This is a genomic window from Patescibacteria group bacterium (assembly GCA_041662965.1).
In the GTDB taxonomy this organism is placed as follows: Bacteria; Patescibacteriota; Patescibacteriia; order Patescibacteriales; family GWC2-42-12; genus JACPHD01.
This window is the reverse complement of record JBAZRI010000003.1, coordinates 57,672-115,342: the sequence shown is the minus strand read 5'-3', so window position 1 is coordinate 115,342 and position 57,671 is coordinate 57,672. Positions and strand designations below refer to the sequence as shown.

51 protein-coding genes and 1 other annotated feature (2 of these 52 cut by a window edge) are annotated in these 57,671 nt (G+C 40.2%); of the genes, 37 read left to right on the top strand and 14 right to left on the bottom strand.

From position 1 onward, the window contains the following. Positions 1-821, top strand: the 3' portion of a protein-coding gene (gene guaA / locus WC639_02760; GenBank protein MFA6306699.1) for a glutamine-hydrolyzing GMP synthase. Its footprint begins 724 nt before the window's first position; the window shows 821 of its 1,545 coding nt (coding positions 725-1,545); its start codon lies off the left edge, out of view; its stop codon occupies positions 819-821. A 59-nt stretch (positions 822-880) separates the two neighbouring features. On the opposite strand, the gene WC639_02755 is transcribed toward guaA, so the two are convergent. Next, positions 881-1,507 carry a hypothetical protein gene (locus WC639_02755; protein MFA6306698.1) on the bottom strand — a complete coding sequence of 209 codons (627 nt, stop codon included), beginning with the start codon at positions 1,505-1,507 and terminating at the stop codon, positions 881-883. A 110-nt stretch (positions 1,508-1,617) separates the two neighbouring features. Here WC639_02755 and ileS point away from each other — a divergent pair, with 110 nt between their 5' ends. The 11 genes from ileS (at position 1,618) to amrB (ending at position 15,529) form a co-directional block, all read left to right on the top strand. Then, on the top strand, positions 1,618-4,560 hold the full coding sequence (ileS, locus tag WC639_02750; protein MFA6306697.1) for an isoleucine--tRNA ligase: 2,943 nt from the start codon (positions 1,618-1,620) through the stop codon (positions 4,558-4,560). A gap of 175 nt (positions 4,561-4,735) precedes the next feature. Next, complete coding sequence (locus WC639_02745) at positions 4,736-5,791, top strand: tRNA 4-thiouridine(8) synthase ThiI (protein MFA6306696.1); 1,056 nt, start codon at positions 4,736-4,738, stop codon at positions 5,789-5,791. Positions 5,792-5,798: 7 nt separating this feature from the next. Next, positions 5,799-6,353, top strand: a complete 555-nt coding sequence (locus WC639_02740; protein ID MFA6306695.1) for a LemA family protein — start codon at positions 5,799-5,801, stop codon at positions 6,351-6,353. Between the two features lie 150 nt (positions 6,354-6,503). Beyond that, a complete protein-coding gene (locus tag WC639_02735) occupies positions 6,504-7,376 on the top strand; it encodes a TPM domain-containing protein (GenBank protein MFA6306694.1) in 873 nt (290 codons plus the stop codon). A gap of 190 nt (positions 7,377-7,566) precedes the next feature. Beyond that, the gene (locus WC639_02730; GenBank protein MFA6306693.1) at positions 7,567-8,313 is read left to right on the top strand and encodes a M24 family metallopeptidase; all 747 of its coding nucleotides are present in this window, start codon (positions 7,567-7,569) and stop codon (positions 8,311-8,313) included. Next, on the top strand, positions 8,274-9,698 hold the full coding sequence (locus WC639_02725; protein ID MFA6306692.1) for an aminopeptidase: 1,425 nt from the start codon (positions 8,274-8,276) through the stop codon (positions 9,696-9,698). Before WC639_02730 ends, WC639_02725 begins: the two co-directional genes overlap by 40 nt. 75 nt (positions 9,699-9,773) lie before the next feature. Beyond that, a complete protein-coding gene (locus WC639_02720) occupies positions 9,774-11,477 on the top strand; it encodes a GspE/PulE family protein (GenBank protein ID MFA6306691.1) in 1,704 nt (567 codons plus the stop codon). A 62-nt stretch (positions 11,478-11,539) separates the two neighbouring features. Continuing rightward, positions 11,540-12,109, top strand: a complete 570-nt coding sequence (locus WC639_02715; protein ID MFA6306690.1) for a hypothetical protein — start codon at positions 11,540-11,542, stop codon at positions 12,107-12,109. Positions 12,110-12,253: 144 nt separating this feature from the next. Then, a complete protein-coding gene (locus tag WC639_02710; protein MFA6306689.1) occupies positions 12,254-13,390 on the top strand; it encodes an aromatic amino acid transport family protein in 1,137 nt (378 codons plus the stop codon). Positions 13,391-13,517: 127 nt separating this feature from the next. Further along, positions 13,518-14,006, top strand: a complete 489-nt coding sequence (locus WC639_02705) for a YfcE family phosphodiesterase (protein ID MFA6306688.1) — start codon at positions 13,518-13,520, stop codon at positions 14,004-14,006. After that, on the top strand, positions 14,003-15,529 hold the full coding sequence (gene amrB / locus WC639_02700) for an AmmeMemoRadiSam system protein B (protein MFA6306687.1): 1,527 nt from the start codon (positions 14,003-14,005) through the stop codon (positions 15,527-15,529). Before WC639_02705 ends, amrB begins: the two co-directional genes overlap by 4 nt. A gap of 251 nt (positions 15,530-15,780) precedes the next feature. Here the strand turns inward: amrB and WC639_02695 are convergent, their stop codons facing one another. Then, complete coding sequence (locus WC639_02695; GenBank protein ID MFA6306686.1) at positions 15,781-17,010, bottom strand: aminoacyl--tRNA ligase-related protein; 1,230 nt, start codon at positions 17,008-17,010, stop codon at positions 15,781-15,783. A 122-nt stretch (positions 17,011-17,132) separates the two neighbouring features. Here WC639_02695 and WC639_02690 point away from each other — a divergent pair, with 122 nt between their 5' ends. The 5 genes from WC639_02690 to WC639_02670 all read left to right on the top strand — a co-directional run bounded on the left by WC639_02690 (position 17,133) and on the right by WC639_02670 (position 20,436). Beyond that, on the top strand, positions 17,133-17,633 hold the full coding sequence (locus tag WC639_02690) for a GNAT family N-acetyltransferase (GenBank protein MFA6306685.1): 501 nt from the start codon (positions 17,133-17,135) through the stop codon (positions 17,631-17,633). 22 nt (positions 17,634-17,655) lie between these two features. Beyond that, positions 17,656-18,174 carry a hypothetical protein gene (locus WC639_02685; GenBank protein ID MFA6306684.1) on the top strand — a complete coding sequence of 173 codons (519 nt, stop codon included), beginning with the start codon at positions 17,656-17,658 and terminating at the stop codon, positions 18,172-18,174. A 63-nt stretch (positions 18,175-18,237) separates the two neighbouring features. Then, positions 18,238-18,466, top strand: a binding site (T-box leader). Between the two features lie 273 nt (positions 18,467-18,739). Continuing rightward, entirely contained in the window at positions 18,740-19,216 is a 477-nt protein-coding gene (locus WC639_02680; protein MFA6306683.1) for a GNAT family N-acetyltransferase, read from the top strand. A 169-nt stretch (positions 19,217-19,385) separates the two neighbouring features. Next, the gene (locus WC639_02675) at positions 19,386-20,120 is read left to right on the top strand and encodes a helix-turn-helix domain-containing protein (GenBank protein ID MFA6306682.1); all 735 of its coding nucleotides are present in this window, start codon (positions 19,386-19,388) and stop codon (positions 20,118-20,120) included. Between the two features lie 25 nt (positions 20,121-20,145). Next, positions 20,146-20,436, top strand: a complete 291-nt coding sequence (locus WC639_02670) for a hypothetical protein (protein MFA6306681.1) — start codon at positions 20,146-20,148, stop codon at positions 20,434-20,436. A 61-nt stretch (positions 20,437-20,497) separates the two neighbouring features. On the opposite strand, the gene WC639_02665 is transcribed toward WC639_02670, so the two are convergent. Next, complete coding sequence (locus WC639_02665; GenBank protein ID MFA6306680.1) at positions 20,498-20,962, bottom strand: class I SAM-dependent methyltransferase; 465 nt, start codon at positions 20,960-20,962, stop codon at positions 20,498-20,500. Positions 20,963-21,383: 421 nt separating this feature from the next. Here WC639_02665 and WC639_02660 point away from each other — a divergent pair, with 421 nt between their 5' ends. After that, entirely contained in the window at positions 21,384-22,703 is a 1,320-nt protein-coding gene (locus WC639_02660) for a radical SAM protein (protein ID MFA6306679.1), read from the top strand. 25 nt (positions 22,704-22,728) lie between these two features. On the opposite strand, the gene WC639_02655 is transcribed toward WC639_02660, so the two are convergent. Beyond that, a complete protein-coding gene (locus WC639_02655; GenBank protein MFA6306678.1) occupies positions 22,729-23,433 on the bottom strand; it encodes a class I SAM-dependent methyltransferase in 705 nt (234 codons plus the stop codon). Positions 23,434-23,565: 132 nt separating this feature from the next. On the opposite strand from WC639_02655, the gene WC639_02650 reads away from it, so the two are divergent. Continuing rightward, the gene (locus WC639_02650; protein ID MFA6306677.1) at positions 23,566-24,969 is read left to right on the top strand and encodes an ATP-binding protein; all 1,404 of its coding nucleotides are present in this window, start codon (positions 23,566-23,568) and stop codon (positions 24,967-24,969) included. 58 nt (positions 24,970-25,027) lie between these two features. Here WC639_02650 and WC639_02645 read toward each other — a convergent pair whose 3' ends face one another. After that, the gene (locus tag WC639_02645; protein ID MFA6306676.1) at positions 25,028-26,236 is read right to left on the bottom strand and encodes an MFS transporter; all 1,209 of its coding nucleotides are present in this window, start codon (positions 26,234-26,236) and stop codon (positions 25,028-25,030) included. Between the two features lie 411 nt (positions 26,237-26,647). On the opposite strand from WC639_02645, the gene WC639_02640 reads away from it, so the two are divergent. The 15 genes from WC639_02640 to rpoC all read left to right on the top strand — a co-directional run bounded on the left by WC639_02640 (position 26,648) and on the right by rpoC (position 49,913). Beyond that, positions 26,648-26,830, top strand: coding sequence for a hypothetical protein (locus WC639_02640; protein ID MFA6306675.1), 183 nt, complete (start codon positions 26,648-26,650; stop codon positions 26,828-26,830). Between the two features lie 62 nt (positions 26,831-26,892). After that, the gene (locus tag WC639_02635; protein ID MFA6306674.1) at positions 26,893-27,189 is read left to right on the top strand and encodes a hypothetical protein; all 297 of its coding nucleotides are present in this window, start codon (positions 26,893-26,895) and stop codon (positions 27,187-27,189) included. 15 nt (positions 27,190-27,204) lie between these two features. Continuing rightward, positions 27,205-28,401 (top strand): hypothetical protein, encoded by a 1,197-nt coding sequence (locus WC639_02630; protein MFA6306673.1) that lies wholly within the window; start codon positions 27,205-27,207, stop codon positions 28,399-28,401. Positions 28,402-28,499: 98 nt separating this feature from the next. Beyond that, the gene (locus WC639_02625) at positions 28,500-30,641 is read left to right on the top strand and encodes an ATP-binding protein (protein ID MFA6306672.1); all 2,142 of its coding nucleotides are present in this window, start codon (positions 28,500-28,502) and stop codon (positions 30,639-30,641) included. 86 nt (positions 30,642-30,727) lie between these two features. Then, positions 30,728-31,699, top strand: coding sequence for a hypothetical protein (locus tag WC639_02620; protein ID MFA6306671.1), 972 nt, complete (start codon positions 30,728-30,730; stop codon positions 31,697-31,699). Between the two features lie 194 nt (positions 31,700-31,893). Further along, on the top strand, positions 31,894-32,313 hold the full coding sequence (locus tag WC639_02615) for a hypothetical protein (GenBank protein ID MFA6306670.1): 420 nt from the start codon (positions 31,894-31,896) through the stop codon (positions 32,311-32,313). A 129-nt stretch (positions 32,314-32,442) separates the two neighbouring features. Continuing rightward, complete coding sequence (locus WC639_02610) at positions 32,443-33,699, top strand: S1 RNA-binding domain-containing protein (protein ID MFA6306669.1); 1,257 nt, start codon at positions 32,443-32,445, stop codon at positions 33,697-33,699. 241 nt (positions 33,700-33,940) lie between these two features. Next, positions 33,941-35,347 (top strand): glycine--tRNA ligase, encoded by a 1,407-nt coding sequence (locus tag WC639_02605; protein ID MFA6306668.1) that lies wholly within the window; start codon positions 33,941-33,943, stop codon positions 35,345-35,347. 107 nt (positions 35,348-35,454) lie between these two features. Continuing rightward, positions 35,455-37,287: an ATP-dependent zinc metalloprotease FtsH gene (gene ftsH / locus WC639_02600; protein ID MFA6306667.1), complete on the top strand. Its 1,833-nt coding sequence runs from the start codon at positions 35,455-35,457 to the stop codon at positions 37,285-37,287. Between the two features lie 200 nt (positions 37,288-37,487). Further along, positions 37,488-38,471, top strand: coding sequence for a hypothetical protein (locus WC639_02595; GenBank protein ID MFA6306666.1), 984 nt, complete (start codon positions 37,488-37,490; stop codon positions 38,469-38,471). 103 nt (positions 38,472-38,574) lie between these two features. Further along, positions 38,575-39,153 carry a Holliday junction branch migration protein RuvA gene (gene ruvA / locus WC639_02590; protein MFA6306665.1) on the top strand — a complete coding sequence of 193 codons (579 nt, stop codon included), beginning with the start codon at positions 38,575-38,577 and terminating at the stop codon, positions 39,151-39,153. 120 nt (positions 39,154-39,273) lie between these two features. Next, on the top strand, positions 39,274-40,245 hold the full coding sequence (locus tag WC639_02585; GenBank protein ID MFA6306664.1) for a peptidoglycan bridge formation glycyltransferase FemA/FemB family protein: 972 nt from the start codon (positions 39,274-39,276) through the stop codon (positions 40,243-40,245). Positions 40,246-40,270: 25 nt separating this feature from the next. Next, the gene (gene murE / locus WC639_02580) at positions 40,271-41,701 is read left to right on the top strand and encodes a UDP-N-acetylmuramyl-tripeptide synthetase (GenBank protein ID MFA6306663.1); all 1,431 of its coding nucleotides are present in this window, start codon (positions 40,271-40,273) and stop codon (positions 41,699-41,701) included. A gap of 646 nt (positions 41,702-42,347) precedes the next feature. After that, on the top strand, positions 42,348-45,800 hold the full coding sequence (locus WC639_02575; protein MFA6306662.1) for a DNA-directed RNA polymerase subunit beta: 3,453 nt from the start codon (positions 42,348-42,350) through the stop codon (positions 45,798-45,800). A gap of 168 nt (positions 45,801-45,968) precedes the next feature. Then, positions 45,969-49,913, top strand: a complete 3,945-nt coding sequence (gene rpoC, locus WC639_02570) for a DNA-directed RNA polymerase subunit beta' (GenBank protein ID MFA6306661.1) — start codon at positions 45,969-45,971, stop codon at positions 49,911-49,913. Between the two features lie 391 nt (positions 49,914-50,304). On the opposite strand, the gene WC639_02565 is transcribed toward rpoC, so the two are convergent. The 9 genes from WC639_02565 to WC639_02525 all read right to left on the bottom strand — a co-directional run bounded on the left by WC639_02565 (position 50,305) and on the right by WC639_02525 (position 56,374). Then, a complete protein-coding gene (locus WC639_02565) occupies positions 50,305-51,231 on the bottom strand; it encodes a thiamine pyrophosphate-dependent enzyme (protein MFA6306660.1) in 927 nt (308 codons plus the stop codon). Between the two features lie 130 nt (positions 51,232-51,361). Then, positions 51,362-51,571: a DUF2283 domain-containing protein gene (locus tag WC639_02560; protein MFA6306659.1), complete on the bottom strand. Its 210-nt coding sequence runs from the start codon at positions 51,569-51,571 to the stop codon at positions 51,362-51,364. A 4-nt stretch (positions 51,572-51,575) separates the two neighbouring features. Next, positions 51,576-51,791, bottom strand: a complete 216-nt coding sequence (locus WC639_02555; protein MFA6306658.1) for a hypothetical protein — start codon at positions 51,789-51,791, stop codon at positions 51,576-51,578. A gap of 9 nt (positions 51,792-51,800) precedes the next feature. Next, the gene (locus WC639_02550) at positions 51,801-52,634 is read right to left on the bottom strand and encodes a pilin (protein MFA6306657.1); all 834 of its coding nucleotides are present in this window, start codon (positions 52,632-52,634) and stop codon (positions 51,801-51,803) included. A 246-nt stretch (positions 52,635-52,880) separates the two neighbouring features. Beyond that, entirely contained in the window at positions 52,881-53,579 is a 699-nt protein-coding gene (locus WC639_02545) for a hypothetical protein (protein ID MFA6306656.1), read from the bottom strand. 10 nt (positions 53,580-53,589) lie between these two features. Beyond that, a complete protein-coding gene (gene porA, locus WC639_02540) occupies positions 53,590-54,819 on the bottom strand; it encodes a pyruvate ferredoxin oxidoreductase (GenBank protein ID MFA6306655.1) in 1,230 nt (409 codons plus the stop codon). Between the two features lie 9 nt (positions 54,820-54,828). Then, positions 54,829-55,086, bottom strand: a complete 258-nt coding sequence (locus WC639_02535; GenBank protein ID MFA6306654.1) for a 4Fe-4S binding protein — start codon at positions 55,084-55,086, stop codon at positions 54,829-54,831. A 10-nt stretch (positions 55,087-55,096) separates the two neighbouring features. Further along, a complete protein-coding gene (locus tag WC639_02530) occupies positions 55,097-55,636 on the bottom strand; it encodes a pyruvate ferredoxin oxidoreductase subunit gamma (protein ID MFA6306653.1) in 540 nt (179 codons plus the stop codon). 9 nt (positions 55,637-55,645) lie between these two features. After that, positions 55,646-56,374 carry a thioredoxin domain-containing protein gene (locus tag WC639_02525; protein MFA6306652.1) on the bottom strand — a complete coding sequence of 243 codons (729 nt, stop codon included), beginning with the start codon at positions 56,372-56,374 and terminating at the stop codon, positions 55,646-55,648. A gap of 170 nt (positions 56,375-56,544) precedes the next feature. Here WC639_02525 and WC639_02520 point away from each other — a divergent pair, with 170 nt between their 5' ends. The 3 genes from WC639_02520 to WC639_02510 all read left to right on the top strand — a co-directional run. Next, the gene (locus tag WC639_02520) at positions 56,545-56,682 is read left to right on the top strand and encodes a hypothetical protein (protein MFA6306651.1); all 138 of its coding nucleotides are present in this window, start codon (positions 56,545-56,547) and stop codon (positions 56,680-56,682) included. 76 nt (positions 56,683-56,758) lie between these two features. Continuing rightward, a complete protein-coding gene (locus WC639_02515) occupies positions 56,759-57,370 on the top strand; it encodes an arginine decarboxylase, pyruvoyl-dependent (protein ID MFA6306650.1) in 612 nt (203 codons plus the stop codon). Between the two features lie 220 nt (positions 57,371-57,590). Next, on the top strand, positions 57,591-57,671 hold the beginning of the coding sequence (locus WC639_02510) for a DNA polymerase ligase N-terminal domain-containing protein (GenBank protein MFA6306649.1). 363 nt of this gene lie beyond the right edge of the window; only the first 81 of its 444 coding nucleotides appear in the window; it begins with the start codon at positions 57,591-57,593; the stop codon falls past the right edge of the window.

Sequence of the window (57,671 nt, the reverse complement as noted above, 5' to 3'; positions counted from 1 at the left end):
GCAGAAATCTTACCTGCGTTTATGTGGATACTGGTCTTATGCGAGAAGGCGAAACTAGAGAGTTAAAAAAAGTTTTTAAAACTTACATGAAAATGAATTTGCGGATAGTGTATGCGGAAAAAGAATTTTTAGAGAAACTAAAGGGGGTAACAGATCCAGAAAAAAAGCGAAAGGTTATTGGAGAATTATTCATAAGAATTTTTGAAAGAGAAGCCAAGAAACTTTTTAAAACCAGATGGCTTGTTCAAGGCACTTTATATACTGATGCTGTTAGTTCGGGCGTAAGTTCCGGGGGAAAGCACACGGCAGTTATAAAATCCCATCATAATGTCGGCGGTCTGCCGGAAAAAATTGGCTTTAAATTAATTGAACCGTTGCGCGATCTATATAAATATGAAGTTCGTAAAATTGGGGACAAATTAGGTTTGCCAAAAAAAATAGTCTACCGTACTCCGTTCCCGGGGCCGGGATTAGCGATTAGAATTATTGGCGAGGTAACTAAAGAAAAATTAAAAATTTTAAGGCAGGCCGATGCCATTGTGTGTGGTGAAATTGAAAAAAGCGGAGAAAATAGCACTCAACATTTTGCGGTTTTGCCAACAATACGTTCTGTGGGCGTGCAAGGAGACGCCAGAAGTTATGGTTATCCTATTATTGTCAGGTCATTTACCACGAATGATTTTTTAACAGCTCAATGGGCATTTTTGTCTTATAAACTTTTAGCTAAAATTTCAACGCGCATTACTAATGAAGTTAAAGGAATTAATCGCGTGGTTTATGACATAACTTCAAAACCGCCCGGAACGATTGAATGGGAATAAGATACTTAAAAATAAATAACCCCGTAAAGCGCGGGGTTATTTTTTAAATTGAGAAATAGTTATCCATTGACCAGCTCAAGCAAATTTTCTAAAGTAAAATCTTTTTTTGTCCTAGTAAAGTCATCAAGCTTGATCGCGCCTAGCTTTTCATATAGGCCGGTTCGATATTTTAATAATTCAGGATAGCATCTTTTTAAAGTTTCGGCTTTATTTTCTCCGGCCAGCGGTCGGTATAAATCCCCCCAGATTACCGGTTTAGGGTTGGCGATATAATTTTTAATCATCAGCTCCATCATGCCGATCGGAGCTTCAAGATATATTATTTTTGTCCGGCCGGCTAAGGTTTTCAATATTTCCTCGAATAGATAAATAACGCTGCCGGTCGTATCCAACACAACGTCAATTTCGCTTGTTAGGCTGTCAATTCTTTCAAAACTGTCTTTTAAAGATTTAGCCTCAAGCTCTAAAAATTTTTGGCTGTTTTTTTTATACCTCCGGTCGTAAGGCTGACCCAGCCAGCGGCTTAAGTCATTTATGCCGGCGTAGCCCAAGGCTTTTAATTCCGGGCTTAAATAGCTTTCGATCAAATCGTCGCAGCAATATTTTTTAAAGCCTTTTAATTTTTCCAGTTTAGTCGACCAGGTTGACTTGCCGACGTTTGACATGCCGATGAAAGAAATAATCATATTGATTAAATTCTAACAAAATTACCGATTTAATCAAGCCTATAATTTTCTTTGACATTTAGCTTAATTTAGGCTAAAATAAATAAATAATTCGTGAAATTTTTTATATTATGCCTAATAAAAAACAGGAAAGAGAACAGATTAAAAGCCCTTTTCCGGCTATGGAAGAGGAGGTTTTGAATTTTTGGGATAAAAATGAAATTTTTAAGAAGTCAGTTGAAAAATCCGCGCCGCGGGGCGATTATGTTTTTTATGACGGCCCGCCGTTCGGCACGGGCGAGCCGCATTACGGGCATCTCTTATCCAGCATTTCCAAAGACGTTATACCTAGATTTTGGACTATGCAGGGCTACCGCGTTGAGCGGCGCTGGGGCTGGGATTGCCACGGCCTGCCGATTGAAAATATCATTGAGCAGGATTTAAAAATCAGCGGCAAAAAAGAAATTGAAAAAATCGGCGTGGGAGAGTTTTGCGAAACCTGCCGTTCGCGCGTTTTAGAATACGCCGACATCTGGGAAGTTATGATCCGGCGCATCGGCCGCTGGGTGGAATTTAAAGATTCTTATAAAACCATGGATGTTAATTATATGGAATCGGTCTGGTGGGCCTTTAAGAATTTATGGGAAAAAGACTTGATTTATCAGGGCCGGAAAGTCCAACTTTATTGTCCCAGATGCGAAACCCCGATTTCCAATTTTGAAGTGGCTATGGATAATAGTTATAAAGAAATAACCGAACAGAGTGTTTATGCGAAATTTAAATTAAAGCCAGGCCAAAAATACGGCGAAGGCAAAGAAACAAAAGATTCAGCTTATATACTCGCCTGGACAACCACCCCCTGGACGCTTCCGGGAAATGTGGCCTTAGCGGTCGGAGAAGATATTGATTATACTGCCTTCAGGATTAAAGGAGTAAAAGAGATGTTAATTGCCGCCTCAAAAGTTTTGTCCGGCGTAATTTTCAAAAATAAAGAAATTGAGATTGTGCACGATGACATTAAGGGTAAAGATTTGGTTGGTTTGGAATACGAGCCATTATTTGAAGTGCCGGCGTTTAAGGATAGTGGCAAACCGGTTTATAAAGTTTTCGCGGCTGATTTCGTTACCACCGAAGACGGTACGGGCGTAGTGCATACGGCCGTGGTTTATGGCGAAGACGATTACAACCTTGGCTTAAAATATGATTTGCCGGTTATACCCATGCTGGACGAAAAAGGGATTTTTAACGAAACCGTGCCAAAATTTAAGGGCATATATTTTAAAAAAGCCAATAAAATGGTAATTGAAGATTTAGAAAAGCGCGGCTTGGTTTTTACCACCGAACAAACAACCCATTCTTATCCATTTTGCCATCGCTGTGATACCCAATTATTTTATAACGCCATTCCAGCCTGGTTTATGGCCGTCAGCAAACTAAAAAAGCGGATGTTGGAATTAAACGAACGGATAAATTGGTTCCCTGAATATTTAAAAGGGGGGAGGTTCGCTTTAGGCATTGAGCAGGCGCCGGACTGGAATATTTCACGCAACCGCTATTTCGGCACGCCGATTCCGGTTTGGCAATGCGATAAATGCGGTGAGCTGGAAGTAATCGGCTCGGTTAAAGAATTGCAAGAAAAAAGCGGTGAGAAAAATATTACCGATATTCATATCCATAAAGTTAGCGGCTTAACCTGGCCATGCGCCAAGCGCGACGGCCAGATGAAACGCATCAGCGAAGTTTTGGATTGCTGGGTAGAATCCGGCTCCATGTCTTTCGCTCAAATGCATTATCCATTTGCCAATAAAGAAAAATTTGAAGCCAATTTTCCCGCGCAATTCATCAGCGAATATATTTCCCAGACCAGGGCCTGGTTTTACGTTATGCACGTCTTAGCCGCGGCTTTATTTGATTCCAACAGCTTTGAAAACGTTATCGCCACCGGCGTAATTTTAAATGAAAAAGGCGATAAGATGAGCAAATCAAAAAAGAATTATCCCGACCCCTGGAAAGTGATTAACGAATACGGCGTGGACGCTTTGCGTTTTTATTTAATGAGTTCAGCCGTGATGCAAGCGGAAAATTTATTTTTTAATGAGCGCGATTTAAGAGATGTTTTCAGAAAAAATATCATGATTTTATGGAATGTGTATAAATTTTATGAAATGTATCAGGAAGAAGCCGCCGGCGAAGAATGCGCCAGGCCGGAAGGCGAAAATATTTTGGATAAATGGATACTGGCGAAATTAAATATTTTAGCGAAAGACGTAACCGAAAACATGAAAAATTATAATCTGCCTAAAGCCACTCGGCCGATAAGCGATTTTATCAATGATTTTTCTACCTGGTATTTAAGAAGATCGCGCGATAGATTTAAATCCGACGATCAAGCCGATCAAAAAGCGGCGGTTATAATAACCAGGTTTGTTTTGCTGGAATTAGCTAAAATTATCGCTCCGGTTATGCCGTTTATGGCCGAGACTATTTGGCAGAAAGTAACCGGATTGAATTTTAAAGATGAAAATAAGTCAGTGCATTTAACCGCTTGGGTGGAATATAACGACCCGATGGAAGCCGAAGATATAAAAATAATTACACAGATGGAGATGGTGAGAGAAATTGTAGAGCTGGGATTAGCGGAAAGGGATAAAGCGGGCATTAAAGTTAGGCAGCCGCTCTCGGAATTACGATTTACGAGCCACGAATTAAGAGATGAATATGTTGAATTGATAAAAGATGAATTAAATGTTAAAAATGTTGTTAGCGAATATGGCGATGGAAATATTGAAGTTAAAATTGATACGACCTTAACACCCGAATTAAAGCTTGAAGGCTTAAAGCGGGAAATTGTACGTATGGTTAATAGTATGCGCAAAAACGCCGGGTTGACTATTAAAGATAAAATTGTTTTGTCCTGGCAGAGCGATAGTGAATTGATAAAAAATGTTTTTGCAAAAATGGCAGAGGAGCTAAAAAGAGATGTTTTATGCGAAAAAATAATGGAAAGCGAAGTTAAAGGCGAGGGAATTAAGGTAAATGGGGAAATGGTAAAGTTAGGAATAAGAAAAATATAAATTTTTCTAGGCTCGCACTAAATAAATAAAGAAAATAATTAAAGAAAATGTTGAGAAATACGGGTATCAGATTATTGGGTTTAAGTAGAAAATGGATTCCCGCCTGTGCGGGAATGACAAATAAATGAGATTGCTTCGCTCCCTCTGGTCGCTCGCAATGACAAACGGGGCGGGGATGACAGATAATATTATGACTAAAGCCCTAGTGCTATTATCGGGTGGGCTGGACTCAATGCTGGCGGCGCGCGTTTTAATGGAGCAAGGCGTTGAAGTTACCGGATTAAGCTTTAAAAGTAATTTTTTTAGCGCGGACAGGGCTAAAAAAGCGGCCGGAGAGTTAGGCATAAAATTAATTGAAATTGATTTTTCGGATGAACATTTAAAAATGGTAAAAAATCCGGCTCATGGCTATGGTAAAAACATGAATCCTTGCGTTGATTGCCACGGCCTAATGCTAAAAAAGGCTAAAGAGATAATGGAGAAAGAAAAATTTGATTTTGTGGCGACCGGCGAAGTCTTAGGGCAAAGGCCGATGTCGCAAAATAAAGAAGCTTTAAAAATAGTGGAAAAAATAGCCGGGTTGGAAGGCAAATTAGTCAGGCCGCTGTCGGCAAAATTACTTAATATAAGCGAACCGGAAAAACAGGGCAAATTAATCAGGGGGAAGTTATTGGATATAAGCGGCCGATCGCGCCAGCGCCAATTAGAGCTGGTAAAAAAATATGGTATAAAAGAATATGCCAGCCCGGGCGGCGGCTGCCTTTTAACCGATCCGGAATTTAGCGAAAAATTGCTTAAAATTCTTGGATATTGGCCTGATTGCGCTAGCAATGATATCGCATTATTAAAATACGGCCGGGCGTTTTGGCTTAAAGATACCTCACCCCAACCCTCTCCTTATAAAGGAGAGGGAGAAAAAAATATTTTATTAGTAATCGGGCGAGATGAAAAGGATAATGAAAATTTGGAAAAATTAGCGCAAAAGGGAGACGTGATAATACAATTAGCTGACGAAAACGGGCCGACGAGCCTTTTAAGAGGTATACAGTATAATGTATCAAGTATAATGGAAAGGGAAATTCAAGTTCTTGAAGAATTGAAAATGAGCGAATTAAAATTAGGCGATTCGAAAAGCCAAGAAGAAATTATTAAACTGGCTACGATGCTGACCGGTTATTATGCGACTAAAAGCAGAGGGAAAAAATTAAAATTAAATATAATTAATAAGTAAAAAAACTATGAAAAAAGTTCTTATCATTCTGGCGGTTGTTGCCGCCGTCCTGGCGCTTTATGTCTGGGGCACTTACAACAAAATGGTTACGGCCAATGAAGGCGTAGACAATATGTGGGCGCAAGTTGAAACCCAATACCAAAGGCGTTTTGATTTGATTCCGAATTTAGTTAATTCCGTTAAAGGCGCTATGGGCCAGGAGCAGAAAGTATTCGGTGATTTAGCCGATGCTCGCACGCGTTATGCCGGCGCCCAAACCGTCAACGAAAAAGCCGATGCCGCGACGCAAGTTGAAAGCGCTTTAGGGCGGCTGCTCGTAATTATGGAAAATTATCCGCAGTTAAAATCCATAGAAACCGTGCAGACTTTGATGGTGCAGTTAGAAGGCACGGAAAACAGAATCAGCGTGGAAAGAAAAAGATTTAATGACGCGGCGCGTGATTTCAATGTTATGGTAAAACGCATCCCGGCCAAATGGCTTGCCTCTATGTTCGGCTTTTCGGAAAAAGCTTATTTTGAAGCCGCGGCCGGAGCGGAAAACGCGCCAGCGGTAAATTTCTAATAACAGTTTAGCAAAATGTAAGTTATAGCATAAATGATTGGGCAAGGCTTATTTAATTTTCTACTGCGGAACTCGGTCGAGATTGCTCGGCCTCAGACAGTCCTCGCACGAAAATTAAATAAGCCTTGCCCAATCTTGAGATTTCTAATTATGAAAAAAATAATCATAATTTTATTATTATTTTTTGCTTGGCCGGTTTTTGCCTACTATAATCCCGGGCAGCCCAGCGGTTTTGTTAATGATTATGCCGGAACTTTTTCTTCTGAACAAAAACAAGCGCTGGAGAATAAATTAGCGCAGTTTAATCAAGAAACCAGCAATGAAATCGCCGTGGTTTTAATAGCCAGCCTTGAAGGCGATACGATTGAAAATTTCGCGGTTAAACTATTTGAAGATTGGCAGATCGGCAAGCAAGGAAAAGATAACGGTGTTTTAGTATTGGTAGCCAAAGATGACCGGGAAATGCGGATTGAAGTCGGCTATGGTTTAGAAGGCGCTTTAACCGACGCCCAATCCAATTGGATTATCAATCAGATGATGCAGCCGGCTTTTCGCGCTAATGATTTTTACGGCGGGCTGGATAAAGCAGTTGACCAGATAATGGCCGCGACTAAAGGAGAATATGTGCCAAGCGACAGCCAAAACAGCGGCGATAAAAAATCGTCGTTTGATCCGGAATTTATTTTTTATATAGTTATTTTCGGTTTTATGTGGCTGGCCAGCATCTTAGGCAGAAGCAAATCGTGGTGGGCCGGCGGCATCGTCGGCGCGGTTATTGGGATAGTAATCGGCATAATCAAAGGCTTTTTATTTTTCGGCATAGCCGCTATCGGTTTTTTAATTCCGTTCGGCTTGTTATTTGATTATGTAGTTTCTAAAAAATATCAGGCCGGCAAGGCCGGCGGCCATATACCTTGGTGGATCGGCGGCGGACGCGGCGGATCAGGTGGATTCGGCGGCGGCGGTTTCGGCGGCTTCGGCGGCGGGTCGTCCGGCGGCGGCGGGTCGAGCGGGAGTTGGTAAAATAAAAATTGGTTTTTTAAATCAGCATGCTTAATGTCCGGTTTGGGAAAATTATTTTCCCGTTTAGACAAAATTTTGGTGATTTTTTTCAAAGAATATTTTATTATATTAGATGATTATTTTTTGAAAAAAATCAGCTACAATTTTGTATGCGCTATAAAATAATTTTCCCAAACCGGACAATATTATAATGTCTTGGACTAAAAAACAAATAAAACAGCATAAACAGGCCGCCGAAGCTTTACGCAAGATAATAAAAAAAATTGTTGAATTTATAAAATATAATCCAGAGACTACGGATGTAGCAATCAGGCAATTTATAAAAAAGCGATATAAAAGATATCATCTAAAATCCGATAAACAGAAATCAATCGTGGCTTTTGGCAAAAGTACGGCTCATGTCCACTATTATGCCGAGAAACCGCGCCGATTAAAAAAAGGCGACATAATAATGATTGATATTTGGGCAAGGTTAGAGGAAATTGGCGCGCCGTTTGCGGATATTACCTGGATGATGTATTATGGCAGGAAGCTACCGAAACAGCATGTTGATGCGTTTAGAATTGTGGCGCAAGCCAGAGAGATGGCAATAAAGTATTTACAAAGCAATTTAAAAAATAAAACAATACCGTTGGGTAAAGAGATTGATGACGCGGCCAGAAATTATTTAAATGATCATGGACTGGCCGAAAAATTTTTGCATAGTACCGGGCATTCACTGGGTTTGGTTAGCCCTCATGGCAGAAGGACCAGAATCAGCAGAAAAGGCCGGCAATCGCTGCCGCTTAATATCGGCTATACGATTGAGCCGGGAATTTATTTTAAAAATAAGTTCGGCGTTAGAAGCGAAATTGATTTCTATATTGATGAAAATTATAAATTAATAATTACAACCATATGTCAAAAACAAATTATAAAGATTTGGAAAAAAAGTTAACCATGCAGAAGAGAAATGCCTGGGAGGTTTGGGATGAGAAAACTAAACAGTCAGCTTTTAAATTTTCCGAAGGTTATAAAAAGTTTTTAAATCAGTCAAAAACCGTACCTGAAGCCGTAGCCGCGAGCATGGCTTTAGTTAAACAGGCCGGATTTAAAGATATGGCCGAGCTAAAATCGCTTAAAGCAGGCGATAAAGTTTACGCGGTTAACCGCGACAAGAGCTTATTTTTAGCTAAGGTCGGGAAAAAGCCGCTAAACCATGGCTTTAATATGATTATGCCTCATATTGATTCGCCGCACTTGGATTTAAAAGTCATGCCTTTATACGAAGATGAAAGCTTGGCCTTTTTGAAAACTCATTATTATGGCGGCATAAAAAAATACCAGTGGCCGACCATCGCTTTGGCTTTGCACGGCCAGGTTTATTTGGAAAACGGCAAGAAAGTAGAAATTAATATCGGCGAGAAAGACAGCGATCCGATTTTTATGATTACTGATTTATTGCCTCATATAGACCGCCACGGCGCCCCGGGCTCAAAAGTTGAATCAAAGGAGGTGCTGGGCGAAGAATTAAATTTAGTAGTTGGCTCAATTCCGGTTAAAGATGAAAAAATAAAAGAAAAAGTTAAATTGGCTATTTTAGAATATTTGTGGGTCGAGTATGGCATGAAAGAAATTGATTTGGCCAGCGCTGAACTTAGAGCCGTGCCTTGCGAAAAGGCTCGCGATTTAGGTTTTGACCGCAGTTTGATCTCAGCTTTCAGCCAAGATGATCTGATTTGCGCTTATACCGCCTTGATGGGCATTATAGAATCAAAGACGAGTGAAAAAACGCAGGTTTTAGCCATGGTAGACCGAGAAGAAATCGGTTCGGCCGGCAATACCGGCGCCAATTCATATTTTTTAGAAATTTTTATTTCTGATTTGTCAGAGCTAGTCGACGGGGAAGATGACCTTGATCGTGTTTATAAAATTTTTGCCAAGAGTCAGGCAATTAGCGCTGACGTTACGGCCGGATTGGATCCGGATTACAAAGATGTTTTTGACGTTCGCAATACTTGCCGCTTAGGCTACGGCCTAGCTATTGAAAAATACACCGGCCATGGCGGCAAATATTCAACCAGCGAAGCATCGGGGAAATTCATGCGGGAGTTGGTAGAATTATATAATAAGAATAAAGCTATTGTTTATCAGTTGGTCGGCGGCATGGGTAAAATTGACAAAGGCGGCGGCGGCACAATCGCCAAATATTTAGCCAATCGCAATATGGAGGTAATTGACGCCGGCGTGCCTTTATTCAATATGCACGCGCCGCTGGAGATTTCTTCTAAAGCCGATTTGTATTGCGCTTATTTAGCTTATAAGGCATTTTTAGAAAATTAAATAAATAAAAAAAGGCGTTTTTGAGATTATGGCAAACGCCTTTTTTTTATTGAAAAAATAAGTTATAATGTAATTATGCCAAACAACCAATCCATCAATGATTTATTCAGTAGCGCCGCCGGGCAGGACGTTAACGATGAAAGCGCGGCGGCTAAGTTTAAAGTTAAAGAAAAAAAGCTGAAAATAAAAGAGCTGGAGCGTTTAACCAAACAGGCGGCGGATGGCGCCGGCTTGCCTTATGTTGATTTATTCGGTTTTCCTATCAGCCCGGAAGCTTTAATTTTAATTAATGAAGAGGAGGTTAAGGCGCTGGAAACGCTGTGTTTTTATTATGACGGCAAAAATATTAAATTAGCCAGCTTAGCGCCCCAAGATGAAAAAGTGCAGGCTTTGGCTAAAAGTTTATCAGAAAAATATTTTTCAGAGGTCAGCATTTATTTAATCACCGAGAATAGCTTCAATTTCGGCTTAGAGATGTATAAAACCATGCCAAAAGTCAGGGAAGTCGTCAGGGGCATTAAAATCACGGAAGAAGAATTAAATAAATATGGAGAAAAATTTTCCAGCTTTAAGGATTTGCAGGCCGAGATAAGCCGGGCGCAAATTACCGAAATCGTCACCATGATCATGGCCGCGGCCGTAAAATCAGACTCTTCGGATGTCCATATTGAAGCCGAAGAAAAATTAATAAAGGTCAGGTTTAGGATTGACGGCGTTTTGCATGACGTGGCCAGTTTAGATAAATCGTCTTGGGATAAAATAATTTCCCGCATGAAACTTTTAGCCGCGGTAAAAATAAATATTACGGATAAGCCCCAGGATGGCCGGCTGTCAATCTACATGAAAGATGACCGCATTGATATCAGGGTTTCGTTTTTACCCACTAATTTCGGCGAAAGCGTGGTTATGCGCTTATTGCGTTCCAGCGCCGTTGGTTTGGAATTTACTGATTTAGGCATCCGCGACCGAGCTTTTGATCAGTTAAAAAGAGAAGTTGAGCGGCCTAACGGCATGATTATTACTACCGGCCCGACCGGTTCGGGCAAAACCACCACGCTTTACGCCATACTTAAAAAATTAAATAATCAAGAAACTAAAATCATAACCATTGAAGACCCGATTGAATATCAGCTCGCCGGCATAAACCAATCGCAAGCCAGTAAAAATTATACTTTTGCCCAAGGGCTGCGCTCAATCGTGCGCCAAGATCCGGATATTGTCATGGTTGGCGAAATCCGCGACTTAGAAACGGCGGAAATCGCCATTCAAGCCGCTTTAACCGGCCATTTGGTTTTATCCACTATCCATACTAACGACGCGGCCGGCACGGTGCCAAGATTTTTATCCATGGGGACTAAACCGTATTTATTGGCGCCGGCTTTAAACGCCATGCTTGGGCAAAGATTGGTTAGAAAAATTTGCCAGAAATGCAAGCAGGAAATAAAATTGGTAGACGAAGTTTTAGACAGAGTGAAAAGCCTTTTAGGCGAGCTTTTGGAAGAAGACAAGAAAAAAATTGATTTTAACAATTTAAAATTTTTTCAGGGCCAGGGCTGTGAAACTTGCCAAGGCATCGGCTATAAAGGGCGAATCGGCATTTATGAAGTTTTAACCATGAATAAGGAAATTGAAAAATTAATTTTAGGCGGCGCGGCCAGCGAATATGACATGCGCGATAACGCCAAGAAAAACGGCATGATTACCATGGCCCAGGACGGGCTTTTAAAAGCGCTTGACGGCATCACATCCGTTGAAGAAATATTCAGAGTAGCGGAGTAAAATAAATTAAAAATTAAAAAATCAAAAATTTTACATTTTGATTTTTGCATTTTACACTATCTATGATCAATAAAAAATTCGTCCAGCAGTTAAAAAAAGATTTTGACGCGCATGGTAATGAGCGCCGGCAAATTATTAGCTTAGCTAATATAGTTTTGCATGATTCTAAAAAAGCAATATTTTCCCTGCATCGAGACGATATAGCCGGCGCGGAAAAGACACTTAAGGAGCTTGAAGAGATTTTAAAAAATTTGGAAAAAAAATTCAATTCCTCCCGCTTAATGCAGGAAGGGTCTTATAAGGCGGCTTTAGAAGAATACGTTGAAGCGAAAATGTTTTATTTAGTAATGATTGGAAAAAAAGTCGATAAAATTCAGGGCATAAAAGTTGACTATGAAAGTTATCTCGGCGGGATCAGCGATTTAATCGGCGAGTTAGTCCGCCAGGCCATAAAAATGGCTACCCTGGGTAATATTAACGAAGTGAAAAAAATTAATCAGATTGCCAACGACATTATGGCTGAATTGGTTGAATTTGATATGAGGAGCTATCTGCGCACCAAATATGATCAGGCCAAAGGGCATTTAAGGAAGATTGAGCAGATAAATTACGAGATAAATTTGAGAAAATAGATTTTTTAGTTAAAATACATGATAATTGGGCTAAATTTATTAAATTTTCTACTGCGGAACTCGCCCGAGAGTACTCGGGCTCAAACAGTCCTCGTACGAAAATTTTACAAATTTAGCCCAATTAGTTAATAGAGAACATATTTTATGTCAAAAAATTATCTTTTGGCCGTGGCAACCTTAATGGGTACGATTATCGGCGTGGGTTTATTCGCCATACCTTTTGTTATAAATAAATCAGGCATTATACCGCTGTTTGTTTATATAGCGGCCTTGGCCGCGATTCAATATTTTTTTCATCTGCTTTTCGCTGAAGTGGTTTTATCAACTAAGAATAAGCATCGTCTGCCCGGTTTTGTCGGCAGATATGTTAATCAAAAAAGCAAGAAATTGACTTTTATCATTGACGCCATCGGCAGCTACGGTTCGGTTTTGGCCTATATTATTGTCGGCGGCCTTTTTTTACACCAATTATTGAATCCTTATTTGGGCGGCAGTATTTTTTTGTATTCAACCGTTATTTTCGCCGGCGTTTCTTTAATTACTTTTTTTGACATAAAAATGATCGCCGGCACCGAATTGGTTTTAACCTCTTTTTTAGTAATCGCCATCGGTTTGATCATCTGGCGAGGCTTTGGCCATATCCAATTGGCCAATTATCATTTAGTGGAATGGAGAAACGTCTTTTTGCCTTATGGGCCGATATTTTTCGCCGTCAGCGGCGGCGCGGCCATTCCTGAAATTTGCCGCTTGCTAGCTTATGAAAAAGAAAAAATTAAAAGCGCCATCGCCTGGGGCACTTTTATTCCGGCCGTGTTGACGCTAATTTTTGTCTTGGCAATCTTAGGCATAACCGGCGCGAGCACAACGCCCGATACTTTAGCCGGCTTAAGTTTGGTTTTAAATGACGGCGTTATTATTTTTTCTTTGATTTTCGGGCTTTTAGCCATAATCACATCATACATAGTCACTGCTCAAGCCATGGAAGAAATTTATCAATGGGATCTTGGTTTAAGCAATAAATTGTCCTGGTTTTTAGCTTGTTTTATTCCTTATTTTTTATATTTGGTCGGCTGGGCCAACTTAACTAAAGTTATCAGCTTTACCGGAGCCGTGGCCGGCGGATTATCCGGCATCATTTTAATTTGGCTGGTATTCAGAGTCAAAGCTAAGCCGGAGCAGGTCTCAATTATAAAGAATAAATTAACTAAACCCATGGCTTATTTTTTATCGCTACTGCTTATTTTAGGGGTAGTTTATGAGATTTGGGCGACGTTGAAATAGCTTACGCATAATTCAGCTGCAAAAAATTGTTTTTTCTGCTTAGACGAAATTTGGTCTCCCTGCGGTCGCTACAATTTCGTATGCGCGATAAAAACAATTTTTTGCAGCTGAATTATTAATAAAAACTATGAAATTTTTAGTTATAGCGGATATTCACGATAATTTGGTTAATCTGGAAAAATGTATAAATTGGGGCAGAGACCAGGAAATTACCAGCGCGATTTGCTGCGGCGACGTGGTGAATGCGGAAACTTTGAAACATCTGGCGGCGAGTTTTAAAGCTGTTTATTTAATTAGAGGCAATTTGGAAATTTATCAAGAGCCGGAGATCGGCAAACATAGCAATATAAATTATTTAGGCAGGTTCGGCGCGTTTGAGATTGAGGGAAAAACCGTCGGCTTATGCCATGAGCCCTGGTTTATCAAAAAAGTTTTAGAACAAAAAAAATGCGTTGTGGTTTTTTACGGCCATACGCATGAGCCGTGGATTGAAGCTAAGGACGGAATTACTACGGCCAATCCGGGAACTTTAGGCGGAGTTTTTAATAAAGCCAGCTTCGCGGTTTATGACAGCGGAAGCGGCAGGCTAGAGCTTAAAATATTAGAACTTTTGTGAAGAAATTATTATTTTTATTCTTAGTTTTAATGCTTTTAACCGCCTGCGGTCAGAAACAGGCGACTAATGATATGTTAAAAACCATCAGACCGGCGGCCGTAGCCGGGCAATTTTATCCAAATGAGCCGGGCGCGATTACCGATCAAATCCGGAGGTATTTAAAACAGGCGCTGGCGGAGAAAATAGAAGGCCGGGTTAAAGCCATTATAGTGCCGCACGCGGGCTATGATTATAGCGGAGCGGCGGCGGCTTATGCCTTTAAACAACTAGAGGGCAAAAAAATTAACACAGCCGTGATTATCAGTAATTCCCATAAAGCCTATTTTGACGGCATAGCCATTGATGATAGCGACGGCTGGCAGACGCCGCTCGGAACCGTAGCGGTAGATAAAGAGTTGGCGGAAAAATTAATCGCGGCAGGCGGCGACATAAAATATGACGGCTCAATCCATAAAGAAGATCATGTTTTAGAAGTGGAAATTCCGTTTTTACAAACGGTTTTAGAGGGCGATTTTAAAATTTTGCCGATTTTATTCGGCAACCAAGATGAAGATAGTTATAAAAAATTAGCCGAGGCTTTAAAAGATAATTTAAGCCAGGATGACATAGTAATAATTTCCACTGACATGTCGCATTACCCGGAGTATGAAGACGCTAATAAAATTGATAAAGAAACTTTGGAAAAAATAAAAACCGCTACTGCCGAAGAATTCGTCGGTTATATCAAGGGCGTGGAAAGCGCCGGCTACGCTAACGAGCAAACCGCGCTTTGCGGCATTGACGCGGTTAAAACCGCTATAGAGTTAGCGCGATTAGCCGGCTGGGATAAAGTTGAAATTTTAAAATATGCCAATAGCGGCGACGCGCCGTTAATCGGCGATAAAGCAAGGGTGGTCGGATACGGGACGGTCGCTTTTGCTAAAATGGAAAATGTAAATAGCAAAATGCAAAATGACAATGAAAAATTTAAAAATATTAACGAATTAAGTGATGAGCAGAAGAAGAAGCTTCTAGATATAGCGAGACAGACAGTGGAAAGCTATGTGAAGAATAGTAAGATTCCGGAATTTAATGTTACCGATGAGAGATTAAATCAAAAACAGGGTGCGTTCGTGACGCTAGAAAAAGACGGGCGACTGCGCGGCTGTATCGGGCAAATTGTGCCGTCAGACGAGCCGCTGTGGCAGGTAGTGCGCGACATGGCGGTGGCCGCCTGTTCGGAAGACGGGCGTTTTAACCCGGTAAGCGAAGATGAATTAAGCAAGTTAGAATATGAAGTTAGTGTTTTATCAACACCGGAACCGATTGATGATTGGCAAAAAATAGAGTTAGGCCGGCACGGCGTGATTATAAGGCGAGGCGCGCAAAGCGGAGTGTTTTTACCCCAAGTAGCCACCGACACCGGTTGGACCCTAGAAGAATTTTTATCAGAACTCTGCTGGCAAAAAGCCGGGCTGGCGCCGGATTGCTACAAGGATAAAAGCACGCAAATTTTAACGTTCACGGCGCAGGTGTTTAAGTGATATGTTTCCGCTCCGCTCGGGGCCGCTTTTTTAGAAAAAGCGGCGCAAAAATCGCGAGCTGGAGAAAAATTTAGGAATTTATGCCAATAATTTCTAACAAAATTTTCAACTCGCCTAACGGCTCAAACAGGAAAATTTTGTAAAGAAATTTTGCCATAAATTTTATCCTAAATTTTTCTAGGCTCGCCTTAAAAATTTAAAATTACAATAAAAAAGGCGAGTTTTTTAATCTCGTCTTTTTTCTATTGTATTTATTTTAACTCTTTTATTACATTCTTTTCTTCAATAATTTTACTTTCTTTTTCCGCTCGTTTTTTTAATTCAACTCCGCCGGCTTTAAGAGATTTTTCGCTCACCACTAAGCGATAAGGCAGGCCGATTAAATCCGCGTCAGCGAATTTTTCGCCGGCGCTTACTTCTCGGTCGTCATATAAAACTTCAATTTGATTTTTGTTCAAGTCGGAATAAATTTTTTCCGCCCGCTCGTTTTGCCCCAAAGAAATAAGATGGGTTTTAAACGGCGCGGCCGCTTCCGGCCAAATAATGCCCTTGTCATCATGCATTTTTTCAACAATTACGCCGATAAGGCGCGAGATGCCGATGCCATAACAGCCCATAACCGGATATTTTTTTGCTCCTTTTTCATCTTTGAATGACAAGCCAAAATCTTGGCCGTATTTTTGCCCTAAATCAAAAACATTGCCAACCTCGGAGGCTTTAGCGCGGTTTAATTTGCCCTTTTTGCATTTCGGGCAAGAATCAAATTCTTTTTGTTCGGCGATTTCTTTATTAACGCAAAAAACACATTCATCGCAATACAGAATATCGTCTTCTCCGGCGTCGGTCAGAACCATGAATTCATAGGATATTTTTTTACTGAAACTTCCGCCTGAAGCTTCGGTCACTTTTGCCGTTAAGCCCAGGCGTTCAAATATTTTTAAGTAGGCCTGTTTGGCGATTTTATAAAATTTATCAAAGTCGTCCTGATCGGCATGGAAACTGTACATGTCTTTCATTAAAAATTCCCGGCCTCTTAAGAGCCCTGATTTAGCCCTTAGCTCATCGCGGAATTTCCAATGAATCTGGTAAACCGCCAAAGGTAGGTTTTTGCTTGTCTGCACCCGGTGCATGATTAGGGGAGTAACCACTTCTTCTTCGCTTTGCCCCAGCGCGTATTCTTTTTCCGTTCGGCTTTTAATTTTAAAAAGAATGTCAATATTATCCCAGCCACCGGTTTTCTCCCAGTTTTCCTTAGGATGCAGCATGGCCATTAAAATTTCCTGTCCGCCGATTTTATTCATTTCTTCCCTAACTACCTGTTCAATTTTCCTAAGGGTCAAAAGCCCTAGGGGCAGGTAATTATAGACTCCGGCCATTAGCTTCTCGGTAAAACCGGCCCGCGTTAAAAGTTGAGCATTTATAGTTTCTTCGTCCTTAGGAGCGAAGCGTTCAGTTTTGGTGAAAAGTTGGGATTGTTTCATATGTAGTTAATTTTAGAGGAAGATTAGAGAAGTGTCAAAATTAATTTAAAGCAGATATATTTTATTGAAAATTATCAGTGAATATGATAAAATTCGCGCATAAGAGACTAATATTTAATTTTATGCCAAAAATAAAATTAAGGCCGCAAAAAATCAGCGACGCCAAAAAATTTTACGAGATTTTAAATAACCAGAATTTTGTTTATCTGACAAGCGTCCGGCCGAAGTCTGTTTTAGCCGAGAAAAATTGGCTTAAAGGCAATACGAAACGGCAGAAAGAGAATACCGAATGGAATTACGCGATTATTTATGGCGAAGAGGTTGTTGGCGCGATTGGCGTGAAAATAAATTATCACCGGAGATATGTTGGAGAAATCGGTTATTTTATAGATGAAAAATATTGGGGTAAAGGCATTGCCAGTAGAGCAGTTAAATTAATGGAAGATGTTTGCTTTAAGAAACTAAAGCTTATGAGGATTGAAATATTAATGCAGCCGGCCAATATTGCCAGCGAAAAAGTGGCTATAAAAAACGGCTACCGGAAAGAAGGGCGGATGCGGAAAGCGCTAAAAGAGAAAGACGGAAAAATGAAAGATTGCTATTCATACGCGAAAGTTTTATAAGCAATAGTTTGTATTAATTTTTATGAAACAAACAGAAAGAGAACGGGTTTATTTAGTAAAATATTTGCCCAATAATTTAAATCAATTCAAGCCGATTGAAATTCAAATCGGAGATTTTTTTGATTCTAACGCGGTTGATGCTTTAAAAATTCGCCAAAAAGGCAATGATTATCATTTAATCAAAAAAGAAGATAATTCCGCGCAGGAAAGAATTGAGCATGTTATTCATATTAAAGAAGGAGAGTTTAAAGCCCTGATCGGCGCTACCGTCCAATCTCATAAAAAATTAAGATACTTGTTACCGCTTAATAATTTGATATGCGAGCTAGATATTTATAAAGAAAAATTAAGCGGTTATGTTAGAGTGGAAGTTGAATTTGATAATGATGAAGACATGCTTAATTTTATTCCGCCCGAATGGTTCGGCGGTGAAATAACCGAAATAAACCATGAAATACATGAAAATTTAGGCGTAGTTACTTTTGCTGAAATGAAGGAAAGGTATCGCCGACGAGGGATTATTCTTGAGAAAGTTTTGTAAAAAAGTTTGTCAGTTTGACAAAAAATTATTTATATATTACAATATAATTGATCTTAAAAATCAACCTAATCATTGAAGGAAAATAGTAAGCAATATTTAAGCCTCTAAGCGAGCCGGGTAATGGTGCGAGCCCGGCAGGCCAGTAATGCTGAACGCGCTTCCGGAGATTGCCGGCTGAACCTAAGTAGGCCGGAGCGGTTTGCTACCGCGGGCAAATAGCTTAATGAGCGCTCCGATAATAAAATTGGGGAATCAGGGTGGTACCACGAGACTAAATAACCTCGTCCTTGAATAGAATTTTTTCTATTTGAAGACGAGGTTTTTTAATATTATATGGCAAAAAATAAAATACACGCAATTATAAACAGACGCCGCGCAACTCAAACTATTTTTTTGAGGCTGTTTGTTAGTGTTTAAAATATTTATACTTTACGAACTATCAAGCGGCCTCAAAAAGGCCGTTTTTTAGTTCTTTGAAAATGAAAGGAGGTGATGCTGCGCATAGGGGAGCGTAAAGGGTAAACGAAACAACCGGTTAAATTTTAATCAAAAAAGGAGATTCATCATGAAAATAATAATTAGACAAGCGGTAGTTAGTGATATAGTAAAAATTCACGATTTAATCAAGCTCTATGCTAAGGAAGAGTTGCTTCTGCCAAAAAGCAGAGCCGAGCTAACGGTCATGTTGCCGAATTTTTTGGCGGCTGACTATGATGGCCAATTTGCCGGCAGCGTGGCTTTTAAAATCGGTGAAGATGAAAAAGCGGAAATAGTTTCTTGGGTTGTGGATAAAAAATATTTTAATCACGGCATAGGCTCTATGCTAATTTCGGCAGTGATGGAGAGGATAGAGGATCTGGGCATAAAAATAGTTTACACTTTAACTTTACGCCCTAATACTTTTGAAAAGCACGGTTTTAAAAAAGTTGGCATGGAGATGCTGCCTAAAAAAATGTGGACAGATTGTATCCGCTGTCCGCGCAATATCGCCGTACCGGGGTCAGTAGACTGCAAGGAAATCGCGCTCATCAAAAATTTTTAACAAAAAGGGCCTGAGTAAAATCAGGCCTTTTCTATTTTGCATAGATTGTAATCTTAGTAATATCATATTATTTAATATTTTTGTTTAATTTTAGCTAAATTTAATTATTTTTGCAAATTATTTAAAATCAGTATTTGCATAGTTTTAAAAAATAAGGTATAATACTATTATGCAAAATAAAGAGTTAATAACAATTAATCAGGCCACGCAAATATTAGGAGTTTCTCTAGATACGCTTCGCCGCTGGGATAAAAGCGGAAAATTGCCGGCGGTTCGCCTTAAAAGCTCCGGGCATAGATACTATGACAGAAATTTATTGGCCGAATTGATGCCTAATTTGGATATTTATAAACTGGCTTTAAAATGGGCAAGCGGCGATACAGCCGTTGAACCTCTGGCCGATTTTTACTGTCCCAACAGTTCAATTTTTCAGGCGCGGCTGTCAAGGCTGGAAACCGAACTTATTAAATCCGGCATTCTGCAAGACAGGTTTTCTTTAATTACTTCCGTCGTCGGAGAAATCGGCAATAATGCCTATGACCACAATCTCGGCAACTGGCCGGATGTTCCGGGGGTGTTTTTTATCTATAATCTTAATAACCGGCAATTGGCGATTGCCGATCGAGGCCAGGGAGTTTTAACTACCTTAAGAAAGGTCAGGCCAGATTTAAAAGATGATCAAGACGCGGTAAAAATGGCTTTTACCGAAATAATATCCGGGCGGGCGCCGGAAAGCCGGGGCAACGGTCTTAAATTTGTTAGAAAAATAGTTGCGGAAAACAAATATGATTTTTTATTCAAGAGCGGGCAGGCCGAATTAAGAATAAATAAAAAAAGCCATGGCATAGACATAGCTGAAGCGAAAACGCCGGTTAACGGTTGTTTGGCGTTAGTTAAGTTTTAAAAGTGTTATTGATAAAATAAATAATATGATAATACAACTAAAAAAATTCGGCGCAACTTTAACTTCAAGGCAATTAGGCAAAGAAGCTTTAGCCGCTTTTATGCCTTCTTTGCCAAGCGCAGATAAAATAGAAAATGTTGAGGCTGATTTTTACGGGGTCAATACTTTTTCGCCGTCCTGGGGCGATGAGTTCTTAACTCCGCTGGTAAAAAAGTACGGCAGAAAATTTATTATAAAGCGTTCCGATAATCAGTCGGTAATCGCCACTTTGAAATTATTGGAAGAAGTTAATGGATATAGATTTAATATTGAGTAGGCGATATTTTATAAAAGTTTGTGTTTAAAATTATAAAACCCGGCATTAATTTGTCGGGTTTTTATTTTCGCGCCTTGGCCTCTAAAATTTTATGCCAATGCTTATGTCCGGCTTCATCGTCGTAAAAATCAAATATTTTAACGGCGATATTTTTAAAACCTTGTTTTTTTAATAATTTTTCTAAAAAATCAGCGGTTATATCGGATTTGCCGTTAGGGTCTGATTTATCAAAAGTATGAATAAAAAACCAACCGCTGTTTTTTAAATTACTATAGGCTGTTTTAATAAGCTGTTCTTTATTTTTTAATTTTTGCAGAACATAATTCGTATATACTAAATCAAAAGGCTTATTTTTTGATTGATATGGTTTCTCCAAATCCACGCCGGTTTTTATATCCACGCCTTCACCCTCCCAGCCAAGTTTTTTTAAGTCTGTTATATCGGAAAAATCTCCGGCTCCCAAATCCAGGGCTTTACCCGGTTTTTTGAATTTAACGTCTATGAATTTTTTTAAATAGGTGTTCATAGTTAAATTATACAACAAAAATGATTATATAAAAAAAGCCGTTTTAGTTGAGATAATTTTACGCCCGCATTCTTCTGACACAATTCTTGACAATCACGGCAATTCAGACTATTTTAAAGGTGTTATCGTTATAGCTTAAAAGGTTATTAGCGATAATAAAAAGCTCATTAAAATGTCTTAATACTAAATACTAAAAGTTGAGAATATTTTATTTTAGGTGAGGGCGTAAGGATGTTGTTATGCCTTACAATTTATGCTCAAGAAAGGAGGGATGGGGATGCGCACTCTAAATCCAAAGGAAGTGGTCGTTATACGGCCTCAGCCTGCCGTGATGATTAACCATGGCGAAGTATCGGCCCCGGCACCATCGGAAATTCAACCCGCTATCAGGTCCAAATAACTGACCGGTGGCACAACTCAGGTGAGGATTTACGGCTATAGCGTAAATCCTCACCATCAATCCATTGGAGGTAAAATGAAATACGCGCTGAAGGAAGGAATTATATTGCGTCATGAATGGTTTGGCTGTTTGGCCTTTCAATCTTTTAGCGGGCGTTATTGGCAATTTAATGAAGATGCTTTTGAGATTCTCCGTCTTCTCAATACCCCTTTGACTATAAGTGAATTGCGTAAAAATTTAATTGTTAAGGGAATGATGATCGGCGATCAAGAAATTCAGGATTTTATCACTTTTTATGATGAACAAGGATTGATAGACCGACGAAATGAGGCTTCAGGTATTTTGATTTTCAACGAAAGTAAAAATAATTTTAGAACCGATTGCTTAGCGGCGCCATCTAGCGTTACAATTTATATTACCGACTATTGCCCGAAATATTGCCGTCATTGCGCCACGAATGCAAACAGTCGCATCAACAGACAAAAAGAGCTGATCTTTGACGATTGGGTGAAAATAATACAACGATTGCGAGAAGCCGGCGTTCTTATGTTGGTTATCTCCGGCGGAGAGCCATTATCACTTCCATATACACAACGGATTCTTGAAATCGCCGATGAGATGCAATTTGGCTTAACTCTGTTGACTGACTATGACAATCTCGATGAGCAGCAAGCTTCCGGTCTTAAATCTTTAAAGCATCTTATCAGTATACAAACCAGTTTAGATGGAGCAACGGCGGAAACTCATGATTTTCTGCGAGGCAAAGGGTCATTTTTAAAAACTTTGCGCCGTCTGCGCCTGCTCAATGATGCCGGCTTGGCTTTTACCGTTGCGGCAGCGGTCCATAAAAAAAATATCGGCGAGCTAGATGAAATTGCTGAGCTTGCCGGTGAATACGGAGCATCCTCCATTTATCTTAACGCAGTTACTCCATATGGCCGAGCCAAGGAAACAATGCAAGATTTTTTGCTTGACGACGAGGATTTAAAATATATGGCGCAAACATGTCTGCGCTGGGCGGCCGCAGGTAAAGTTAAAATGAGAAATCCTTTTTGGAAATCAGAATTGCATCATTTGGGAAATAATGAGTATCACCCGCTGGCCGGAACTCTTAGCGCCATGAGTTTGGGAATTTATAATTTTGCCATTTCCAGCAAAGGGGATTGTTATTTGGACGCCAAGCAACGAGCCGAGGAATTATTAAAGCTAGGCAACATTATGACGGATGATCTTCTTGAAATGTGGAATGATTCGCGGCTGGATAAGCTGCGCTCCCTGCACTCACCAGAGGATTTCGCTTATACTCAACAATCAAGAGTGGAGGCGGCGCTGAGTATTTAGTTGAAATTTAAGAGTGGCTTAACCGTTAAGCCACTCTCTTTTTTGCCTTAATATATATCCGGTTGTTGTCCAGATTTATAATTTTTATGATAGAGAAATATTTTTTTACTTTTTTTATAATCAATTTATTCGGATAAGAGCGTTCCTCAATAATAAATTTTTTATGCTTAAATAATCCCGATGATTTTTTTATAAAGCCGTCAATTATCCAAAAGCAAATTTGCCCCTCGGCTTTTACCCGCATAAGAATGTAATCTCGGCCGATTTTTTTAAAAATTGTCCGTCCGCCATAATTTTTAAAGCCTTCAATCGTATTAAAATCAAAAATAAATATGCCGCCAGCGCTAAGACAGGCAGCCGCCATTTTAAATAGTCGCTCCCAATCTTTTAAAGTCGGCAGATGGTTAATTACATCAAATGTGCAGGTAATAAGATCAAATTTTTTATTGTTTTTAAAATTCCTTATATCGCCGACGGAATAATAAGTATTTTTATCTTTCGCTTCGGCGATTTTAATCATCTCCGGCGAACCGTCAATGCCGTATGTTTCATTTTTTGAAGAATAATATTTAAGCAAATTCCCGGTGCCACAGCCCAGATCAAGCATACGCGAACCTTTAGTTTTACCGATAATAGATTTATAAACGGTAAACACCCTTAAATTGGTAAGCTCATCGTAATATTCAGCCAGTTGTTTATATGATTTATTGCTGGTTATTTTATTTACCATATATTAATAAAATAGCATATTAAGTATAAAATTGCAATAAAATTACTAAAATTAGCCAGTTCTTGACATTATAGCTTATGTATAGTATAGTTAAATTGTAATTTAGTTATATAACGCTTTAATTATAAATATATGATAACAAGCCAAGATTTAGCCTTGAAAAATGGCTGGTGGGAAAATAATCAGTATAAAGCGGAAGAGGCAAAATGGGAGAAAAGAGATCTCTATGAGGTTATAATTAACAATTTGGGGCACCCTTTAATGCTTAATATCGTTGGCTTGCGGCGCGTTGGCAAGAGTACGATTGTTAAGCAATTAATCGGCCGGCTGATAGAAGAAAAAGTTCAACCAAAAAATATTTTTTATTTTTTATTTGATTATGCCAGTCAAATACAAAAGGCGGAATTTCTTGATGAGGTTCTGTCTGTTTATTTTAGAGATATTATAGCTAGGCCGAGCCTCGCCTTAGATGAACTGGTCTATATTTTATTGGACGAGATTCAATATATTGAAGATTGGCAATCAGTTTTGAAAAAATACTATGATTTGTCCGGTAAAAAAATTAAGTTTATTGTTACCGGCTCGCAAAGCGTTTTATTAAGGGGCAAGTATCGGGAAAGTCTGGCTGGCAGAATTTTTGATTTTTATCTACCGCCGATGTCATTCAGGGAGTTCGCAAAAATTAATTATGGTAGAGCTAATTTAGCGGAAAAATTTGATTTGTTTGAATTGCCGAAACAGTTCGGAAAATTAAGCATTTATAACACCCACCACGGCAAGGAAATTGCCGATTTGAGCAGAGAATATATAACTGTCGGCCAATTTCCCGAAACCAGGCAAATTGCCAGTCCGGAAAGAAAGCACGAATATATCGTCGAATCGGTGATAGGCAAAGTATTGGAGGACTGCATTCGTATTTTTAATATTGAAAAAATCGACCAATTCAAATTGATTACGCGCCAATTAATCAATAATGCCGGCTCAATTTTCGAGCTAAAGAATATCGGCCAAGAGGCCGGAGTGTCTTTTATAACTTTAAATAAATATTTGGAATATTTGAAAGACAGTTATGTCGTGGAAGTACTTTATAAATATCACAAAAGTCCGATTAAGCAAGGCAGAATTTTAAAAAAATTATATACTCCCTGCATTAACTTTACCTGCGCTCTTAATCATTTCAGGGCGGATCACGTCGATGAAGTTCCGCAGGCTTTTGGAAAAATTATTGAGAATGTGGTTTATAACGTGTTTGAATTAAAATATAAAACTAATAAATTAATAGATAGCTTGAGTTTTTGGCGGCAAGGAGAAAAGGAAATAGATTTTATAATTAATATTAATAATAAATACTTGCCGGTTGAAGTTAAATTTTCAAACAATATCAGCTCTAAAGAACTTTCGGTTTTGGCAGATTATATAAAGGCGAAAAAGCTGGGATACGGAGTGGTTGTAACAAAAAGTGAAATGGATAGAAAAGAAGTGAACGGCCAGGTTTTGTATTTTATTCCATACTATTTAATTTTATTAATGATATAAAAACATAAAATTGCAATTATATATCTAAAATTAGCCAAATATCTATTCAAATTTTTTATTAATTTTGTAAGGCAGGTGTTTTAATTTTAGCATAGAAAATGATTGCTGGAATAATCAGCAGGGCAAGGCCGAAGATTGACGCTTGACCGCTGCTATAATTTGTTAAAAAACCGCCAAGAATTGTGCCGCTAAAGGCGGCTAGGCCAAGCGAGGCGGCCCGGAGAGAGCCGAGGGTGGCTCTGATTTTCGATGGGATCTCTTTTTGAAAAAAGGCCGAGTTAACCGGGTTGAAGGCATCTTCCAGGCTGTTATGAAGAAAAATTAATAAAACGGCAAACAGGGGATTAAGCAAAAGACTGGCGGAAAGATATAAAATAATTTGGGAAGCATAAACGATAATAAGATAAATTTTTTGATTTGAAAACTTTTTTGTCATTCCGATAGCCAATAAAGGTATAAAAATACCCGCGATAGCCGACAATGAATAAACCAAGCCCCAGTTGCTTTCTTTTAGGCCTGAATCCAAAAGATATTTTTGCATTGCCACACTGCCGATTCCAACCAAGGCAATTGTAGCGAAAAATTCTCCCAAAATAATATTTTTAGTGTTTGCGTTGATGATAAAAAATTCATATCCCTTTTTAAGGCTCGCTTTGAGTTGAAAAAATTTTGAGCTGCCATCCTTTTCTTTTTTAAAATTTTCTTTTGTAAAAGACAAAACAAGCAAGGTGATTATTATAATAATCAGGCGGGCAACCCAAACGGCCTGATTGTTAGAAAAAAACAAGAGCCAGCCCGATAAAAGACCGGCAACGATCATACCAACGCTATAGAAACTTGATGATAGCGGGTAGAAGTTATCAAGATATTCTTCCTTTAACTCGTCTGGTGCGAGCTCAATCGCCCAGGCGTCGTCGGCGCCGGTTGTGAAAGTTGTGATGATTCCCCAGAGAACAAAAAAACCAATAAGCAAGAAGTAATTAGCGGTATAAATAATTGCTAAAAGAATCAATATTTCCCCGGCGATGCCGGTTAGCACTGAAAATTTACGGCCGAATGTGTCGGCGATTGCCCCGGTGATTATTTCAAAAAAAATCGGCAATAAAAAAAGGATTGAAAGCAAGAAAGAAGCTTTAAAGAAATCAATTCCTTTTTCCCTGAAATACAAAAAGAAAGTTATGCTAGTGATAAAGCAGGCGCCTTTTAAAAACTTATAAATAAAAAAAGGCCAAAATTCAAATATTACTCTTCTCTTTGATAATACCATTAAATTATATTTATTATTATTCTTATGATACCGAATAACGCGAAGCAAATATATCAATATTATATCAAAAGTTTAATTAATATAACAATTTTATTTATTACGCCTGCCATCGCCAGAGGAGTGGATAAATTTAAAATAGCATAGCTAGGGTAAAATTATTATAATTTACCTAAAATTAGCCAACCTTTGATAAACTATTGACAAAATCTTATTTTTTGCTTATTATAAAAGTGTTATTTAGGATAACACTTTTTAATTTGATTTTAATTAAATATTGGTAAAATCAAGATAAAAGTTGTTATTTGCTAGGCAGTTTTTAACTAAGCTGTCGGTAATAACAAAAAGCTCGTTAAAACACCTTAGGGTGAAAATATAAATAAACAAACTTCAAAAAGAAAAGAGGAGAATAAAATGAAAAAGAGCAATCCAATTTATTGGTTTATTGTTGTTGTAGTCTGGCTAGGGCTGTTATTTTTAGCAGTAGCAAGCGGTGCTTTGTGGCTGTTTGTAAAGTTGCCGAAGCTAATAAAGGAAAAAATAGCGGAAAGATATATCGGCACACCGAATTTACCGGTTGGCAGATGCAGAAGTTAATAAAAAATAAACCACCTCCTTTTCGGCGGTGGAAAAATTCTGAAAAAAATGGAGGTAGAAACATGTGGGAAAACTTGATAGGCCTAGTAGATTATATTTTGACTTCGTGGGTAATGAGAATTCTTTTTATTATCTGGATGGCGGAGTTGGTAATTATCGTCTGCTATTATGTAAGCGTTTTAATTCTAAAGATAGCTGAAGAGTTAGCAGATATTTGGGAAGAGGAAATTACAATAATCAAAAACTTTTTACGGTATCCGCTGATGTTTTTGCGCAGCTTAGGCGTTCTTGTCGGCTGCCAGCTTTATGGTTTTATTAAAGGTCCGCGGAAGTTCTTCCGCGAGGGGCCGATTAATTAAAGGGAGGTGAATTGCATGTTGCTAGTCAACGAAAATTTGAAGACAGAGAGTGCGAGCTTCGTTGACATTAAAAACGGGGCCATAATTATTCAGGAGGTTTTTAATGACCCTCTGGAGACAGGAAATAAAAACAGGTATCAGACGGTAGAATGCTTGATTTATGTCGGTTGGCCGATATTGGCAACAGTGATTATTGGATTATTTTTTTCCAACCTTTCTTTAATCAGCCTTTTGTTCATTGGTAGTGCAATTCTATTATGGCCATACGTTAAGGGTTTAATAGGACTCGCGATCGCTAAAATCAGGCGAATTAAAGATCCGCGTCACACCATCCGGTCATCAAGTTTTTGGTTTGATGGATTTCTCTTTATCGGTTCGCCGATGCTGAGAGAAATACGTCAATACTCGGCCCTGTCTCGTTCGTTGGATGTTATTTATAACGCTTTCGAACGTTTTGGGATTAAGCCGGCTAAATTTTCCCAAGACTGGGAAAATAAAATTACGCCTTTTAGAATCGTCAACAAGCTAATTAAAACGTGGTCAATTTTCTGGGTCGGTATGCCGATTGCCCAGGACGTCAGATCTCGGCTAGAAATTATAGCCGATGAATATCGACGGACCATCAACAGATTGGCTGCCAAAAATCCGGGGAGAAAGATTTCCATATTAGAGGTCGCTGGGGGTCAACTTCAGGCCACTATGATGGGAATCAGACGAGCAATTGACGATGGGTCTAAATTTGAATACCACGTAGTATCGGTTGAGCCTGATTCATTATTTGCTCGTGAACGTGCTCGTGAATTGATAGGGATATTTAAACTCGATGAAAAGTGTTTTAAATTTATTAGTTCGAATGTCTCTACCAGTCGAGCTGAAAAATACCTATCAAATATTCTTTTCCAAAACGGAGTTCAATCAGAGCGCTTTAATATTATTACATGCATTGGCTTAGGGGATTACTACTATACCCCGAAACGTATTAAGGCTCTACTCGCGAGTTTCGGCATCAATGGCCATGCCAAAATTATTACGGCCAATATCGCTGATAACTTTATTGAGCGACCGTTTTTGCACATCCTAATTCAATGGCCGAAGATGAAATATCGCTCCGATAAAGAATGGAGGAATATTCTCTTCGAGGCTTATAAAGGAAGAGGAATTAGGGTTATTCAGACTCCGCATCGTATTTTTAACATTGCGGTGATCGAGTAGACTTACAGAGGGTGGATTATTATCTTCGGATAAAATTCCGCCCTCTTTTCTTATCTAAAAATAATAAATATGGTATAATAATTATATTATTTATTACTATGAGTTTTTACGCTATTTCGGCATTAATAAATGCTTTAACCAGTTTAATTTTAGGCGTAATTATTTTACGCAAAAAGAAATCTAATATAAATATTAGTTTTGTTTTATTTTGTTTTAGCGTAGCTTTTTGGAGCGTCGCTTATTTTTTATGGCAGGTTGCCGACAATTCTCAAAGCGCATTATTATGGTGTAAAATTTTAACAGTTTTTTCACTTTTTATTCCATTATTTTATTTAAGGTTTACTTTGTTTTATTTAGAAGCAGATAAAATATTATATAATAGAATTTTGTTATATGTTGGATATTTATTTGTTGTATTTTTAGCTTTTATATCACCTAGCGACTTATTAGTCGAAAGGATTTCTTCAAAATTATCTTTTAAATTTTGGCCTGTGGCGGGTAGTTTGTATTGGTTATTTTTATTAATGTTTTTTAGCTTCGTTGTTTATTCTGTAGTTTTGTTTATAGTTAATTATAAATATTCTATCGGGGCTAAAAGATTGCAAATTAAATTTTTGCTTCTAGGGACAGGCATAGGTTTTTTAGGCGGTTCAACAAATTTTTTTCTTTGGTATAATATACCGATTTTACCAATTGGAAATATTTTAGTATCATTGTACGTTATTTTAACCGCCTACGCCATTATCGCTCATCGCCTCATGGATATTAAATTGGTGATGCGGCGCTACTCGGTTTATTTATCTTCGTTAATTTCAATACTGCTAGCCGCGGTTGGCATAAAATATTTTTTTGACAGATATTTTACTCAATATTCCGACTGGGCGAATCTTTTTATGTTAATAGGGTCAATTTCTGTTTATCCGTCCATCAGACACCGTTTTTACCGCCTGGCCAATAAATATTTTTTCTCTTCGTTATACGATAGCAGTGAAGTAATCGCCACGCTATCGGAAAAACTGCGCTCCACTTTAGAGGCGGAAAAAATTTACGGCTATATTTTTGACACCTTGTCCAGCGCTTTCCATGCCAAAGCCATCGGCATTTTAACTTACAGTGAGAAAACCAAGAAATATATCATAAATTACAATAACGGCTTTAACACGGGCGGACAGCAAGAATTTGATGAGGATAAAAAATTAAATGAAATTTATATAAAGAGAAACCGAACTATTATTACCGATGACATAAAAACGCAATTTAAAAATAATAAAACTTTAGGCATACTGCTTAAATTAGGGGTTGAGATATTAACCCCCTTAAACGTTAAAGATAAAACCATCGGCCTAATCGCTCTAGGCGCTAAAGAGTCGGGCGATATGTATAATGAAGAAGATTTAAAGGTTTTAGAAGTGGTCGGGGCGCAAACCGCCATTGCCCTAGAAAACGCCTTACTATACAAAGAAACCAAAAATTTCAGCGTTAAAATGGAAAAAGAAGTGGAAAAAGCCACGCGCGATTTAAGAAAAGCCAACATCCAGCTAAAAAAGCTTGACGCGGCCAAATCGGAATTTATTTCCATCGCTTCGCATCAACTGCGCACGCCGCTAACCGTGATTAAAGGCTATATTTCCATGATGCTAGAAGGCAATTTCGGCGCCTTAACCAAGCCGGAAACCGAATCTTTAGAAAAAGTTTTTTTATCCAACGAAAGGTTAATTCAGCTGGTGGAAAATCTGCTGAATATCTCCCGCATTGAATCCGGCCGCCTGCAGTTTGATTTCCAGGAAGTTGATTTAAACAAGATGGCCGAGAGCGTCGTAGAGGAATTATCCGGCAACGCCAAAAAGAAAAATTTGATTTTGCAATACAAGCCGCCGGCTAAGCCTCTGCCGCTTTTAAAAATTGACGAGGAAAAAATCAGGCAGGTAGTCATGAATTTGATTGATAACGGCATAAAATACACTAAGCAGGGCAGTGTGACGGTTAAGCTTGAACAGGCGGGAAATAAAATAAAATTTTGCGTGGCTGATTCGGGCATGGGCATTAGGCCGGAAGATATGGTAAATCTGTTTAAGAAATTTTCCCGCGGCACCGGCACGTCGCTGATCCATACCGAAGGCACAGGATTGGGTCTGTACGTGGCGCGCATGATGATTGAAGCGCACCACGGCAAGATCTGGGCCGAGTCGGACGGCGAAGGCAAGGGCAGTAGGTTTTGCTTTGAGTTGCCAACAAAATAGTATTAAGTATCCCGGAAACCATAATACTTGATACTTTATACATTATTTGCTATTCTATTAAGATAAATAATTTATAACTCAAAAACATGAAAAAACTAATACTATTAAGCTTGTTGTCGGTTTTATTGGTTAGCGGCTGTTCTTTAGCCATTCCTACGGCGAAAAATGTTAAGAAAACTCTTAACCCGGAAGAAGCCAAGGCCGCGGCGGAAAAGTTTATTAATGAAAATTTACTGCCGGCCGATACCAAGGCTACGGTTAAAAGCGCGGTTTTAGAAGGAGATGTTTATAATATTGAATTGGATGTCAGCGGCCAAAAATATAATTCGTACATGACCAAAGACGGGGGGAAATTTTTTCAATCAGGCATTGATATAGCGGCTTTCATCGAGGAAAAGGCGAAGCAAGCCGCCGCTCCGGCCGCCGATACTCAAGCCGCCGCTCCTACGGTTGTACCAAAAAGCGATAAGCCTTCTGTTGAATTATATGTATTTACTTATTGCCCTTACGGGACTCAATCTGAAAAAGGAATTATTCCCGCGGTAAAATTATTAGGAAGTAAAATTGATTTCAAAATAAGACAGATTGGGGCGATGCATGGAGAGCACGAAAAACTTGAAGCTCAAAGACAATTATGCATTGAGAAAAAATATCCTACAAAATTATTAGATTATGTTTTGGCTTTTGCGCTTGATTCCGGAATCGGATCATGCGGCTCTGACGCTCAATGTTCAGAACCATTAGTAAACGTGTTATATACTAAATACGGAATCAATAAATCGACGATAGACGCTTGCATAAAAACTGACAGCGTAAATTTATACGCGGCAGAAGAAGCAAACGCCCAATCTAAAAATATCGGCGGCAGCCCGACCTTAGTTATTAATGGCGTTCAATCTAGCGCCGGCAGAGATTCGGCCAGTTATTTAGCCGGTATTTGCGCGGCCTTTAATACTCCTCCGGCGGAATGTTCTCAGCAAGTATCGAGCGCGGCTCCGGCCGCGGGTTTTGGCGCGGCCGCGGCCGCGGCCGGCGGCGCGGCGGCCAGTTGCAATTAATATAATTTTTAGAAAAAAGGGCGCGTAATAGCGCTCTTTTTTATATTTTATTATTTTTTTCCGCAAATTTAAACCTAAATTTTTCTAGGCTCGCCTTTAAAATACAAATTATAATTATATTGATATTTTATTTGCCTAAAATTGGTAAAAAAGATAAAATATGAATAGATTATAGATATTGTTATTTTTTAATTATGCGCGAGCAAAATTATACTGTAAAATTTTTAATTTTATTTTTAGCGACCGGCGCCGGCATTTTCGCTATTTGGTACGCTTTAATGCGCGATGAAAGCGTTGATTGGCTAAGTTCGCAAATCGCCCATCAAGTTTCGCCTTACGTTATAGCCGAGACCGCAGACGGTTTGCTTATCAGCAATGTTTTAATGGGCTATGGCTTTGATTTGCCCGAAGGCTTTAAAACAATCGGCGCGAAAAATATTAGTTTTTATATGGAAGAAGCGGGTGAAAAAAAATGCGAGATTAAACATTATATTAAAAAGACCGGCGGCAAAATAAATATTGATAACTTGGTTTTTGAATTGGTAGATAAAGAAGAGAAAAATATTTGTAGAAAATATTTATTAGATATAAAAAATAGTCTGGTGTTTAATTGAAATGCTTGCAATTTTAAATTAATAGTGTATAATATAAAAACAAATTAAATAACGCCTATAATTAAGCCTTTAGTCAAGGCGGCTAAAGGACTTCTCTGCGAAGAGAGGTTAGGATAATTTTTTTATTTTATGACGGAAGAAACTAAGTTAAATAACGGGCAATCTGACGTTTCCAACGATGATTTTCAAAAATTATTGGACGCGGAAAACGCCAAGATTCCTCAAGTCGGAGAAATTATCAAGGGTACGGTTTTGTCCGCTTCAAAAGCCGAGGTTAAGCTTGATATTGACGGCATAGCTACCGGCGTGGTGCGCGGCCGCGAGCTTTATTTTGAAGCCGAAGAATACGCCAATTTAAAGCCGGGCGATGAAGTTGAAGCGACTATCGTTGAAGAGGAAAATGAAAACGGGGATTTAGAGCTGTCATTCAGGAGCGCCGGCCAGCAAAAAGCCTGGAGCGCTTTATTTGATGCTTATGAAAATAGAACCATATTGAAATTCAGAGTTCAAGACGCCAATAAAGGCGGCTTACTGGTAAGCTATGGCCAAATTCAGGGCTTTTTACCGGTGTCGCAATTAGCGCCGGAAAATTATCCGCGAGTTAACGGCGGCGATAAAGGCAGAATTTTAGACAAGTTAAAATCTTTCGTCGGCACTGACTTTGAAGTCAAAGTTATGACTTTGGACGAAAAAGACGAAAAATTAATTGTCAGCGAGAAAGAAGCTTGGCAAGAAAAGCAAAAAGACATAATTTCCAAATATAAAGTCGGCAGCGTGGTCGAAGGCGCGATTACGGCCTTAACCGACTTCGGAGTCTTCGTCAGCTTTGGCGAAAACTTAGAAGGCTTGATTCATATTTCCGAATTGGCTTGGCAGCGCATTGATGATCCGTCGGACTTATTTAAAGTCGGGGACAAAGTCAAGGCCGAAATAATTTCCATTGAAGGCTCAAAAATATTTTTATCAGCCAAGAAGCTTTTAACTGATCCTTGGCATGACGTGGAAAAGAAATATAAAGTCGGCCAGGTGGTTTCCGGCACTATCCTTAAAGTTAACCCGTTCGGCTTGTTCGTTGAGTTGGACCCGGATATCCACGGCTTAGCGCATATCAGCCAGATCGGCTTGGCCGCGGGGCAAAAAATCAGCGAGGCTTTTCACTCGGGAGAAAAACGGGATTTTACCATTGTTTCCATTGAGCCGAAAGATCACCGCTTAGGCTTGTCCGTTTCGGCCGAGGCCGAACAGCCTGCCGTAAAAAGTAAACATAAAGAAGATAAAAAAAACGAAGGCGAAAAAAAGGCTAAAACTAAAAAGGTGAAGAAAGAAAAGGCTGATGACGCGCCAGAGAAAAAGGACAAATCGGCGAAGAAGAAAAAGGAAAAATAAAATTTAAAAGCGCTTCTGAATTAGAGGCGCTTTTAAAATAGACTTAAGATATAAAAAAATGATATAATAAATTAAGCTATAGTTTAGCTAATAACAAATAATATTTGTCATTGCGAGCCATGTACTCATGGCGAAGCAATCTCTGGTAAAAATCAACGTATATGCCATTGAACCGGAGATTGCCGCGTCGCTCATTACGCTTCGCTTAATTCGCTCCTCGCAATGACAGGGAGTTAATAATATGGCAAATAAAAAGGATAACACAACATTGGAAAAAATCGCTTCTTTATGCAAGCGGCGGGGGTTTGTGTATCCGTCTTCGGAAATTTACGGCGGCTTGGCGGCGATTTATGATTATGGCCATTATGGAACGCTGTTAAAAAATAATATCCGTGATTCGTGGTGGAAAAGCATGATTCAAACGCGGGATGATGTTGTCGGCCTTGATAGCGCGATTTTTATGCATCCGACAACCTGGGTGGCTTCCGGGCACGTGGGCGGTTTTAATGATCCTCAAATTGACTGCAAAGATTGCAAAAACAGATTTAGGGCGGATCATTTGCTGAAAAATTACGGGATTGAAGCGGATAAAGCCACTTTAGAAGAAATTAATAAGCATTTGACCGAACTTCGGGAGAAGAAGAAGTTAAAATGCCCTAATTGCGGTTCGGATAAATTAACCGACGCGAAAATATTTTCGCTGATGGTGAAATCAAACATCGGTTCTCCGACCGAAGAGCTAAAAGAAGAAAATGTTGTGTATCTAAGGCCGGAAACTTGTGGCGGCATATATTTGGAATATAAAAATACGGTCGATTCACTCCATAAAAAACTGCCGTTCGGCATCGCCCAAGTTGGCAAGGCTTTCCGAAACGAAATTGTAGCGCGGCAATTTATTTTTCGGACGCGGGAATTTGAGCAAATGGAAATGCAATATTTTCTCCATCCCAGCATGATGAAAGAGAAATACGAAATGTGGAAAGATTTAAGATGGCAGTGGTATTTAGCCAATGGCATTCCGGCGGATAAAATAAAATGGTTTAAACACGAAAAACTGGCTCATTACGCTTCCGAGGCTTACGATATTGTGTACGATTTTAAAATATTCGGCGGATTTGACGAGGTTGAAGGAATCCACGCCAGAGGCAATTGGGATTTGAGCCAGCATGCAAAATTTTCCGGCGTTCCACTCAATTATACCGATGAAAAAACCGGCGAGAAATTTATTCCGCATATTATGGAAACATCAGTCGGACTCAATCGGCTACTTTTGATGTTCCTTGATTTTGCCTACTCTGAAGAAGAAGTTAAAGGCGAAATTAGAGTGGTTATGAAATTTCCTAAGCATTTGGCGCCAATTAAAATCGCCATCTTCCCGCTTTTAAAAAATAAGCCGGAACTGGTTAAAAAAGCCAAAGAGATTTATAAAAATTTAAAAATTAATTACATGTGCGAATTTGACGATCACGGCAATATCGGCAAGCGCTACCGCCGGCAGGATGAAATCGGCACGCCTTATTGCTTAACCGTTGATTTTGACAGTTTGGAAAAAGGCGACGTAACGGTGCGCGACCGCGATACTATGGAACAGGCGAGAGTTAAAATAGCTGATTTGGATAATTTTTTCAGGGATAAATTTTCCGCCTGATTGCCAGAAATGAGTAAATGCTATATAATTTATTAAATTAAGGAAGTGGATTCCCGCCTACCTACCGGGCAGGCAGGCCTACGCGGGAATGACAAACGGAAAAATAAATGAAAAATTTAATCAAAAACTTTTTAATATTTTTTACGGTATTTTTGCTGATTGCCGCGCTTTTCAGTTTTTTCGGCGGCGGCGGGCAAAAAGCCGAGCAAGTCGGAGTGGAGACTTTAATCGGCCAGATTAATAATCAGACGGTGGCCAAAATCGCCATTGTCGGCAATGAAATAAGAACGACTTTAAAGGATGGAAAAAGCCAAGTGGTAAAAAAAGAGCCGGGTGACACTTTTTCGCAGATTGTTAAAAATTATAATGTTGATCCGAGCAAATTAAACGGCCTATTGATTGAAGTGCAGGATAATCAAGGCTTGGATTTTTGGCTGGCAACGATTCTGCCGTTTTTAATTCCTTTTTTACTGATCAGCGTTTTTATTTATTTCATGATGCGCTCGGTCCAGGGCGCTAATTCCAAAGCTATGATGTTCGGCCAGTCCCAGGCCAGAGAAACCGGCCGGGAATTTAAAGGCAAGGTGACTTTTAAAGACGTGGCCGGGGCCAAAGAGGCTAAAGAAGAATTATCCGAGGTGGTTGAATTTTTAAAAAATCCTAAGAAATTTTCCGAGCTGGGAGCGCGCACGCCGCGCGGCGTTTTACTTTTGGGTTCACCGGGCACGGGTAAAACTTTGCTGGCCCGCGCGGTCGCCGGCGAGGCCAGCGTGCCGTTTTTTTCCATCTCCGGCTCCGAATTCGTGGAAATGTTCGTGGGCGTCGGCGCTTCGCGCGTCAGAGATTTATTCCGTAAAGCCAAAAAAAGCGCGCCTTGCATAATTTTTGTTGATGAAATTGACGCGGTCGGCCGCCGGCGCGGCGCCGGACTCGGCGGCTCGCATGACGAGCGCGAGCAGACTTTAAACCAGATTTTAGTGGAAATGGACGGCTTTGACGTGACTACTAACGTTATTGTTATCGCGGCCACTAACCGCCCCGACGTTTTAGATCCAGCGCTTCTGCGGCCCGGGCGCTTTGACCGCCGGGTTATTTTAGACGAGCCAGACCTGGCCGATCGCGAGGCGATTTTAAAGGTTCACTCCAAGAAAAAGCCGTTAGGCAAAGAAGTAAGCTTAAAGAGAGTGGCGGAAAGAACGCCGGGCTTTACGGGCGCGGATTTAGCCAATCTTTTAAATGAAGCCGCGATTTTAGCCGCCATGAAGAATAAAAAAATAATTGATTTGGAAGAAATTTTTTCTTCCATTGAAAAAGTCATGCTCGGTCCGGAAAGAAAATCAAGAATTTTGTCAGATAAAGAGAAAAAAATAACCGCCTACCACGAAGCCGGGCACGCCGTTGTCGCCCACTTTCTACTGCATAGCGATCCGGTGCAAAAGGTTTCCATTATCGCCCGCGGCCAAGCCGGCGGCTATACTTTAAAGCTGCCCTTAGAAGACAAACATATGTATTCTAAGACCGAGTATGTTGAAGAAATCGCCGTTTTGCTCGCCGGCTATATTACAGAAGAAGAGATTTTCGGCGAAGTTACCACCGGTGCCACATCTGATTTGCGCCGTGCCACTAATTTGGCCAGAAAATTGATTACCGATTTCGGCATGAGCGATACTTTAGGACCGCGCACTTACGGCGAAAAAGACGAGATGATATTTTTAGGCCGGGAAATTCATGAGCAGCGCGATTACAGCGAAAAAGTGGCCGAGCAGATTGATAAAGAAATATCCAATTTTATTGATAAGGCCGTGCATCAAGCCAAAGGCTTGGTTAAAGCCAAACGCGAAATTTTAGAAAAAGTCGTGGCCGAGCTGTTAGTTAAAGAGACTTTGGAAAAAGAGGAGTTTGAAAAAATTGTCGGCCCTAAGCTAAAAGAAGGAGAATAATTGTTAACAGCGGGCAAAGGCTTTGATTAGTGATTTTTTTTACTGCGCCTGCCGGCAGGCAGGGAACTCGTATTTGCTATGTGAGATTGCCGCGTCTCCTGATTACAGGCTTCTCGCAATGACAGGCGATATATCTTGTGGTATAATATAAGTATTAATAATTAAACCTCGCTTTAAAAGCGGTATTAGGAGGATTTTTTATGCCATTTTATAGAAATATTTTAAAACAGGCCTGGCAATTAACCTGGCGCAATAAATATCTCTGGTGGTTTGGCATTTTTGCCGCGCTCTTAGGCAATGGCGGAGAATTTGAAATTTTATTCAATAACTCGGGCGCCAACCCCGGGCAGGCTTTATTTCCGTCTTGGCAGAGGATTTTTTCTACCGGAATATTCAGCGGCCATACTCTTACTAATATCGGCAATTTATTAAAACAGGATACTTTAAATATGATTTTTGTTTTAATTACTTGCTTGATTGTTTTGGCTGTTTGCTTATTTTTAATTTGGCTGGTTATAGTTTCGCAGGCGGCCGTAGTTAATAATTCCGCCGCGGTTATTAAGCAAAAAAAGCATACTCTCCGGGACGGTTTTAATTCCGGAATTTTAAATTTTTGGCCGGTGCTGACTTTAAATATTATAATCAAAGCCATTATTTATATATTATTAGTGGCCGTCAGCCTGCCGGCGATTTTTTACCAAGGGAATTTTAACGCTAAACTTTTTTATATTTTTGCTTTAATTATTGTCGCGCCGGTGGCTATTATTTTATCTTTTATCATGAAATACGCCGTGGCTTACGCGGTTATCAATAAAAGCAAAGTTGTACCGGCGATTAAGCAAGGCTGGCGCCTGTTTAAGGAAAATTGGCTGATTAGCTTTGAGATGGCGATTATTTTATTTTTCATCAACCTGCTGGTCGGGTTGGCTATAGTTTTGGCGATTCTAATTTTAGCCGTGCCGTTTTTATTTTTAGGTTTGATATTTTACTATGCTTTTTCTTTAGTCGGCTCTTGGCTGATCGCTATTTTGGCTTTTGCCAGTTTTTTATTCATTGTTGTTTCGGCCGGAGCGGCTTTGGCGGTTTTCCAAATTTCTTCCTGGACCGGCTTGTTTTTGGAACTGGAAAAAAAGGGCGGAGTCAGCAAATTAGTCAGGGCGGTGAATAATATGGTGAAGGCGTAAGAAAATTTAGAAGATTATATATAAAAGAGCATGACGGTAGTCGTGCTCTTTTAAATTATTATAGATTGCATCTTTAAGCAATTTATGAGAAAATAAAGGTATTATGATCTCATATTTAAAAGGAAAAATTAAGCATAAAGGCCAGGGTTTTGTGATACTTGAAGTAAATAATATCGGTTATCAAGTTTTTATTTCGCCCTTGCTTTATGTTGACTTAAACCTTAATCAAGAGATTGAATTTTATACGTATCAGCAGGTGCGCGAAGACGCTTTGAATTTATACGGTTTTAAAAGTACGGCAGAGCTGGAATTATTTGAATTATTGCTTTCCATTTCCGGCATCGGCCCGAAATCGGCTTTAGGAGCTATGTCCATCGCCACAGTAGCGGATATTAAAGAATCAATCGGCCGCGGCGATCCGGCGCTCTTAACCAAGGTTTCCGGCATCGGCCGTAAAACCGCGGAAAGGGTGGTTTTAGAATTAAGAGAAAAAATCGGCAAATTAAATTTTGGCGATGGTCTGCCCGGCGGCAGCCAATTAGGCTCAAGCGACGAGATTGACGCGCTAATGGCTTTAGGCTATTCTCTTTCGCAAGCGCGGGAAGCTTTAAATAATGTTGACGCTAAAATTAAAGATTCGGGCGAAAGAATCAGGCAAGCTTTAAAAAAGTTAGGTAAATAAGCCTTTAAAAACTTTTTTAGAAAAAGTTTTTAATATTTTCAAAAAATATAATGTATCAAATATAAATTTTATAGCGGGCAAAGCCCTACGGCCATAAAATTTTTATTTGATAAATATAATATGCAAATAATCACTATCACAGACAAAAAACAGCTGAATGATTTTGTTAGCCGAGAGACTATGAGCCAGTTTTTGCAATCGTTTGAATGGGGGGAATTCCAGGGCAAGGCGGCCGGGAAAATTATCAGATTAGGCGTTTTGGAGAATAATGAATTGGCGGCCGCGGCCACTTTTGTCAAAAAAACCTTGCCCATGGGCAAGAGTTATTTTTTATGCCCGCGCGGGCCGATTATCGGGGCCAATCAGGATAAATTAAAAATTTTAAAAGAATTATTTGACGCGCTGAAAAAATTCGCGGAAAATGAAGATGTGATTTTCCTTCGCTTTGAGCCGGTTTTTAAGATTGATATCTCTCCGATAGAAATCCAGAAAACTCTTGATATTCAGCCAAGCAAAACCTTGATTTTAGATTTAACCAAATCGGAAGAAGAATTATTGAAAGAGATGCATCAGAAAACCAGGTATAATATAAAACTTGCGGCCAAAAAAGAAGTAAAAATGGTCGAAGCCGGGCCGGAGCGTTTTGATGATTTTTGGCGATTAATGAATTTAACCGGCGAGCGGGATAATTTTCGCCCGCACGGCATAGATTATTACAAAAAAATGCTGGAAGCGGACAGCGATTTTATAAAACTGTATTTTGCCGAATATAAGGGCAAGCCGTTAGTTACGGGTATTTTTTCTTATTTCGGCGATACGGTTTCTTATTTGCACGGCGCTTCGGCCGATCATGATCGCGAAGTCATGGCGCCTTATTTGCTTCATTGGCAAATAATTAAAGAAGTTAAAGCCGCGGGTTTCAAATATTATGATTTATGCGGCATTAATGAAAAAAGGTGGCCGGGAGTAACCAGATTTAAAAAAGGCTTTGGCGGCTTTGAGCATGATTATCCGGGAACGTTTGATTATATTTTTGATCAAAATTGGTACAGTATTTATAAAATGGTCAGGCAAGCCAGAAGAACGTTTTAATAAAATTTTAACTCGTCAGTAAATTATGGAACAATTACTGCACATAATTAAACAATATATACCCACAAAGTTATTTAAGGCCCTACAACCGGCCTATCATTTTTTATTAAGCCTGATTGCTTCTGCTTGGTACGGCTGGCCGTCAAATAAACTTATCGTTATCGGCGTAACCGGCACAACCGGTAAAACCACCAGCGTTTATTTAATCTCTAAAATGCTGGCTTCGGCCGGCTATAAAACCGGCTTTACCTCAACGGCTATTTTTAATGACGGCCGAAGCGAATGGCTGAATAACAAAAAAATGACCATGGCCGGCAGGTTTTTTACCCAAAAAATGCTAAAACAAATGGTAAAAAATAACTGCCAATACGCTATCGTTGAAACCACTTCGCAAGGCATTGAACAATTCCGCCACAAATTTATAAATTACGACATCTTAATTTTTACCGGCCTTTATCCCGAGCATATTGAAGCCCACGGCAGTTTTGCCAACTATAAGCAGGCTAAAGGCAAATTATTTTTTCATTTAAAACAAGGCAAAACAAAATATGCCGATGATAAAAAGCGAGTGGTTAAAACTGAAAATGGTTTTAAGAAAATAGAGTCTAACCGGGTTAAAAAAACCATTATCGCTAACGGCGATGACAAATATGCTGATTTCTTTTTGTCTTTTTGGGCTGAAGAAAAGTGGCAATATGCCAAAGGCGAATTAAAAGCCAAGCCGGCGGATGATAAAACGCAGATTGTAAAATATGGCAATATTGAATCAAGCCAAAATGGCGTGAGTTTTAAAGTAAAAGATGAGGCAGTAGTAAATTTAAAGCAATTGGGCGAATATAACGCGGCTAACGCCATGGCCGCGGTTTGTTTAGGGCTTAGCCAAGGGGTGGATTTGGAAAAAATAAAAATCGGTTTGGAAAAAATTGATGGCATTCCCGGCAGGCTGGAGCTGATAACCTCACCCCGCCCCTCTCCTTTTAAAGGAGAGGGGGGAAGCTTTACGGTTATAGTTGATTATGCTTTTGAGCCTGAGGCTTTAAAAAAAATATACGGCACTATTTTAAAATTAGAGCATAGTAAAATAATCCATGTAATAGGCTCTGCCGGGGGCGGGCGCGACGTTGCTAGGCGGCCGAAGCTCGGAGCCTTGGCCGGAGAAAAAGCCGATATAGTAATCGTAACCAACGAAGATCCTTACGACGACGATCCGAAATTAATTATTGATCAGGTGGCGGTCGGAGCGAAAAACGCCGGCAAAAAAGAAAATGAAAATTTATTTAAAATTGAAGATCGGCGCGCGGCTATTAAAAAAGCTTTGTCTTTGGCCGGCGAAGGCGATATGGTTTTAATTACCGGCAAAGGCTGCGAGCAGGCTATTTGCGGGCCCGAAGGCGTAAAAATTCCTTGGGATGACAGGGAGGTGGTGAAGGAGGAATTGAAGGAGTTGGAAAAATAAAAATAACAATTTTATATTTTATAACACTAATTTGAAAAATTATTTCCTTCGTGTCTAACCTGTGGATAATTATGCCCTCCAGTATGTTGATATAATAAAAAAATTATGTATTATGGCTAAAATTAAAGTAAATTAAATAGGCTTGCGTAATTTTATAAAATTTAAACCGAAAACCCTTGACAAGCCTAATGATTGTTGTTAGTATTTAATAAGTTTTCAACAAGCTAAAAATTGATACATAATAAAACTCATTCTACGTCCCCGGTTATATGGGGATGACAGAATAAAAACTCAACGGCTCCGTCAAAGCAGTAACAAGCAGGATGGAAAGGTATAAACTGGCCGTTTTTTTGTTATCAAAAAGATAAAATCCCCTTAACCCCCTTTGTTCAAAGGGGGCGATAAAATATCCTGTTCATATTTTAAAACTAAAATAAGTGAAGACTTATCTCATTAATTAAATATTCCGCGTTAACTCACAGCTATTAAAAAACTGGTTGGGGTTTTTTTGTTTTTTAACCTTTAAAAACTTTTTCAAAAAAAGTTTTTAATATTTTCAAAAAATATAATGTATCAAGTTAAAATTTAATAGCGAGCCAAGCTCTATGGCCATTAAATTTTAACTTGATGAAATAAATTGAATATTATGACTACGAAAATAAAATCAGCCGGCCGGAAATTTTTCAGCGATACCAAGGCATCGATTGATTTGCCGGATTTAATTGAAATTCAAAAAGATTCTTATAATTGGTTTTTGACTGATGGACTCAAAGATTTGTTTGAAGAAGTTTCTCCGATCACCGATTTTATCGGCCGCGACCTTGAATTGTCTTTGGAAGACTATTATTTGGACGAGCCTAAATTTGACGAAAGCGAGAGTAAGTCTAAAAATATCACTTATGAAGCTTCGCTTAGAGTCAAGGCTAAATTATCCAATAAAAAAACCGGCCAAGCCGTTACTCAGGAGGTGTTTTTAGGCGATTTTCCTTTAATGACTAAAAACGGCACTTTTATAGTCAATGGCATTGAAAGAGTCGTGGTTTCGCAGTTGATCAGAAGCGCCGGCGTTATTTTCACTTCGGAATTCGTTAAGGGCAAAAAATATTACGGCGCCAAAGTCATACCTAACCGCGGCGCTTGGCTGGAAATTGAAACCGACATGAATGATGTCATCTGGGTCAGAATTGACCGTAAAAGAAAAGTCGCCATTACTTCTTTATTCAGGGCTTTCGGTTATGGAGCGGATGAAGAAATCAGGCAGTTGTTCACCGAGAAAAACGAATTGACCGGCGGAATCGACGGCCAGAAAAGTTTGTCCGGCTATATTGAAGCCACTTTAGCCAAAGACGCGGCCAAAAACGAGGCCGAAGGGCTTAAGGAAGTATATAAGAGGATAAGGCCGGGTGATTTAGCTACGACCGATAATGCCAGGCAATTAATCCATTCCATGTTTTTCAGATTTGACCGCTATGACTTTGACCGCGTGGGCCGCTATAAGATGAATAAGCGCTTCGGCCAGAATATTCCCAATAATAAAGAAAACAGAGTTTTAAGAAGGGAAGATCTAATCGCCATCGTTAAAGAAATCGTCAGATTAAATATTACCCAGGAGAGAGAAGACGATATAGACCATTTAGGCAACCGCCGCGTCAGAGCGATCGGCGAGTTGATTCAAAATAAATTCAGAGTCGGTTTGGCCAGAATGGAAAGAATCGTCAGAGACAGAATGAGTATTATGGATATAGACTCTCTGACGCCAAATAAATTAATTAACGCCCGTCCGGTCATCAGCGTGGTCAAGGAATTTTTCATGTCTTCGCAGTTATCGCAATTCATGGATCAGACCAATCCTTTGGCCGAGCTTGAACATAAGCGCCGGTTATCAGCCATGGGCCCGGGCGGTTTAACCCGCGAACGCGCCGGCTTTGAAGTGCGCGACGTGCATACCACCCATTATAGCCGTATTTGCCCGATTGCTACTCCGGAAGGCCCGAATATCGGCTTAGTCGGCCATTTAGCCAGCTACGCGCGCCTTAACAGTTATGGTTTTATTGAAGCGCCTTACCGCGTGGTTTTGCATGACATAGCCAATGATCCGGCCAAGACTCTTAATAAAATCGCCCGTGAAGATATTTATGAGATCAAGGGCGATAAAAAAGGCAAATTGATTATCAAGGCCGGCGAGGTTATTGATAAAAAAACCGCGGCCGAGTTAAAGGCGAAAATGGGCCATGTTACCATTCCGATCGTGCCGGTTTTAGGCGATGAGATTGTTTATCTTGATGCTTTTGAAGAGGAAAAATATATTACCACGCCCGCGACTACTCCGGTTGACGCTAACGGCTATTTTAAAGTTCTAAAAGCCGAAGCCAGAAAATACGGCCAGCCTTCGCTTGAGCCGGTGGAAAAAATAGATTTAATCGGCGTGGCGCCGAATCAAATCGTTTCCGTGGCCACTTCTTTAATTCCTTTTTTAGAGCATAACGACGGCATCAGGGCTTTAATGGGAACAAACATGCAGCGCCAGGCAGTTCCCTTAATAACCGCCGAAGCGCCGATCGTCGGCACGGGCATGGAAGCGCGGGCGGCTACTGATTCAGGGCATATTATTTTAGCTCCTGACGACGGCGAAATCGTTAAAATGGACGGCGGTTCAATTGAATTTAAAAGTAAAAAAGGCCAGACTACCAAATATATTTTAAATAAATTTTTACGCTCTAACGCTTCAACCTGCATAAATCAGCGCCCGATTGTTAATCACGGCGATAAAGTAAAAAAAGGCGATGTTTTAACCAACAGCTCGGCCGTAGATGACGGCGAATTGTCACTGGGGCGCAATGTGCTCGTGGCTTTTATGAGTTGGGAAGGCTTTAATTATGAAGACGCGGTGATTATCTCCGAGCGCTTAATGAAAGAAGACGTTTATTCTTCAATTCATATAGAAAATTATACGATTGACGTGCGCGACACTAAGCTCGGTCCGGAATTAATCACTAATGACATTCCTAACATCAGCGAGGAAAAATTAAAAGACTTGGATGAGCGCGGCGTTGTCCGAATTGGCGCCGAAGTTTCTTCAGGCGATATTTTAGTCGGTAAAATTACGCCCAAGGGCGAAACCGAACTATCGGCCGAGGAAAAACTTCTGCGCGCGATTTTCGGCGAAAAAGCCAAAGACGTTAGAGATTCTTCACTGTATTTAGAGCATGGTGAACACGGCAAAGTGGTTGATATTAAATTGTTTTCCCGCGAAGACGGCGACAAGCTATCGGCCGGAGTAATCCAGTCAATTCAGGTAACCGTGGCCAACTTAAGAAAAATTCAAATCGGCGATAAAATGGCCGGCCGGCACGGCAACAAAGGAGTTATTTCTAAAGTCGTGCCGATTGAAGATATGCCTTATTTAGCCGATGGCACGCCGATTGAAATAATTTTATCGCCTTTAGGCGTTGTTTCCAGAATGAATTTAGGCCAGCTTTTAGAAACTCATTTAGGCTACGCGGCAAAAAAATTAAATTATAAAATTGCCGTGCCGCCTTTAAACGGCATTAGCGAGGCGCAAATTAAAGAAGAATTAAAGAAAGCCGGCCTGCCGACCAACGGCAAAGTAACTCTTTATGACGGCAAAACCGGCGAGGCTTACGACAACCAGGTGGTGATTGGCTATAAATATATGCTGAAATTAAACCATATGGTTGAAGATAAAATGCACCAGCGTTCCATCGGGCCTTATTCTTTAATTACCCAGCAGCCTCTAGGCGGCAAAGCCCAATTCGGCGGCCAGCGTTTCGGCGAAATGGAAGTTTGGGCGCTTGAGGCTTATGGCGCGGCTCATTGCCTGCAGGAAATATTAACCATTAAATCGGATGACGTGCCGGGCCGGAGCAAGGCTTATGAGGCGATTATTAAAGGAGAGCCGATTAGAAAATTAAATGTTCCGGAATCATTTAACGTTTTAGTCAGGGAATTAAAAGGTTTATGCTTAGACGTTGAGCTTTTACAGGGCGATCAGGTGGTAAATCTAGAACGGCAAGGCGATGACAAACCAGCGGAAGAAGGGGAGAGAAGGCAGAATTTTGGAGAAAGAGAGCAAAGATAACAAATAATTAAAAATGACATTTAAAATATAAAATTATTTTTTATTGTCATTGCGAGCGACTGAAGGAAGCGAAGCAATCTCACGTACTCTGATTTTAACCGGAGATTGCTTCGTCGCCCGATTACGTGCTTCTCGCAATGACAGAAAATTTTAATTTTGCATTAAAGTATGCTTAATCCAATAAAGACCACCGATTTTGACGCCATTAAATTAAAATTAGCTTCACCTGAAGAAATTTTACATTGGTCCCACGGCGAAGTCATCCGCCCGGAAACCATTAATTATCGCACGCAAAAACCGGAAAAAGACGGCTTGTTTTGCGAGCGTATTTTCGGCCCGTCAAAAGATTGGGAGTGCTATTGCGGCAAATATAAAAAAATCCGCTATAAAGGCATAATTTGCGACAGGTGCGGCGTGGAAGTAACCAGAAGCTTGGTCAGGCGCGAGCGCATGGGGCATATTAAGCTTGAAGCGCCGGTAAGCCATATTTGGTTTCTGCGCGGCACTTCTTCAAAAATCGGCTTAATTTTAGATTTACCCATGCAGGCTTTAGAAAAAGTGGTCTATTTCGCCAGTTTTATTATTTCCGATGTTAACCAAGAATTATGCTTGGCCACCATTGAACAAATTAAGCAGGAATATAAGAATAAGAGAAAATCCATTGAAAATGATTGGCAAAAGCAGGTTAATGAAATTAAAAATAAAAAAGGCAAATTACTGACTCAAGGCAAGAGCGAGTTTGAGATTGCCAATATTTTAAGCCAAGAAATTGAATCTTTGGAAAAAATAAAAAATGACAAAATTAATAATCTAGAGCAGGCTTTTGACCAGGCGCAGAAAGAATTAAAAGACTTAAAGCCTTTAACCATAATTTCCGAAAGCGTTTATCAAAATTTAAGCTTAAAATACGGGCATATTTTTACCGCCGATATCGGCGCCAGCGCCATTAGGAAACTTTTGGAAAGAATTGATTTGGATAAAACGATTGCCATTATAGATAAAGAGCTTTTAACCGCGATTGACTCAAAAAAAGATAAAATGATCAGGCGTTTAAAATTATTGAAAAGCTTGAGAGCCAATAATTTAAGGCCCGAATGGATGATTTTAAATATGGTGCCGGTTATACCGCCCGATTTAAGGCCTATGGTGCCGCTTGACGGCGGACGTTTCGCCACGTCAGACTTAAATGATTTATACCGCCGGATTATTAACCGCAACAATCGCTTAAAACAGCTGATTGACCTTAACGCGCCGGAAGTTATCTGCCGCAATGAAAAAAGGATGCTTCAGGAAGCGGTTGACGCTTTAATTGATAATTCTATCAGGCACGGCAAAACGGTTGTCGCCTCTACCGGGCAGAAAAGAATGCTTAAGTCGCTCGCCGATTCATTAAAAGGCAAGCAGGGCAGATTCAGACAGAATTTACTTGGCAAAAGAATTGATTATTCCGGCCGCAGCGTAATCGTCGTCAACCCGAATTTGAATTTAGACCAATGCGGTTTGCCTAAGCGCATGGCTTTAGAATTATTCAAGCCTTTTATAATCAGCCAGCTGATAAACAAAGAAATCGTCCATAACGTCAGAAGCGCTTCCCGCTATATTGAATCAGGCAAAGACGAGGTTTGGGATATTCTTGAGGATATTGTTAAAAAATCATATGTGATGTTAAACCGCGCGCCGACTTTGCACCGCTTAGGCATCCAGGCGTTTAAGCCGATTTTAATTGAAGGTTTAGCTATCCAGATCAATCCTTTGGTTTGTACAGCGTTTAACGCCGATTTTGACGGCGACCAAATGGCGGTTCACGTGCCTTTAACCGAAGAGGCGATCGCCGAAGCTCGCGATATCATGCTGGCCAGCCATAATTTACTCAAGCCGGCTACCGGCGATCCGGTCGTGGCGCCCAACCAGGATATTGTTTGGGGAGCTTTTTATATTACCAATATTGACCAGGCCTATTTGGACGCTGATGAAAAAAAGCTGAAAAATTTTTATTCGCCCGAAGATGCCAAGCTGTCTTACAGCATGAAAAATATAAAATTACAGCAGAAAATCAGGGCGATGATAGACGGCAAATTAATAATTACTACCGTCGGCCGGATTATTTTTAATGAAGTTTTGCCGCCGAAACTGCGATTCGTCAACGAAACCGTGGGTAAGAGCAAGCTAAAAAATTTAGTTAAAGAATGCTTAAGATTCTACGGCGAACAGCCGACGATTGATTTATTGGATAGTTTGAAAAAGGCTAGTTTTAAATATATTACCAAAAGCGGTTTATCCTGGGGCATGGACGACATACCTCATCTTTACGAGAAAGACGAAATGCTGGTTCAAGCTTCCAAGCAAGCTGAAGAAATCAGCGAGCAATATCATGACGGATTGTTAACCGACAGCGAGCGCTACAGCAAAATTATTGAGCTTTGGACCACGGTCAAAGAAAAAGTAACGGAAATCTGCCGCCACCATCTGCCGAAAGACGGGCCGGTTTATTCCATGATTGAATCAGGCGCTCGCGGTTCCTGGGCCCAGCTGACGCAAATTTTAGGCATGAAGGGCTTGGTAACTTCTCCGTCCGGCGACATTATTGAATTGCCGGTTAAAGGAAATTTTAAGCAAGGCTTCTCGGTTCTTGAATATTTTATCGCCACGCACGGCGTACGCAAAGGTTTATCCGATACGGCTCTCCGTACTTCTAACGCCGGTTATTTAACCAGGCGCTTAGTTGATGTTTCCCAAGATGTCATAATCGTCAAAGATGATTGCGGAGACAAAGAAGGCTTGTTAATTATTAAAAAAGAAAGCGAAGAGATGGGTGAAAACTTGGTTAAGCGCATGACCGGCAGATTTTTAGCCGCTGATTTAAAAAACGCAAAAGGCAAGGTTTTAATAAAAGCCGGGGAACTAGTTACCGAAGAGCTCGGGGAAAAAATTGCTAAAGAAGATATTTTAGAAGTCAAAGTCAGATCGGTTTTGACTTGTAAAATACACCGTGGCATCTGCGCTAAATGTTATGGCTATGACCTGGCATATAACAAGAAGGTAGCGATCGGCACGGCCGTAGGCATTATTGCGGCTCAGTCAATCGGCGAGCCGGGAACTCAGCTTACCATGAGAACCTTCCATACCGGCGGCGTAGCCGGCCAAGAAGATATTACCCAAGGTCTGCCTCGCGTTGAAGAAATTTTTGAAGGGCGCCCGCCGAAAAAGAAAGCTTTTGTCGCCGACGTTGCCGGCAAGGTTAAAATTGAGACGGCGCAAAGGACAATCGCCGGCGAAGCCGGAGAAATGATTATTTCCAATCCGCAATCAAAAATTTTAAAGATATATTATCAAGGCGCGGAAAGCGATAAATATTATTTTACCGAAGCGGTTAAGGAAGCCTCTCTAGAAGATAAAGACAATAAAAAGAAAGACGTAAAAATATTGGTTAAAGACGGCGCCGAAGTCGTTAAAAACAGCGAATTGTTCGCTATCGGCAAAAAAGTTTTTAAAGCCAGAAAGGCCGGCGTGGTTAAATTAAATGAAAAATTAATTAAAGTTGTGAGCGACGTGGAAAAGGTTAAAGAGTTTATCGTGCCGAAAGGCTTTGGCGTTTGGGTTAAAGATGGCGACGAAGTTAAAATTGGCGACCAATTAACCGAGGGCTCTTTGGATCTGCATCAATTGTACCAGCTGCGCGGCAAATTAGAAGCGCAAAAATATATTATTAAAGAAATTCAGTACGTTTATTCCTCCCAGGGCCAGCCGCTGAATGACAAGCATATAGAGATAATCGCTAGACAAATGTTCGCGCGCGTTTATGTTAATGACGCCGGCGATACGGAGTTATTGCCCGGAGAAATCGTAGAAAAAGCGATTTTTGACCGGACCAATGAAGAGGTAAAAGCTAAAGATAAAAAGCCGGCCAAGGGCGAAGAGTTGTTATTAGGCATAACCAAATCATCGCTCACCACCAATAGCTTTTTATCAGCGGCTTCGTTCCAGGAAACCGCCAGAGTCTTGATTGACGCGGCGGTTACCGGCAAGGTTGATCATCTTGAAGGGCTTAAAGAAAATGTCATTATCGGCCGGCCGATTCCGGCGGGCACGGGGTATCGACAGAAAGCGGATTAATTATAGTTTATTTTTTGACAATTTTTAGTAGAACCTGTCGCGCAAAGATGTCGGTTTTTACAGAATGCGAAGTCTTGGGTTAGTTTTTTTCTCGTTGCGGAACTCGTCCGAGATTACTCGGGCTCAAACCTGCCTGCCGGCAGGCAGGCAGTCCTCGCTTCGAAAAATGACTAGCCCAAGCCTTTGCAGAGTTTAATAATTATTATTTATTTGTTCTTTTAGATATAAAAACAAAAAAGGCATTGCGGCGAAAGCCATAGTGCCTTTTTTGTTTGGAGAAAATAGTATTGTCATTGCGGGTTTAACCCGCAATCCAGAAACTTATTCGTAGCGTCTAAACCTGGATTCCGGCTCAAGGCCGGAATGACAGAAAAGGTTTGTTTGGTAAAAATTATAGTCCGTATTTTTTTACATTCTCATCCGCCAATCTTTGGATATGCGCGATCTGCTCTTTGCCCCGTTCGTCTTTAAACAAATGCTTAAATCTGCCTTGGGGCTTTAAATAGTCTTCTACCCGCGGGCGCTCGGCCGGTAATTTCATTATTTCACCGGGCTGGCCGTTTACATATTCCACGGCCGGATAGATGCCGGTTTGCACGGCTAATTTAGCCAATTGGATTGTTTGGCTGGGTTCAATTTTCCAGCCCGGAATGCAAGGCACTAAAATTTGCAGATACGACGGGCCGGGAGTGGCTACGGCCTTTTTAACTTTTTTAATAATATCCAAAGGATAAGCGACCGTAGTCTGGGCGACATATTTCAGGCCGTGCGCCAAGGCGATGGCCAGCATGTCTTTTTTCATAAAATGCGAGCCGATGCCGCTGATATCGGATGAAGTTCCGGCCGGAGTGGTAGAGGTCGCGGCCGCCCAGGGCGTGGCCGCGCTGGCTTGCGCGCCCGTATTCATGTAGGCTTCGTTATCATAGCAGACATAAAGGATGTTTTCGCCTCGCTCCCACATGCCGCTAATCAGGCCGAAACCGATATCAAAGGTGCCGCCGTCGCCGCCCTGGGCCACTACTTTTATCTCTTTGTCTTTGCCCTGGGTTTTTAGGGCGGCATAGATGCCCGAGGCCACGGCCGCGGCGTTTTCAAATAGCGAATGGATCCAGGGCAGGCCCCAGCTTGATTCGGGATAAGGCGTGGTCACGACTTCCAGACAGCCGGTAGCATTAGCGATAATGGTGTTCGGCCCTAAAGCGTCGGCAACGGTTCGCGCGGCAATCATCTGGCCGCAGCCGGCACAGCCGCGATGGCCGGGCGCGAGTAAAGAGGGGTTAATATTCGTTGATTTTTTTGCTGTAATTATATTATTCATATTCTGTTATTTTTTAAATCTTTTAATTATCAATTTTCAATTTACAATTATCAATGAATTTTCAAGGTTATAATTTTTAATTGATAATTTTATAATTTATTGAAAATTGATCATTGGTAATTGAAAATTTCTAGTTCGTTTCCATCATCTGCTTTTTAAGGCCTTCAATTTTTATCTTATCCATCTGCCCGGCAAACTTAGATGCGTTCAGTATTTCAATTAAAACCGGTTTTTTCGCTTTTGACAAATGAATAATAAAATTGCCAAAATCTATGGCATGGTCAATCGGATCTTTAGCGATCTCCCAGGATATTATATTAGCCTCAATATCGTATTGCATAATGTTATTTAATCGGGTAAAAAGTTATAATTTTAATTATTTCCGCTTCTTTTTTATAAATTACTTTTATATTTTCTCTCTGCGCCGTCAAGAGTTTTCCTTTTTTCCCTGCCTTTTCCGGAGCGCCAACCGCGTCTTCAACTTGTTCGCGGGTAAAATAAACCTTATGCTTATTCAGTATATCAAATTTATTTTCAGCGTATTTAGTGAAGTAGAGCATAAAATTAAATTAAAAATTGCACCATTTACTGTTAGCTTCCCATGGACCCCAGCCGGAACCTCCAGCTAATCTTTTTGCGTTGCTAATACTAACGGCCGGGTTAGAGGCGGCGGCTACGCATTGATTATATAAATCAACATTTATTACAGTGCAAGTCGGACTGCTATTAACCCATGCTCTGTTGCCAAAAGCATCGGGACAATTTAGTCTATTATTATTTTCATCCATTAAATAGTTAGCTGATAAATTAAATTGGAATAATCCCCAAACTGCGTAATAGTTGCCATTGTCGCATTTGGTTAAAGTATTTTTTGCATTAGCAACTCCTGAACTTTCAGCCATGCAGATTGCTGAAGCCTCTCTAGCTTTATCGCCAAAAATAGCCATTTTTGAGACAGAGCATTCTCCACTCTCGGTGGGCTTACATTTTTCGGCAAAAGCTTTTAAGTCTGCCGGAACCGGAGTTTGGTCAACTATTTGTATATTCAATCCGTTAAATCCTACCAAGGCCGGATTAACTTGATAAAGGATAATATAAGAGCATAAAGCAATAACTAGACCGGTTAAACTAGCGCCGATCCAGGATTTGGCTTCGCCGATCATGGTAGCCGAGCCGCCGGCCACAATCCACATCACGCCGCCGATCATTAAAACCACAGCGGCTAAAATGCCGACTATGCCGATGGCATATTTATAAATACCGGCGATATATTCGCCGATCCAAGGCATATTGCAAATTTTTTTGCCATTTTGCTCGGTGCATTTTATAGCGCTGCCTTTAGTTAGATTAAGCCCGGGTATGTCTATTTGCAACTTGATATCTGGTATATTAAATTTTGGCATAGTGGTGTTCAACAAATTATTTCCTCGAATACAGGTATGAATTGTCGCTCCGCCCATTGTACTTCCACCTGTTTGTCTGCAAACAAGTCCGCTATCACATGTTGTATCGCTAGGACCGGAACAAGCGCCTCCCAGTCCGACAGCCAAGGCAGTTGATGAAAATACGAAAAACAACAAGCCAAAAAACTGAATAGTTATAATTATAGATATAATTTTAATTTTTTTGAGGTTTTTTAAAAGCATATTTTATTGGCATCTATGTGTTGCCAAAGTACCTGCGTCACAATTATTGCTGACACAATCATTATTTTCACCGCACTGCCCATTTAAGTTTTGTTTTACTGCGCAGACACCTCTACCCATACAAGCGCTGGTTGTCATATACATGTTGCATATATATCCGGATGAACATTGAGTATCGTTATTTCCGTCACAACAGTTAGTCCCATTACCGCTTAAGGGAGCTGAGGCATCAAGACTAGTTTGTGTTGGCGATGTAACTTTTTTAATTTCCGTAGTTTTTAAATCCACCAAGGCCGGGTTAATCGTGGCTAAAATTAAATATGACATTAAGGCTAAAACCAAACCGGTAAGCGAAGCGCCGATCCAGGATTTGGCTTCGCCGATCATGGTGGACGAGCCGCCGGCCACAATCCACATCACGCCGCCGATCATTAAAACCACGGCGGCTAAAATGCCGACTATGCCGATAGCGTATTTATAAATCGCTCTGATATATTGCCCTATCATCGCGGTTGAGCCGTCAGGCACATATGATGTTCCTGCTTGAAAATCCGTGCCTATGCCGACTTGCGGCGTGAATTTAGCCGGGTCGGCCGCCTGGCCGGCTTGCGGCAAAGCAAAGAGAAAAATTAAACAGGCCAGCTGGAAAATGAAAACCGCCAAGAAAAAGATAGTTAGGATTTTAGGAAAGGATTTTAGCATAAAATTATTATTATTTTCCAACAAATATCGCTCCATTAATATTTTTGCCCGCTTGCTTAATTATTTTTTTAATCATTTCCCCGGTTATGTCCCGCCCGCCCAGGCCAACTATAAAATTTGAAATATTAGCCTTAATCTTGCCTTGGGCGATAGCTTTAATATCAGAGGCCAGACAGCCGATTTGCCCTAAAGAAATGGATTTATCTAAAACCGCGATATGCTTAGCGGATTTAAGAATATTTAAAATTTCTTTTTCCGGAAACGGGCGGAAGCATTTTATTTTTAAAACGCCAACCTCACCCCCGCCTCTCCTTAGTAAGGAGAGGGGTTTTCCCGGTTGCTCGCTAACGGTTTGTTTAATAGTGCCGCAGACCGAACCCATGGCTACAAGGACTGTATCAGGTTTATCTGGACCTACGTATTCAATTAAACCATTATCAATTTTATTTTTTAATTTATTCTCCAAATTTCCAATTTCCAATTTCCAATTTCCAATTAATGATTTATATTTTTTATATTCTTGATCTATAATTTTTAAGCTGGAAATTAAATCGTCATGCAGTTCCTGCCTGATTTCCATATAATGCGCCGGCGTGGCTAAAGCGCCCAAAGTGGCCGGATTGGCCGCGTCTAAATATTGGCCGGTTTCAGGCTTATAATCCGGCAGATATTTTTTAATCTGCTCGGCCGTTGGGATAAACACCGGCTCATAACTATGCGTCATAATAAAGCCGTCAACATTAACCATGACCGGCAATTTCAACTGCTCGGCGATTTTAAAAGCCATAATATGCTGGTTGACCGCTTCCTGGTGGTTTTCCGCGAAGAGTAAAATCCAGCCCGCGTCCCGAACCGCCATAACATCCTGCTGGTCGTTCCAGATATTTATGGGAGCTGATACGGCCCTGTTAGCGCAAGTCATAATAATCGGCAGGCGCATGCCGGCAATATTATAAATAACCTCGGCCATTAAGAGAAGCCCTTGCGAGCTGGTGGCGCTGTAAGCGCGCGCGCCGGCGGCTGACGCTCCTAAGACGATAGAAGCGGCCGCGAATTCAGATTCGGCGCGCACGTATTCGTAATTCGCTTCTCCATCGGCTTTAAATTTAGCCAGATCTTCAACAATATGGGTCTGCGGGGTAATCGGGTAGGCGGAAACAACCGCCGGTTTAATATTCTTGATAGTTTGCGCTATGGCGTTGGAACCTTCTAAAATTTGTTGTTTATTTTTATTGTCCATAAAATAATTTTATTTTTCGTCTAATTCCATTTCTATGGCCTTAAACGGGCATTCAACGGCGCATAAGCCGCAGCCTTTGCAAAAATCAAGATCGCAATCATAATAAGGCTTGGCTTTATCTGAAAATTTTTTGATTACGCCTTCGGGGCAAATACGCGTGCAGATGCCGCAAGAGGTGCATTTTTCATATATAAATTTCGGCCGGTTGGTGCGCCAGAAGCCGGTTTTATTTGTTATGGAAGTAGAAGGCTGAACGGTGATTTTCATATAAAATAAATTATATTCGGTAAGCCTTTTCCACGGCTTTAATATTTTTATCAATTAAATTTTGCTTGCCGGAAAATTTTTCTTCAATTGCCAGTTTAAGCTCTGGCAGGCCGATTAAGCCGGTTATTTTAGCGAAAGCGCCCAAGATTACCGTGTTAACGATATTTTTACCGATTATTTCCAAAGCGATTTTAGTGGCGTCAATCGTCTGAATATTGGCTTGAGGCAGATTAATTTTCATGTCCTGTTTGTTTTTTGCCGTATTAATAATAGTAATGGTTTTTTTGGTCGCGCCCTTGGCCATATCAGTAGTTTCAAGCAGGCTGGCATCTTGAATAATTAAGATGTCCGGTCGGTAAATCTGCTCTCTGATTATGATCGGCTTATCATCCAGGCGGACGTAAGCTTCCACCGGAGCGCCGGTTCTTTCCACGCCGAAAGAAGGGAAAGCTTGCGCTTGCTTTCCGCTTTTAAAAGCGGCAATAGCGATTAATTCCGCGGCCGTTACTACACCTTGGCCGCCGCGGCCGTGGATTCTGATTTGTATCATAATATAAAATTATTTTTTAAGCTCCTCAATTATTTTAATAAACACATCATACGGTATATCGCCGGCAATTTTATAGCCGTTGATAAAATAGGTCGGCGTGCCGGTAATGCCGAAGGTTTGGCCGTCCGCCAGGTCTTTTTGAATTTGCGGCAGATATTTTTGCTTGGTTAGGCAATCGTTAAATCTGGCTGTATCAACGCCGATCTGGTTAGCTAAAATTAGTAATTGTTCGGTAATTTTTATCTTATCGTCGTTGCTGCATTGATTTTCGTTTGGATTGATCAAGGAAATTATGGCGGTTTGGTTTTGAAATAACTTATCATGCATAGGCCAGAATAAGCCCTGTTCGCCGGTACATCTACCCGCCAAGGTTAAAATATCCGAGCATATTTGAGCCGGGTAATCGCGCCAAATCAATTTTACGTCGTCTTTGTATTTTAAGCTGATTTCTCTAATGGTATAAAAAGCATTTCCGCAGTCCGAACAAGCGAAATCCCCGAATTCAACTATGGTAATTTTAGCTTTGTCCGCGCTCAGCCAATAATGATCGCCGTCGGCGGCGCTATATTGCTGTCCGCTTAATTTCAGGCCGGTTTGGCTTATTTCTAATTTAGATTTTTTCACGCTGGCAAAAAAATAAAAGCCGATTGCCGTTATAAAAATTAAAATCGCGGTTAAAATAACGGCTAAACCCGCGCCCCACCAAGTTTTATAGAATGGCTTAGTAATATTTATCATTGAAATTTATTGAGATTAGCTTTATCATTAAATTAACTAACACATATCTCTCCCGCAAATCTACAAATCTGCTACAAATTTACGAATAATAGAAAAATATATTATAAAATATTTGCATATTCGTAGTTGATTTGTAGATTTATGGGGTATAAATATTATAACATTTATTTATGAATAAACAAAGTTTGGACAAACTGGAGCGGGAAATGGAAAAGCGGCTTAAGGCGCGAGAAAAAAGAAAAAGAAAACGCATGCGGGTCAGCGGAGCGGCCGTAAAAAAGCTGCAAAAAATAATCATTGCAAAATAATTTGAAAGCTGTATAATTAAACCACGCTGTCAGGCGTTTGTTTTTTTACTTAATAATAAAAAAGAAAGAAAAGAGTATGTTCACACCAAAGAAAATGTTTTTTACCAAAGGGGTCGGCGTCCATAAGGACAAGCTGGCTTCTTTTGAGCGAGCTTTAAGAAATGCCGGCATTGAAAAATGCAATTTAGTGACTGTCTCCAGTATTTTTCCGCCTAATTGCCATGTTGTTTCCAAGGAAAAAGGCGAAAAAATGCTTTATCCCGGCCAAATAGTTTTTTGCGTTATGGCCAAAAGCGAGACCAACGAGCCTAACCGCTTGGTTTCGGCCGCCATCGGCTTAGCCAAGCCGAGCGATGAAAATAATTACGGCTATTTATCCGAGCACCATTCTTTCGGCGAAGTGGCGAAAAAGACCGGCGAATACGCCGAAGATTTGGCCGCGACCATGTTAGCCACGACTTTAGGCATTGAGTTTGACCCGGACAAAGCCTGGGATGAAAGAAAACAGATTTATATTTCCAGCGGCAATATTTTTAAGACCACTCATTTTTGCCAATCAGCCGAAGGCAATAAGGACGGCTTATGGACTACCGTCATTGCCGTAGCGGTTTTTTGCGCTTTTAACTTTCATAGAGAAGTAATCGCTCCGATGATTAAGGACGAAATACGTAATGGCAATAAAAAGTAAGGTTGCGAGAGCCGGATAATCTCCGCTTATATTTCAAGCAGGCTTAGTCCTTTATCCGGATTAAGCCTGCTTTTATAAAATTATTAACTACATGAAGCTTGGGCTAAATTTATAAAATTTTCTACTGCGGAACTCGGCTAGCTACGCTGCCTCAAACAGTCCTCGTACGAAAATTTTACCAAATTTAGCCCAAGCAATTATTATAAATATAATTAAGTATATGGCTTTAGAAAAGTATCAAGCCAAAAGAAAATTTTTCGTGACGCCCGAGCCGAAAGGCGCGGTGAAAAAACAGAATTTG

Bases quoted from the DNA above. Each gene is read 5' to 3' on its own strand.
- WC639_02755 (MFA6306698.1), bottom strand. From the start codon at position 1,507: ATGATTATTTCTTTCATCGGCATGTCAAACGTCGGCAAGTCAACCTGG.
- ileS (MFA6306697.1), top strand. From the start codon at position 1,618: ATGCCTAATAAAAAACAGGAAAGAGAACAGATTAAAAGCCCTTTTCCG.
- WC639_02745 (MFA6306696.1), top strand. From the start codon at position 4,736: ATGACAGATAATATTATGACTAAAGCCCTAGTGCTATTATCGGGTGGG.
- WC639_02740 (MFA6306695.1), top strand. From the start codon at position 5,799: ATGAAAAAAGTTCTTATCATTCTGGCGGTTGTTGCCGCCGTCCTGGCG.
- WC639_02735 (MFA6306694.1), top strand. From the start codon at position 6,504: ATGAAAAAAATAATCATAATTTTATTATTATTTTTTGCTTGGCCGGTT.
- WC639_02730 (MFA6306693.1), top strand. From the start codon at position 7,567: ATGTCTTGGACTAAAAAACAAATAAAACAGCATAAACAGGCCGCCGAA.
- WC639_02725 (MFA6306692.1), top strand. From the start codon at position 8,274: ATGTCAAAAACAAATTATAAAGATTTGGAAAAAAAGTTAACCATGCAG.
- WC639_02720 (MFA6306691.1), top strand. From the start codon at position 9,774: ATGCCAAACAACCAATCCATCAATGATTTATTCAGTAGCGCCGCCGGG.
- WC639_02715 (MFA6306690.1), top strand. From the start codon at position 11,540: ATGATCAATAAAAAATTCGTCCAGCAGTTAAAAAAAGATTTTGACGCG.
- WC639_02710 (MFA6306689.1), top strand. From the start codon at position 12,254: ATGTCAAAAAATTATCTTTTGGCCGTGGCAACCTTAATGGGTACGATT.
- WC639_02705 (MFA6306688.1), top strand. From the start codon at position 13,518: ATGAAATTTTTAGTTATAGCGGATATTCACGATAATTTGGTTAATCTG.
- WC639_02695 (MFA6306686.1), bottom strand. From the start codon at position 17,010: ATGAAACAATCCCAACTTTTCACCAAAACTGAACGCTTCGCTCCTAAG.
- WC639_02690 (MFA6306685.1), top strand. From the start codon at position 17,133: ATGCCAAAAATAAAATTAAGGCCGCAAAAAATCAGCGACGCCAAAAAA.
- WC639_02685 (MFA6306684.1), top strand. From the start codon at position 17,656: ATGAAACAAACAGAAAGAGAACGGGTTTATTTAGTAAAATATTTGCCC.
- WC639_02680 (MFA6306683.1), top strand. From the start codon at position 18,740: ATGAAAATAATAATTAGACAAGCGGTAGTTAGTGATATAGTAAAAATT.
- WC639_02675 (MFA6306682.1), top strand. From the start codon at position 19,386: ATGCAAAATAAAGAGTTAATAACAATTAATCAGGCCACGCAAATATTA.
- WC639_02670 (MFA6306681.1), top strand. From the start codon at position 20,146: ATGATAATACAACTAAAAAAATTCGGCGCAACTTTAACTTCAAGGCAA.
- WC639_02665 (MFA6306680.1), bottom strand. From the start codon at position 20,962: ATGAACACCTATTTAAAAAAATTCATAGACGTTAAATTCAAAAAACCG.
- WC639_02655 (MFA6306678.1), bottom strand. From the start codon at position 23,433: ATGGTAAATAAAATAACCAGCAATAAATCATATAAACAACTGGCTGAA.
- WC639_02650 (MFA6306677.1), top strand. From the start codon at position 23,566: ATGATAACAAGCCAAGATTTAGCCTTGAAAAATGGCTGGTGGGAAAAT.
- WC639_02645 (MFA6306676.1), bottom strand. From the start codon at position 26,236: ATGGTATTATCAAAGAGAAGAGTAATATTTGAATTTTGGCCTTTTTTT.
- WC639_02640 (MFA6306675.1), top strand. From the start codon at position 26,648: ATGAAAAAGAGCAATCCAATTTATTGGTTTATTGTTGTTGTAGTCTGG.
- WC639_02635 (MFA6306674.1), top strand. From the start codon at position 26,893: ATGTGGGAAAACTTGATAGGCCTAGTAGATTATATTTTGACTTCGTGG.
- WC639_02630 (MFA6306673.1), top strand. From the start codon at position 27,205: ATGTTGCTAGTCAACGAAAATTTGAAGACAGAGAGTGCGAGCTTCGTT.
- WC639_02625 (MFA6306672.1), top strand. From the start codon at position 28,500: ATGAGTTTTTACGCTATTTCGGCATTAATAAATGCTTTAACCAGTTTA.
- WC639_02620 (MFA6306671.1), top strand. From the start codon at position 30,728: ATGAAAAAACTAATACTATTAAGCTTGTTGTCGGTTTTATTGGTTAGC.
- WC639_02615 (MFA6306670.1), top strand. From the start codon at position 31,894: ATGCGCGAGCAAAATTATACTGTAAAATTTTTAATTTTATTTTTAGCG.
- WC639_02610 (MFA6306669.1), top strand. From the start codon at position 32,443: ATGACGGAAGAAACTAAGTTAAATAACGGGCAATCTGACGTTTCCAAC.
- WC639_02605 (MFA6306668.1), top strand. From the start codon at position 33,941: ATGGCAAATAAAAAGGATAACACAACATTGGAAAAAATCGCTTCTTTA.
- ftsH (MFA6306667.1), top strand. From the start codon at position 35,455: ATGAAAAATTTAATCAAAAACTTTTTAATATTTTTTACGGTATTTTTG.
- WC639_02595 (MFA6306666.1), top strand. From the start codon at position 37,488: ATGCCATTTTATAGAAATATTTTAAAACAGGCCTGGCAATTAACCTGG.
- ruvA (MFA6306665.1), top strand. From the start codon at position 38,575: ATGATCTCATATTTAAAAGGAAAAATTAAGCATAAAGGCCAGGGTTTT.
- WC639_02585 (MFA6306664.1), top strand. From the start codon at position 39,274: ATGCAAATAATCACTATCACAGACAAAAAACAGCTGAATGATTTTGTT.
- murE (MFA6306663.1), top strand. From the start codon at position 40,271: ATGGAACAATTACTGCACATAATTAAACAATATATACCCACAAAGTTA.
- WC639_02575 (MFA6306662.1), top strand. From the start codon at position 42,348: ATGACTACGAAAATAAAATCAGCCGGCCGGAAATTTTTCAGCGATACC.
- rpoC (MFA6306661.1), top strand. From the start codon at position 45,969: ATGCTTAATCCAATAAAGACCACCGATTTTGACGCCATTAAATTAAAA.
- WC639_02565 (MFA6306660.1), bottom strand. From the start codon at position 51,231: ATGAATAATATAATTACAGCAAAAAAATCAACGAATATTAACCCCTCT.
- WC639_02560 (MFA6306659.1), bottom strand. From the start codon at position 51,571: ATGCAATACGATATTGAGGCTAATATAATATCCTGGGAGATCGCTAAA.
- WC639_02555 (MFA6306658.1), bottom strand. From the start codon at position 51,791: ATGCTCTACTTCACTAAATACGCTGAAAATAAATTTGATATACTGAAT.
- WC639_02550 (MFA6306657.1), bottom strand. From the start codon at position 52,634: ATGCCAAAATTTAATATACCAGATATCAAGTTGCAAATAGACATACCC.
- WC639_02545 (MFA6306656.1), bottom strand. From the start codon at position 53,579: ATGCTAAAATCCTTTCCTAAAATCCTAACTATCTTTTTCTTGGCGGTT.
- porA (MFA6306655.1), bottom strand. From the start codon at position 54,819: ATGGACAATAAAAATAAACAACAAATTTTAGAAGGTTCCAACGCCATA.
- WC639_02535 (MFA6306654.1), bottom strand. From the start codon at position 55,086: ATGAAAATCACCGTTCAGCCTTCTACTTCCATAACAAATAAAACCGGC.
- WC639_02530 (MFA6306653.1), bottom strand. From the start codon at position 55,636: ATGATACAAATCAGAATCCACGGCCGCGGCGGCCAAGGTGTAGTAACG.
- WC639_02525 (MFA6306652.1), bottom strand. From the start codon at position 56,374: ATGATAAATATTACTAAGCCATTCTATAAAACTTGGTGGGGCGCGGGT.
- WC639_02520 (MFA6306651.1), top strand. From the start codon at position 56,545: ATGAATAAACAAAGTTTGGACAAACTGGAGCGGGAAATGGAAAAGCGG.
- WC639_02515 (MFA6306650.1), top strand. From the start codon at position 56,759: ATGTTCACACCAAAGAAAATGTTTTTTACCAAAGGGGTCGGCGTCCAT.